A 57671-nucleotide genomic window follows, 5' to 3' on the forward strand; every position below is an offset into this window, starting at 1 on the left:
AAGGAAGGAAGACTATTTTATTTTGGATTATTGAAGGCAGAACGTGGAAAAGGTAAAAGCATCCCTTTACATAAACAGGCTCTTTCTTTATTAAAAGATGATTTCAAAGCGGATGACTATATCGGGGGAACGAGTATTCATAACCTCCCTATGCAAAAAATATTTAACCACAATGACTGTAAAGTTGTTGAAACCAATAAAGTATATAAAATGAAAAGATAACTGGGGGTTACATGTTGATTAATCAGGCTGGGCATCAGTTTCTTGATTGGATACCGAAAAAGGAAAGCGAAATCATGAATTTTGAACCATTAGCAGGCTCGTTTGCTGTTATAAAAGTCGGTGAAGAGTTTCTCATCTGCTTTAATAAATGGCGTCAACAGTGGGAATTACCAGCAGGAAAAAGAGAAGGAACAGAAACGCCAGCAGAATGTGCCATTCGAGAGCTTTATGAAGAAACGACTCAAAAGGTAGCTTCATTAGAATTCCTCGGATTAGCAAAAATACAAAAGAGGAATGGTGATGTTAAATATAATCCTGTTTTTTATGGAGAACAGAAGAGTCTTACTAGCTTTGAAGAGAACGAAGAAATGAGTGCGATTCAACTATGGGATTTAGCAGCTCCTGTTCAACCGTTTGATCCAGTAGACAGAAGGATTTTAGAAGAAGTGAGAAAAAGAAGGTAACCTGAGGCTGCCTTCTTATAAAATTTTTCACTTTGAAAAGGTTATGGTTTTTTTATTAGTATTGTGTCTTTTGAATAGCGAAATAGCTAATTTAAGCGAATCTGTCTGTTAGATCAAGCTTCCTTTTCAATACGTGCTACAAGCTTTACATCGACATTCCCTTTAATGGCTCTTGTAATCATACAAGAAGCCTCCGCTTTTTCAGCAAGCTTTTGTGCAAGCTGCACTTGTTTATCGGTTGCCTCTTGGTGGAGAACGAGATGTGGTCGATGAATGATTTTCTTGTAGGTAATAACACCGTTCATCTCCTCGACAATCCCCTCTGAGTCCATGGTAAGGCTCATTTTATGAATCTTACTTCGTTCAAGCATAGCTGCTAGAGTAATAATGTAACAGGTTGCAGCTGCCCCCAGCAACATTTCATCTGGATTTGTTCCGATCCCTGGACCGTTCATTTCTGGCGGAATCGAAATCTGTGTTTTAAGGTTCTCCGCTTCAATATTTCCTATATCATTCCGTAACCCTGGCCAATAAGCTTTTAAATGAAAATGATGTTCTGACAATTTTTTCACACCTTCCTTGACATGCCCTCGTTATAAACCCACATTCTATAAAAGAATTCTCCCAAAAGAGGGAGAATTAATCAAACGTTTGTTTAGTTGTTATCATTGTCAATGAAAGGATAGCAGTGTAGAAATTTGATTGTTTATATATCTTCCATCACCAGATCATTTCCACGAATTCAGGGTGATCAATGAAGGGATTCCGATTTCCTTGGTAGTCTTCATAAATAATATTGTTACGGCGGCGTTCAAAGTCGTCAACAGGATCTTGTTGGTGCCATTCAAGAAGGACAGAAAGTTTTCCATGATAAGGATTGCTTCCGTTGTTCACTTGGTTATTCAGTTCAAGATCGACTTCATCACTTACATCTCCTTCATAGCGAACCGCCATATAGAATAGCATTCGGGCAACGTCCCCTTTTACGCTATCCCGCGGTTCCCATGAATCACTATCATGGTAGTTCCCAGGTGCTTCCTCATGAGGAGATCCACCATTATCAAAGTCTAGATTACCACGTGAAGAATTAACTGTCACATCTGTCGGTCTCAAATGGTGGATGTCCGTTCCAGCACCCATTGATGTACCAAAATCTCCATGAGATTTTGCCCACACATGCTCACGGTTCCAGTCATCAATATTACCACCATTCAATCGTTCTGATTGTGAACGACCAGAATAAAGTAATATGACATTGTTAGGATTATTAGGGTCTTCATCAGTATTTCGTAATGCTTCCCATACATCGCTATAGGATAGCTCTTGGTGATCATCGATAATATCGTGAAGACTTTGTTTTAAAGCCGCTCCTGATTTTCCTTCAGCTGGTTGATAATACTCTTCGTAACTTGGTGGATCTGTTGGTTCACCTGGATCACTTCCACCGTTATCAACGCTTTCAATCTTTGATGCCGATTTTACTCCAGCATGTGCAAAGTAATCGGTCAATTCACCTGTCACTTTAATCTTACCACCCATTAGCTCAGGATTACTTTGTAAACCAAAGGCAGAGCGAAAGGAAGATGGTATTTGAATATAGATCATGTTAGATGTGTCCGTTTCTGAAGCTGAGTCTGCAAGTGCGAGTGCATAGTCGCTAGGAAACTGACTCTTGGTCACATTATTTTCTGAAATGGGTTGACCCGCAATATACCCTTCTACAGTAGCTGTAGTCCCATCTTGATTAGTGATAGCTTCATCCACTGTGAAAGGTGAATCCCAAGAACCACTGCCAGCTGCTTTCATTTGACTTGAAGGTGCTGGACTACAACCGAAAGTAAATAACATAAGAACAATAAATAACAACGACGTTTTTCTAGTGGAATTCAAGATCATCTTTCGTTTCCTCCCTATGTAAAGAATTACTTTAAGAGTACAACAAGAATCAAGGCGATAGGGTTAAAATAATGTAAATGACCAAAGTTGGTTCTTTGGGCTTAGTCATCAGGATTCATCGAAAGTTGAGCCTTTAGGATAGGTAGAGTTATGAGATAGGAATCTTCCATGATTAAAGTCATAATTGCAGCGAAAAAGCTAGAATGAGGTATTCCGAAAAGTGAGGGTTAAGCCTTAAAACAGAGCATAAAATGAAATGAGGTCATCAAACGAGAGGTCCTGAAAAAGGATGAAAACGAAAATGAGGACTTCAATGTGGCCGAATGAGACCATGAAAAAGTGGAAAAGCGAAAAGAGGACCTCAAAAAAGTCGTGTGAAGCCTAAAACAAAAAGGAGTGTTTATTTCCGTCGAAGAAGTTTGGCTAAGTGATTGCATACCCATTGATTGGGGAATGGTAATTTTTGGTGACCGATTATGATAAACATCACACTTGGTATTACTCTTCAAATGGTTATATCGATAAAAAGGAGGGGGTTATATGCCTTATTTTACAGTAGAGAAACAAGTAAACCTTTACTATGAGGAAAGTGGAAGTGGAATACCAGTTATTTTTCTTCATGGAGTGTGGATGAGCAGTCGATTCTTTCATGAGCAGCCTTGCTATTTTAGTAAAAACCACCGCGTGATTACCCTGGATTTCCGTAGTCATGGAGAATCTTCAAAAGTTGAATACGGTCATACAATTTCACAATATGCTAGAGACTTACATGCTTTTATCGAAGGTTTAGGGCTAAAGGAGGTTGTTCTTGTCGGCTGGTCGATGGGAGCCTTTGTAGCTTGGGAATATCTATCTCAATTTGGTGAAGAAAATGTAAAAGGGTCTGTCATTGTTGATGAGTTAGCCTCTGATTTCAAATGGGCGGATTTTCCGATGGGAGCATTTGATTTCCCGGCACTCATGGGTATTATGAGAGAAATTCAAGAAAATCGAATTGGATTCCTTCAAGGCTTCCTGCCCCTCATGTTTAAAGCTGATGTAACTATAGAGCAAATGAAATGGATGATGGATGAAGTCACAAAGGTACCTGAATCGGTTGCTAGCGCGATCCTCTTTGATCAATCAGTTGTTGATTATCGTGAACACCTCGGAAACGTTAACGTTCCCACGCTTCTTTGTTTTGGTCGAGAGGAGAAATTGATTCCATTGGCTGCCGGGGAGTATCTAAAAGAAAATCTAAAAAATTCAGAGCTGATCATTTTTGAAAACAGCTGTCATTGTCCATTCTTAGAAGAAAGTGATAAATTCAATAAGGTGGTCGATGAATTTATTTCTTCTTTGTGATTTGTAAGATGAACTTCTCCAATAGAGATTGGAATCACTTTGTACGGACATCCGGAATGGAGGAGTCTCACCTTTCTTTTTGGCTGTTTTCGTAAACATTTGTTGTTTGAAAAGGGGTAAGTTTGTTTCTGCTTCAAACAACCTTTTTACAAACATTTATGTTTTTAAAAAACAACAATCTTATAGAAAACAGCCTTCTTGTTTAAACCGAAATAGCTAGGGAGATGGAATACCTAATCCTATGTTTAAGGGGGGACTAATTTGAAGGAAATACAGCGTTATGAGTTAATAGGGAAAGAGTTTTTTCAGTTGTCAACACTCGAACTTGCTAAAGCGTTGCTTGGTTGTTTATTAGTGAAGGAAAGTAAAGAGGGGGTCGCTTCAGGGTATATTGTTGAAACGGAAGCCTATATGGGACCGTTAGACAGAGCAGCACATAGCTATAATAATAGAAGAACAAAACGGACGGAAGTCATGTTTGGTGAAGCAGGTCTTGTATATACATATGTGATGCATACTCATTGTTTAGTGAATGTAGTAAGTGGAGAGATAGATAGGCCAGAGGCGGTATTAATTAGAGCTGTTGAACCCTTCGAAGGACTTGAGCTCATGTATAAAAGAAGGGGAATGATGAAGGAGACGAATTTAACGAGTGGACCAGGTAAATTAACAAAGGCACTTGGAATAAGTAGAGAAGACTACGGACGAAATTTTTATGAACCTCCTTTATTTATAGCGAAGGGGTACACACCAGATTCGATATCTTCTGGAAAAAGGATTGGGATCGAAAACTCTGGAGAAGCAAAGGATTATCCTTGGCGATTTTGGATTACAGATAATCCCTTTCGCTCAAGATAAGAATTAGGTTTACTGAGACAGGAATTCATTGATCATTGTCGAATTAGTTTAGACATAGAAAAAGCGAACTAGAATCCGCTAGTTCGCTTTTTTAGTAAAGATATCTTTAATAGTAACTTGCAACATCACAAGTGAAAGGTTCATTCTAATATGAACTGATAATACAGCCGCGGGCACTTCTATTAGAGGGTCGTTTGAATAACCTAAACGACGTAAGCCCTACCTCTCTTACATCCTTACGGCTCCGAAGCCGATCCAGTGTGAATAAGTCTAAAATCAAATGCATTTTAGAAATGCAATTATTATCTATATATTTCACGTGTGATATTTGTAAAGTTAAAATATCATTATACATTGAATTTGGGCTGTTGTCAACTATTACAAGGGGGAGTTTTATGTTACCAGAATTAAGAACAGATAATTTGATTTTACGAGAGATAACAGAACAAGATGCTCAAGCATTATTTGAATATTTCTCTTCTGACAAAGCTATGCAATTTTATGGAATGAATCCACTAACTACTTTAGAACAAATGAAAAACATCGTAAAAGGGATGGCTTCAGGATATGAAAAAAAGCAAGCGATTCGCTGGGGAATTCAATTAAAGGATCAACAAGAACTCATAGGGACGATTGGATTTAACAATTGGAGTAATCTACATAAAAAAGCGGAACTCGGATATGATCTAAACCCGCGCTATTGGAGAAAAGGGTATATGTTTGAGGCGATATCAAAGGTCATTCAATTTGGATTTGAAGAAATTTTATTAAATCGAATCGGCGCATTTGTTTATCTAGATAACGAAGCATCCAATCGGATTTTAGAAAAAATCGGATTCCATCAAGAAGGGATTCTAAAAGACTATTATTTTTCATATGACAGGTACCATGATGTGTATGTTTATCGCCTTTTACAATCTGAATTTTTATAGAATAGTATGCGACTGTCACGATAGGGGCAGGAACCACTTTGTTGCCTATATACAGAAGGTTTCTTGAAGGGGACTACTATGTATTGAAGTTGTGGTTCCTCCCCCTTTAGTTTTAGTGATTCCTTTTTGATTCGTTCACCTACCAATTAACATGTGCGTAGATTTAAAGTCTCGTGCATTTCCTAGGCTTTCTCGAGCATGAAATTAGATTCTTGTGCATTTGCAAGTCGTTTTCGTGCATAAAATAAAAAAGTTGTGCATTACTACATTAAAGACAAGGAAAAGGGAGATTCTCCTTATAGGTGGAGCGAGCTAAAATAAGGTATCGTATGAATTCTAATAGAAAAACAAAGAATGAGTGGTAAATTTAACAAAATTAGTGCAGGAAAACAGTGGTGTAGCAGGAAAATGTTTTGTCCGAAAAAGAAAAATCCGGAAAATGAATAATTAAAAACTAGCCGTCTGATAGTAGAAAAATGGACTTATCAGACAGCCCATTACTTTTAAAATAAGGTTGCATACTTTTCAATACCCCATTTCATGTAAAACCTCTAAAAGCAGATCAGGTCTGTTCGTTAAAATTCCATCTGCCCCAGCATCGAGGAGCTGTCTCATTGTCTTTTTATCATCAATCGTCCAATAATGAATTGTAACACCGTGGCGATGAGCCCCTTTGATGAGGCTTTTTTTACTTAAGTCAAAGATGCTTTCCTGGGTAGGAATTTGATGAACATCTGCTTGTGGACGGTAGAAGCCGGGAAGAAACAGCTTTTGTAGTAGCACAAATTTTGTTACTTCCTGTTTTCCTGAAGCAACTGCCGTTTTCTCATGGGAATAAGTCTTAAAAAGTTCTATGATTTCTTGATCAAATGAAGCAACCAAGACCTGTTCTTCCTTATTGTATTTTTTTATGAGCTGCCAAAGCTTATTACTGATTTCCTTGAGGCGTTCGGGGGGATTATCATCTTTGATCTCGATTTCGATTCTCAAATTTGGGAATTGTTGAAACACCTCCTCAACAGTAGGGATTTGAACACCTTTATTCCGATACGAATAATTCCCTTGTAAATCTTTGAAGTAATAGCCGGCATCTAATTCTTGCACTTCTTTAAGAGTCAGATCAGCTACAAAACCTTTACCGTTTGTCGTTCGGTCTACTGTCGGGTCATGAATGGTCACTAAATGTCCATCTTTTGTAATATGAATGTCCGTTTCTAAAACATCAACACCCATTTCTGCTGCTTTTTTAAATGCAGCCATTGTATTTGAGGGAGTAAGTAATTCTCCACCCTGGTGCGCGATAACAAGAGGCCCTTCGTTTTTGAAAAATGGTTTTTCTTCTAATTTTTTATCCTTCCAACTATTGGCGATGATAAACGGTCCTGCCAATAGAAATAACAATAATACTATAATAGATTTTTTCTTTTTTTTGGTTGGTGAGAATGGGATTTGGGCTTTCACGCTCATTTTCCTTTCATAGTGGAGATATTTTCATTATAGAATAGGGGCGAAGAAATATGCGTGATGAATGTTTATTTTACAAAAACTCACTTAAGTCAAAGAGGCATTGTATATGAGAAACCTATATTAATCCTTGTGAAAAATCCATCTGCTGCTAAAAACCAACTAATCCTATCATATTTGAAGCAATTCCTTTGAGTTCCTTTCTAACTTTCATTATCATTAAGATATATAGGAGAATGATATCCTCATCAGAAAGGGATGAATAGGTTCGATGAGCGATTTATATAAACCCTTTATTAAAACTAAAAAACAGGAAGAGCTTCTTGATTTAGCAGGTAATCTTGCTGATCAATTTGCCGAAAGAGCAGAGCAGCATGATCGAGATCAAGTATTTCCTATGGAAAATTTCCAAGATCTTAAAGGTACTGCCTATCCTCGCTTAACCGTACCAAAAGAATTTGGTGGCGAAGAAATATCATTATATGAATTTGTCTTAATTCAAGAACGGTTGGCTCAAGGGGATGCTTCAACTGCTTTATCAATTGGCTGGCATTTGGGAAGCTTTATGGAATTAGGAGATAACAGACCGTGGGATGAGAAAGCTTTTCAATCACTTTGTGAACAGGTAGTAGAGAAAAATTCATTAATTAATAGAGCGGCAACAGAACCTGCAACAGGCAGCCCTACAAGGGGCGGACTTCCTCAAACAAAGGCGATTTTTTCAGAAGGGAAATGGAGTTTATCTGGTCGAAAAACGTTTACCTCGATGGCGAAAGCATTAGATTATTCCGTCGTGTCCGCAACATTGAATAACACAGAGGAGAAAGGCTGGTTTCTAGTAGATCATCGTCTCAATGGAGTCAGTATTGAAGAGACCTGGGATACGATTTCTATGCAGGGTACTGGTAGCGATGACCTTGTTTTAAAGGAAGTTATACTGGCTGAAGATGCATTAGTGGAAAGGGATTCGAAGGTAGCAAGAGGTTTGTCGCCAAAGGGTTGGCTGCTTCATATTCCTGCATGTTATTTAGGAGTAGCCTTAGCAGCGAGAAACCATGCGATTCAATTTGCAAAAGAGTATCACCCTAATAGTCTGCCAGGTCCCATTAAAGACGTACCTGAGGTGCAGCGGAAAATCGGGGAGATAGAGCTTGAATTATTTAAGTCTCGTCAACTCCTCTATTCTGTTGCAGAAAAATGGGCGAATGAACCTGAAAAAAGGGCGGAAATGGGTCCAGAATTAGCGGCTGTCAAACATGTGGCGACAAATAGCGCTTCTCATGTCGTAGATATTGCCATGCGTCTTGTTGGAGCAAGAAGTTTATTTCGTTCAAATCCCATGCAACGATACTATCGTGATGTTCGAGCAGGCTTGCACAACCCGCCAATGGATGATTCTGTGATCACTATGCTGTCTAAAAAAGCATTAATGGATGAATAGAATATTCACCTTATAAAAGCTTGGATACCTATATATGGTTTCAAGCTTTTTCTGTATTTAAATTTTTTAAAGGAAATAACCTTATTTTGATGAATCTGTTACGATTGCAGATCCATATGGAATGAAATTTCACTTGTTTGAAAGAAAAAAAAGTTAAATTAAAATGTTACATTTTTATTCCTTCTCTATAAGGGGCATATATTAATGAAGGAATTTTTAATTGAATTTAAAAGAGTTGTATATAGATCCTTTCTCGTTTTTTGGAGGAAATTTTGAAAGCGTTTTCAAATAAAGGGATTGTCTTTACGAAAGGATTCTCTTATAATAACAAAATAGATACAAAATTCAGAGAATTCACAAAGGGGGAAATGGTTTGGCTGATTTTGTTGGTAAGATTGTGGAGATTTTGTGGAGTACACCGATGATTGTTTTTTGTTTAGGGGTAGGTTTACTTTTTTCTATTATGACTCGGTTCTTGCAGGTGAGACATATTAAAGAAATGGTTAGACTTATGCTTGAGGGGAAAAGCTCTGCTGCCGGAGTTTCCTCGTTCCAGGCTTTAGCTATTTCATTATCTGGTCGTGTAGGGACAGGAAATATTGCGGGTACAGCAACTGCCATTGCTTTCGGGGGACCGGGAGCGGTTTTCTGGATGTGGGCGATTGCGTTTATCGGAGCAGGAAGTGCATTTGTTGAATCGACCCTTGCTCAGATATATAAACAAAAACAGGATGGAGAGTATCGTGGTGGTCCTGCTTATTATATTGAAAAAGGCATAGGCTGGAAATGGTATGGAATCATCTTTTCTGTATCCGCACTGTTAGCTATGAGTTTATTAATGCCTGGAATTCAGTCTAACTCCATTGCCATTGGTCTAGAGAATGCATTTGGAATTAATACTTATATTACAGCTACTGTTCTTATTATCTTATTAGCTATTATTATCTTTGGTGGAGTTAAGCGAATTGCAAATGTTGCCCAATTTATCGTGCCGTTTATGGCAGCTGGATATATCCTATTAGCTTTAGTTATTATTGCGATGAATATTGGAGAACTTCCAGAAGTTATTTCTCTTATCTTCCGTAGTGCATTTGGATTTGATTCTGCCTTTGGTGGGATTATAGGGATGGCCATTTCGTGGGGAGTTAAGAGAGGAATTTATTCCAATGAGGCAGGACAGGGAACAGGACCTCATGCAGCAGCTGCGGCAGAGGTTTCTCACCCAGCAAAACAGGGTCTTGTCCAGGCATTTTCCGTTTATATTGATACACTTTTTGTCTGTTCAGCAACAGCGTTTATGATTCTTTTCACAGGTATGTATAATACGCAGGCTCCAGATGGATCATTTATTATCAATAATCTTCAAGGGGTAGAAGCAGGTCCAGAGTATACTCAAGCGGCGATTGAAAGTGTTCTTCCAGGATTTGGTGCAGGATTCGTTGGTATTGCATTGTTCTTCTTCGCATTTACTACTATTATGGCTTATTACTATATTGCCGAAACAAATATCGCCTATCTTGTTCGTAAGAGAAGCAGTAAAGTTCCTATGTTTATCCTTAAATTGGTCTTACTTGGCTCGGTCTTTTATGGGGCTGTTAAAACAGCGAACCTTGCATGGGCATTAGGAGATATTGGGCTTGGACTTATGGTATGGCTTAATTTAATCGCTATTGTTATCTTATACAAACCGGCAATTCGGGCATTAAAGGATTATGAAGCCCAGAAGAAACAAGGGCTTGACCCCGTATTTGATCCTGCAAAACTAGGTATTAAGAATGCAGATTATTGGGAAAGTGACGATCATAAGAATCGAGAAAAAGTTTCATAGAGTTTTAGCCAAGTTTAAGAAAAGAAGCTCATGTACATCATGGGCTTCTTTTCTTTTTAGTTGACTCTTTTCTAAAGTTTGTTACTTTTAACAACATTAAAAACGCAAAGTGGATTGGAGCGGAAGGCACTTAACTCCTGCGGGATGCAGAGGAAAAGTCGAGACCCCGCAGACGGAACGTCGAGGTGGCTTGACTTCCTCCCCGCGGAAAGAAAGCGCCTGTAGCGGAAAGGAACGGTCAACGGCAAATAGTTTATTCCTAAAAAACAACAATCAATACGAAAAGAGCCTTTTAGTTTTATAGGAACTTAAAAAAATATAATAGGTTGATAACTTTGAAATTAGTTTGTCCTAATCTAGCTCCGGAAGTCTAAGTCAAGCCATGAATGAAGGGAAATGCACTACCATCCTTCTTGGCTCGTCTTATGCTTGTCGGGGTAAACGGGGCACTTACGCTATTTGTTATTTTTTGGTTGAACCTCTGAGAAAAAACTGTCTTACAAAAGTGTAAGATAGATGTCATCTAAATAAATTTTTATGAATAGGTTTACTTTCTATAATGTAAACAGTGGAAAAAAAGGAAATTACCATTCGGTATTTTGTGAAAATTGGAATTGGATTTGAAATGAACAAATGAAAATAGTAGACTAGAAATGTCAATTGAAAGGTTTCTACCTGAGAATGAAAGGGTAATTTGTGAGTGTTATGATCATTATTATGAGTGTATTATTTATCATTTTTTTATTCCTGATTTATGCCGTCTTACCAACATTGGTTATTCGAATTTTTGGACTAAGTATTATTCAAAGAATATCTGACGAAAGATCGATTGCTTTAACTTTTGATGATGGACCTGATCCTGATTATACTCCTCAACTATTAGACTTGTTAAAAAGGTTTAATGTAAAAGCATCTTTTTTTGTAGTAGGGGAAAAGGTGAAAAATAACCCTGAGCTTGTTAGGCGTATGCATGCTGAGGGTCACACCATTGGAATCCATCATTATCATCATATATCGAGCTGGATTATGTCTCCCTTTAAACTAAGAGAACAATTAAGATTAACCGAAGAGCTTATTACGCGATGTACGAATGAAAAGGTTCATTTTTACCGTCCCCCATGGGGGCATTTCAATCTGTTTTCACTACTTGTAGGGAGGCAGTATTCTATCATTATGTGGAACAAAATTTTTAAGGATTGGAAAACGGAAGTCTGTAAAGAAAGTCTTCTGGAAAAACTTCATGCCAACACTGAAGGAGGTTCTATTTATCTTCTTCATGATAGTGGAGTTACCTTAGGGGCAGACCGAGAAGCGCCTAAATATATGATAGAAAAGCTAGAAAAATTTTTAGAGGAAAGCAGACGAAATCGGGTTGCGTTCATTTCACTAAATGAACTTTATCAACTTGATAAAAATACGAGGGTTATATGAGTATTGATACGATAGAACATTATATAAACTCATACGGATATATCATTATCTTTTTTTTGTTGTTTTTTGGAATTGTGGGGATTCCTGCCCCAGAAGAATCACTATTATTTTTAATAGGGATATTGATTATAAATGAAAAGCTCTCTTTTGGTTATGCCGTGATTAGTGCCTTACTTGGCGTTTTCTTGGGAATGCTTACAGCTTATGGATGTGGAAAATTTGTTGGTTACCCGTTTATTCAAAAGTATGGGAAATATATTGGTATTTCCACTGAACGTTGGAATAAGGCAAAAGCTAAGTATACTAAAAATGTAAAAAGAACCATTGTTTTGGGATTTTATTTGCCGGGAATACGTCAAATAAGTCCCTACTTTGCTGGTATTGCTGAAATTCAATTTAAAACCTTCTTTTTGTATTCATTAGTAGGCTCGTTATGTTGGACAATTCCCTTTATTGTTGTTGGATATTATGCAGGAGAATATTTTGAAATTAATCCGAAATACGTACCATATTTAGGGTTAGCATTATTGGTAATCTTTTTATTCTCTCTTTCCATCAATTATTTAAAAGAAAAATATAGATAAGTCAGAGGAGTTTATGATGAAGATTCTTGTGTTCCCTTTATTTCAGTTTCCAACAGGGCACTTAAAGGTGGCTGAAACGGTTAACGAATATATTGCTGAAAAATACCCAGAGGCAGAATTGAAAATTATTGATTTCCTTAGTTATTGTAACTGTAATCTAGAGAAAATGATTTCATCCATTTATTTTAAATGGATTAATACGACGCCTTCTATTTATCGGACTTTATATAAAACCGTCATGTATTCCGATCAACAACGAAAACTAAAACCAGACTTTCGTTTTTTCTCACTCTATTTTGAGAAGAAAATGAAAAAACTGATTGAAGATGAAGATCCGTCATTAATTATTTGTACTCATTCCTTTCCATCTAGCGTCATTGGAAAGCTAAAGAATAAAGGAAGTATCCATAATATTTCTACAGTCAATATTTATACAGACTTTTTTATGAATGATATATGGGCGAAAAAAGAGATTCAATATCATTTTGTTCCTCATGTTAAGGCCAAAGAAAAGCTTATTTCAGATTATCAAATTAAAGAAGAAAGTATTTTCGTTACAGGAATACCAGTGAAATCCTCCTTTGATGACTCTGAACAACCATTAAAAACAACGGTTAAACATGTATTAGTAGCAGGAGGAAATAATGGATTATATAAAACGAATGAACTAATCCAAATGATGAATAGTCTTTCATCCATTAAATTTACCGTTTTGTGCGGCAACAATCGAGAACTTTATTCGATTCTAAAACAATTGGATTCCAGTCATATACAACCAAGAGGATATATTCATTGTTCAAAAGAACTTGATCGATTATACAGTGAAGTGGATGCCATCCTTACAAAGCCTGGTGGTGTAACCATAAGCGAAGCAATCCGAAAAAGAATTCCGATCTTTATCCTTAATTCACTGCCGGGACAAGAGGAAATTAATTTAAACTTCCTTTTAAAAGAGGGAATCGCTATTAGTATTTTACCTTATAAGCTAATAGAACAAGTGACATCCATCCTTACCAATGAAGAAGAAATGACTTCTTTAAAAAAGAAAATGGACTTATATCTTGAAAAACTATCTTGCCCATTCTCTGAGGCGATTAGTTCCATTATTAGCAAGGAATTTTCTTATAAACTTATAAAATCACAATAATAGAATAATAGCCTACCTGTAATGCTAGGGATTAGGGGTGAGCCAATTAGAGATAGTAGTACTGTATCCATAATTGGTTCACCCTTTTAGTTTTCTAGTTATAAAAAAGGCTTTTAACGAAGAATTAAAAAGAAAAGTGTGAATCAATCAAAATTATTAATCTTCTGAAAATAGTATATTCAAAAAAGCTAAAGCCCTATATAATCATAGTAATGATTAACAATGGAGGGATAAACATGAAAAAAAGAATGAGTGTAAATTTTATAATCCTACATCGGAAACTATCGGAGCACGTACAATACTAATTTTGTAGGTGCGTGCTTCCTATAAAAAGGGGATCTTACAGAATGCGCGCATCTCGTGTTTATTTAATTATGATGACAACGTTGACGTTTGCAAATGCAACAATGTTCACAACGTATGCTGTTTATTATGTTAATGGGCTAGGCTTTAACCCCTTAGAGCTTTTATTAATTGGAACAGCTCTCGAATTAACCATTTTAGTATGTGAAACACCAACAGGAGTAATAGCTGATACGAGAGGGAGAAGAATTTCCGTGCTGACGGGGATTTTTGTAATCGGCTTAGCCTTTATATTAGAAGGCTCCGTTCCTTACATTCATCTCATGTTCGGTAGCTTTACCTTATTCGCTGGTGTAATGGTTGCGGAAGTGATTCGTGGAGTAGGCGAAACCTTTATTAGCGGGGCAGGAGTCGCGTGGATTACGGATGAAATTGGAGACCACCTGATTGGGGATCTGTTCCTAAAATCGAATCAAATAAATCAAGTGATGAATTTGTTAGGAATTGTTTGCAGTGTGATTTTATCTTCGATTGCCTTAAATCTTCCTTATATTATTGGTGGTATGATTTATCTTTTGCTTGTCATCTTTTTGATTTTAAAAATGAAGGAGACAAATTTTAAGAAGCAGAAGAGTCAGCCATCTGTTAAGCATGCAATTCAAACGTTTCGACATGGAGTAAGAGTTATAAGAGGAAGTACAATCCTTCTTGCCCTTATTGGGGCTGTACTTTTCGCTGGTGCAGGATCAGAAGGCTATGATCGATTATGGGAAGCGCATATTCTCACATCATTCCAGCTTCCCGAATTTTTAGAGCTGTCAGCCTCCGTATGGATTGGACTATTTAGTGTGTTGGCAACGGTGTTTTCTTTTGCAGCTGCCACCTTTGCAAGAAAAGTAATCGATTCAAGTAATGGACAAAGAGTTGTCACAGTCCTGTCATGGTTAATAGCTGGTAAAATCATCATGCTAATGGTTTTTGCCCTTGTTGAAAAATTTTGGTTTGCTCTTGGAAGCTTCTTAGTCTTGAGTATGATCAGGACGATTTATTATCCATTGTATTCCACTTGGCTCAATCAAAATATTCCAAGCCATTCGAGGGCAACAATTCTTTCAATGGTCAGTCAATTTGATGCTTTTGGTCAGACGATAGGCGGGCCAGTAGTTGGAGCGATAGGAACAAGGTTTACAATAAGATCATCACTATTGGCTGCAGGTGTCTTTCTTTTGCCCGTTTTGGTTGTTTATCGTAGAGCCATAGCTAGGAAGGATAGATTAACCGAATAGTAATGAGGAAGAGCTCATTTCTTTATGAATTGAGTTCTTTTTAATGAGCGTAACTCGGTAATTTAAACCTCGTAAAAGTTCGATAGGCTCATAAAAGTTGAAAGCCACCTTATAAAGCACCCGTATCAATTCATAAAACGAGAAAGCGGCACATAACCAGTTGATCATGCCTCATAAAAGTTTTTGACTAAACACAGAGTAGCTCCCCAAGCAGCTCAGCGCTTTCCTTTTTGAACAATTTACATAAAAAGGCCAGCATTGTAATTTGAGTTTTTTAAATATTTGCTCAGAAGTGATAAAATAAAGGTTATCAAATTACTGATCGGGGAGGAAGAAACAACTATGGGGGATTCGGTGAAAACGGTTCGTTCAATCTGTCCTTTGGATTGCCCGGATACATGTGGGTTATCGGTGCAAATGAAAGAAGGAAAAATTGTTTCGGTTAATGGTGACAAGGAGCATCCGGTAACAAAAGGGGTTATCTGCCATAAAGTGAGGAAGTCTCCTGATCGCGTTCATCATCCTGACCGTGTCCTTTATCCGCTAAAGCGTGTAGGAAAAAAAGGGACACTTTCCTTTAAAAGAATTTCTTGGGAGGAAGCTTACGAAGAAATCACTTTTCAATTTAAAGACATTATCAAGGATTATGGACCTGATAGTATTCTTCCTTATAGTTTTTACGGCAATATGGGTGTCATTAATAGTGAAGGGATGGATAGAAGGTTTTTTCACAAGCTTGGAGCAAGCTATCTTGATCGCACCATTTGTAATTCTGCAGCTTCAGTTGGTTATCGTTACACAATGGGTTTACCCGTAGGGATTGATCCAGAAGATACGGTCCATTCAAAGCTAATCATCATTTGGGGCTGTAATTTGATTAGTACGAATATGCATCAAGTGATGTATATCAATGAAGCGAAGAAAAACGGTGCTAAAGTGGTAGTGATTGATGTACATAGGAACCGTACAGCTAAATTAGCGGATTGGTTTATTCAATTACGTCCTGGAACGGATACAGCACTTGCACTTGGAATGATGAATGTCTTAATTCGGGAAAATCTTATCGATAAAAAATTCATTGAAACGTATACTCATGGGTTTGATGAACTATCGGCGAACGCAATGAACTATCCTCCGGAAAAGGTTGCAAAGATTACAGGGGTTCCAGTACAAGAGATTTTAAAATTGACAAGAATGTACGGTGAAACAAGTCCTTCTTTTATTCGAATCGGAAATGGTCTGCAGCATCATGAAAATGGGGGGATGATGATTCGAACAATTTCTTGTCTGCCAGCTATGACAGGTCAGTGGGGCAAGCTTGGTGGTGGTGCGTTAAAAGGAAATAGTTCTTACGCGGCCTTTAATAAGAAAAAACTTCAAATGCCTGAGCTTCATCCAAAACCCGAAACGAGAACGGTTAATATGAACCAGCTGGGGAGTGCATTGCTGGAATTGGATCCACCCATTAAGGCCCTTTTTGTTTATAATTCCAACCCAGCCCAGGTTACTCCAGATCAGAATAAAGTTCGAGAAGGATTAATGAGACACGATTTATTCACGGTAGTACATGACTTGTTCTTAACGGATTCCTGTTACTATGCGGATATTGTTTTACCAGCAACAAGTCATTTTGAGAACCTCGACTTGTATAAATCTTATTGGCATTTATATGTAGGGCTCAGCGAACCGATTATGGAACCGATGGGTGAATGCAAGTCCAATTTCACCATATTTAAAGAATTGGCTGAACGAATGGGATTTGAGGATCAAGCATTTCAAATTACGGAAGAACAGATGATTACAGAGGCACTGGATCATCCTGAAAACCCATATTTAAACGGAATTACAATAGAACGGTTGAAGCAGGAAAAGTATATTAAGTTGAATTTGAAAGAGAGTGAAGTATTTCCAAATAGAATTCCTACACCTTCTGGGAAAGTGGAGTTTTATTCAGAACAAATGAAAGCGGATGGCTATTCGCCAGTACCTGAGTATATTCCTGTTCGTGAAGAGAATGAGTATCCGCTTATTTTTGTCTGTGGTCCTAATCATCAATTTTTGAATTCAAGCTATGCAAACATACCTCATTTACAAAAGCATGAGAAAAAGCCAATTGTTTCTTTACATCCTGAGGAAGCTAGGAAAAGAGGAATTGAGACAGGAGATCAAGTAAGGCTGTTTAATGACCTTGGAGAAATTTCAATCGAAGCCCATGTGACGAATGATGTTCTTCCTGGAGTTGCCCTGACGCAAGGTGTTTGGTGGGATAATGAAAAGAAGAATCAAAGATCAGTCAACTTTTTAACCTCACAAAACTTATCAGACATGGGAGGAGGGGCGACCTTCTTCTCTGCGAAAGTGGAAGTTCGAAGATAAATTCTTCGGGCTTTTTTTTATTGGGAAATTAAAGGGATATCCTCACTTAATGTCGTATCCATTACGATATTGAAAGGAGGAGAAAGTGATGTTTTCTCCAGTAACGAATATCGAAGAATTGGCGGGTTTTTTAGCGAAACTTAATGGCCAACCCAAGCATCATATCGGTTACTGCGGTGTCACTAAAAAGGAAATCATGAATGTCTTACAAAATGACTTTTCTGATGATCCACTAGAGGATTCCTTTTTCCTTGTTAAAGAAGAGGGGGAAATTGTGGGAGCAATAGGCTTTGACATTGATCATGATGACAGAAGTGCTGAGGTTTGGGGACCGTTTATTAGTAAAGCAGATGGTTGGGAAGAAATCGCCATGAAGCTTTGGATGGGAAGTGAGCCGAATCGTAAATCGTTAAATGAACTTCATTTCTTTGTCAATCATCAGAATGAAAGAGTAAGTGGATTTATTAAGTCTTTAAGGGCAAGGAAAAAAGGTGAGCACAAAACGTTTAAGATTAATGCCAGGCAATTCAGCGGGGCTTCTTCAGAAGAGATAGAAGAACTCCCGACCGCTTTAAATCAAGCATTTATACAGTTACATAACAAGGTTTTCCCTGAAACCTATTATACAGGGGAAGATATTTTGGGACGCATCAATCAATACAATAAAGTACTAGCTTTGAAGGGCTCTCATAAAGAATTAATTGGATATGTGTATGTCGAAATTCAACCAGACCAGAATGAGGCTAGTTTAGAATATGTTGCTGTGACTTCGTCTAAAAGAAAGTTTGGCTATGGAACAAAGCTTATTACAGCTGCGTTAGAAACAATATTTGCGTATCCTTCGATTAAAGAAGTAAGTATTTGCGTTAATACGGATCTTTCTGGAGCTATCAGGCTTTATAAACGAGCAGGCTTTTATCAAATCCATTCTTTACTCCATTATCAGTTATCATTCTAAAAAAAAATCCATCACAACATATCACTATTGAAGCTCATGTTCATTCATGGGCTTTTTTACGTTTCGTCTTCTCAGTAAAGAAAAATCCTGTCTTACAAAACTGTAAGACAGGTGTCATCTAGATAGATGGGGAGGAATGAGCTTTTTTCCTATAATGAAATCAACAGCAAGATAATCAATTTTTAAAAGGGGTGAGTTGAAAATGAAAAAAGCCATTGAAATCATGATCGCTGTTATTGGAGTTTTGGTAGATGGCAAACAGGTAGCAAACCAATTAAATCAAATGAACGAAGAAGAAATCACTCATTCAGCTAATTTGTTTGAATGATTCATATATATTAATGAATAGGGAGCTTGAATAAAATGAAAAAATTACTAAGTGTATGCTTAACGGCCGTTATAGCAGGATCATTGATGACGGGGTGCAGTGCCATAACAGAGATGTTTGAAAAAGCAAATGGAGTGATCTTATACGGAGACCACAATCAGGTTGCGGAAGTATTTGAACAAGAAAAAGAGGATCTAAGAGAAAAAAATGAATATAAATTTAAAGTAGCGGAAGATCAGGGCCAACAGATTTTAATTTTTAATGAAACAACGGCAAAAGCCCTTGTGGAAAAAGAATTGTTAAATAAAGTGGTAAAGGAGGACGAAACAGAACCGATTTCATCATTACCAGATTTGAAGGATACAGGTATTCTTTTTACTAAAAAAGATGATGTGGACAAGGTTACGATTGATGGAAAGTCAATATCCGTATTAAATGAAGGGAATATTGTAATCGGACGTGGGAGAGCTTATGGTGACATGTTCTTAGTCGTAAGTGATGAAAAATGGTCTGCTATGAAGGGAACAGAAAAAGCTATGGGTGTTATAGAATATAATGAAGACCCAGCTGAAAAGTTACCTGGATTCGAAGTTGAAAGAGTACAGCTTATCACAATAAATGATTAAATAGGAAAGGGTCTATTCCCATATGGATAGGCCCGTTTTTCCGTTAAATGATTGAAAAATAATCTGTATGGTATACTAATGCCAAATTATGTGAAGGAAAGCGGGGAGCGAGTGTTGGAGGTTATTCGTTTAGAAAATGTAAGTAAGGTGTTTGGGAAAGGGGATAAAGCGGTCTCAGCCTTAAATTCGATTGATTTGACGGTTCAGGAAGGGGAATTTGTTGCTATTGTAGGTCCATCAGGTTCAGGGAAAAGCACGTTATTACATACCATTGGTGGTCTCGATGCTCCAACGGGTGGAATCGTTAAAGTAGAAGGAGAATCGGTTTATTCTTTATCAGATGAAGCAATCTCAATATTACGTCGCAGAAAAATTGGCTTTATCTTTCAATCCTTTAACCTAGTACCAATTTTGAATGTTGAAGAAAATATCCAGCTTCCTGTTTTGCTTGATCATCAGAAAGTTGATGATACCTATTATCACGATATTATTGATTATTTAGGCTTAAAAGAGAAGGTAGATGCCTTTCCAGCAGAATTATCGGGCGGGCAGCAACAAAGAGTGGCGATTGCCCGGGCTTTAATTCATAAGCCTTCCTATATATTGGCAGATGAGCCGACAGGGAATTTAGATAGTCGGACAAGCAATGATGTCATCAATCTTCTGCAATTAACAGCACAAAGGTATAAGCAAACCTTAATTGTCATCACACATGACATGGAAATAGCAGAAAAGGCAAGTAGAGTCATCCAAATAGAAGATGGGTCAATCCGAAATGATGTTTCTTATGCTTAAAGGGGTGTGACCTGAGATGTCAATCTATAGTAAATTGACGAAAAAATATTTGCTTCATTATAAAAAGAGGACCATTATAACCTTATTAGGAATGATATTATCGATCGCGCTTATTACATCAATAGGCACATTTTTAACGAGCGTTGAACAATATGCGAATAAAAAAAGTATACAGGAAGATGGTTCTTACCATTTGAAAATAACCTCTGTCCATCATCAAGCCATTAAGCGGATTCAAGCAAACCCACAGATTGAGAAGGTAGGTCTAATGTCTAAAGAGACCTATTTTTTAGAAAACGGAAAGAAATTTGAGCTTAAGTCCATTAATGAAGAGGCACTTTCTTTACTTCCTTTTCATTCCATTCAGGAACAAAAGCAGAGTGGAGTGGTGATCGAGAAATGGGTGGCGGCAGATCTCAAAAAGTTAGGTGAGATAGAAAAGCCGATTACTCTCGTAGATACAGAAGGGAAAGAGCATTCCTTCCAAGTCAATATGATAGTGGAAAACAATCGGAATCTTCAGGAAGGGCAAGAGCTGCATGCGTTTATTATCCGAAAATCAGTTCCACTTCAGGAAAATATGGATATCTATGTAGAAATTGATAAACGCGCAAACTATAAAGAGGTATACAAGCATATCCTCACCTATATTCCTGAAAAAAAGATTGAAAAGAATTATTCGATTATAGGACAAGATTTTAATGGTGAGGAAGTGGGTAATGTCACCCAACTAAGTAGTGCCGGTTACATCCTTCCAGTCGGTATCGTTGTACTCGCCACAATTGCTTTTATATTTAATACCTTTCAAATCAGTATTACAGAGCGAATCCGAGAAATTGGATTATTGAGGACGATCGGGGCAACAAAACGGCAAATTCAAAAGATGATTGTATATGAAATAGGGTTCATCGGGATAGTAGGCATTCCACTTGGTCTTATCCTAGGTATAGTAGGATTTTGGGTGATACTTAGCTTATATCAATTAACTTATGAAGAAACGGAGTTCTCATTTTTTTATTTCCCAATGATTATTTCTCCCAGGGTTTTAATGTTTAGTATCATTATTGGATTATTTTCACTTATTATTTCTGGATTATTACCGTTAAAACTTGCAAACCGAACAGCTCCATTAGATGTTGTAAGAAGAATCGTCAATCGCCCAGTTTTTAAGGGGAAAGGGAAGCATCGCTTCCTGAAAAAAGTCGTTAACATTGAAACCATAATGGCGATTAGAAATATTCGTAGAAATAAACTGAGATCATTCGTTGTTATATTTTCGATTTCAATTAGTGTTTTTTTATTTCTTGTTTTTTCAAATCTTTTAATGCTGTTTGCTAAAACCGATTTTGATCATGAGATCGGTGGGGAGTTCCAAATTTATGTTTACGAACCAGATAGATTTCCAGAATCATTATGGACAGAAATAGAAAATATTCCAGATGTGCAGGGGAAATATATTCATTATGATAGCGTCTTTACTCAATTGTATCTTCCACCCTCAATGGTCGATCAAATACAAGCAGATCACCTTTATATGAAAACGTTAAATGGGAAAAAGTTTTATTCAGAAAACACAACTATTTCTCCGATCACTGAAGAAAACAAGGGATTTTTAACTGAAAAACTTATAGCTGGTTCATTAAATAAAGAAAAATTAATACATGAACATGGAGTTATTTATGTTAAAGCCTTGGATGATGATACTTCTGTCCAGGTCGGGGATGATGTATTTATTCAGACTCAAGCAGATCAAACCGATCATTTAGGTAAAATACAAAAAGTGAAAATTTCGGGAATAGTTGAAATGGACGTGCGGGAAAGCCTACTACTTTCCTATCCAGAAGTCGTAGTCTCGATGGGGACACCAACTTTGAATCGGATTACTCTTTATCTAAATGATAATAGAGATATTAAAGAGGTTTCAAATGAATTAGATGAACTAGTAGCTCAATATCCTAATTTGGAAATAGTCAATGAAGTTGAAATGCAGCGAAGTCAGTCGCTTCTTCTTTTCCAAGTTCAGATATTACTATATGGCTTTGTCATCGTGATTGCGTTTATTGGCGTATTAAATATTATCAACACAACCGTTATGAATATCATTTTAAGGAAAAAAGAATACGCAACCTTACAGGCAATTGGAATGTCAATAAAGAGTATAAGAAATATGGTGGTGAAAGAGGGATTGTTTTATGGCTTTATAAGCGGAATGATTGGTACGGTAGCAGCAAGTTGTATCGAAATGATGTTGTTTATACTTGGTGGAAGACCAGATTCGACAGATACCTATTATCTGTATATTTCTGCATTTTTTGTGATTGTAACGATTTGTTATTTGACAGCAAGGGTTTCTGCGCGTCTGCTCAAGAGTGGTCAGTGGAATGACGCCTTGCGAAATGAATAGACACGAAGGAGAGGGTAACGTGCACATACTTTTATTGGAAGATGACGTTTCACTTGCGCTTGGATTGGAATTTTCTTTGAAGGAAGAAAAGTATGAGGTGACACATGTAAGCTTAGTCGAAGAATGTAAAGAGGTTTTTGAAAAAGAGTCATTTGATTTAGCTCTTCTTGATGTCACACTTCCGGATGGAAATGGTTACGATATGTGTAAATATATTCGGCAACAATCAGATATCCCCATCATCTTTCTGACGGCAATGGATGATGAAGTAAATGTCGTCCTTGGTTTGGATATAGGAGCGGATGATTATATTACGAAACCATTTAGAGTGAGGGAGTTACTTTCAAGAATTCGGGCTGTGTTAAGAAGGAAAGGGAAGACTAGTACGGGAAATCTATTAAAAAGTGGTGCCATCATCCTTGATCTTGATCGAGCAGTGCTAAAAAGAGAAAAGGAAGAGGTTCCGCTTTCTGCCCAAGAATACAAATTATTATTGATTTTAATGAATCACCCGGAAAAAATATTAAGCCGTGATGAAATCTTTGATTTACTTCTAGAAGGTGGCGTTGGATTTTTTGAGGACAATACATTATCTGTTTATATTAAAAGGCTGCGGGAGAAAATAGAGACCGACATTGCACACCCGGAATATATTATTACACATCGGGGGTTAGGGTATAAATGGAACAAACGAGTCGTAAGAGAATAGGATTCTTCGATCTATGGAAAAATCCGGAGGCCAAAAATACAGTGAGGCTTTTCTTGTTTTCACTTCTATTATTTATCATCATGGTTGACTATGGAACCTTTTATTTAACTCAACAATTTAAAAATGATTATATTGAATCAAATGCTGCGATTACGGGAGCACTTTTAGAACAGCATCCTGAGCTTGAAGGGGAGCTGGTCACTCTCCTTACAAAAGATGTAAGCGATGATGAGAAGAGGTTGGGAATGGACGTTTTATCAGAGTATGGGATCACACCAGAATTATCAATGGAGTTTTTTCCGGAAATGACGGAGTTTTTTCGTATGATTACTGGTTTTTTCATTATTAGCTTGCTACTCTTTTTTATATCTTTATTCCTTTTACACTATCAATTTTCCACCCGAATGTTTACCCGAATCCGTGAACTTACCCGTTATGCCGACGAAGTTCTAGAAGGAAGGGCTGTTTCGTCATTACCTGAGTTCCGTGAAGGGGATTTCTCCAAGCTTATCCATAGCTTTAATCGGATGCGTTTCGTTATCCAAAAAAATATTGCTGATTTAAAAAAGGAAAAACGTTTTCTCGTGAACTTAATGTCCGATATATCTCATCAATTAAAAACACCATTAGCTGCTTTAACGATGTACAACGATCTTATGGCAGAAAAGGAATTATCAAAGGAGCAACAGGATATGTTCCTAGAACAGGGCAGGCAGCAGCTGGAGAGAATGAACTGGCTTATTCAAAGTCTTTTGAAGCTTGCCAAGCTGGATGTTGGAGCTATCCAATTTCAAAAAAGGAATGCTTCCCTTACCCAAACCGTACTAGGAAGTGTCGAAATACTTAAAGAACTTTCGGTGCAAAAAGGAGTTCAAGTGGAAGTGAAGGCTGTTCAGGAATGCTTTATGAAACATGATGCAGACTGGATGACAGAAGCCCTCTTAAACGTCTTGAAAAATGCCATTGAGCATACTCCATCAGGCAAAAATGTGTCCATTACATTGGAAGAAAGTAAAGCCCTAACTAAGGTTCATATATGGGATCAAGGAGACGGAATTGAGCGGGGGGAGGTCAAAAATATCTTTAAACGGTTTTACAAAGGGAAGAAAAACAAAAAGTCTGGGTCAGTGGGGATTGGTCTTTCATTAAGCAAGTCGATCGTCGAGGGCCATAATGGAATCATTCAGGTTGAAAGTAAAATAGGAGAAGGAACAACGTTCACATTTGTGTTTGCGAAGGATTCAATGAGCGGTTTAGTTAATCAATCCTAGCTTATCATTATGGAAAATGGGCTGGTTTCGGCGGCCTGAACCTGGGTGGCAGCTGCTGCGAAAAGTGCAAAAAACCACTAAGTCTTCAAAGACTAAAGCTGTATTTTTTAATGAATTTAAGCTAAGTACAGTATTTAATGATCTGACCAATACGGAAACCTTCACTATAAAAATAGCAACCAGTTCGAATAAACGGGTTGCTATCTTTATTTTTGAACGCTCATTCTAAGAGATCCAATATCCATTCTTTCAAATCAACAATACGTAAATGATCCATACTTTTATTGGTTCCTGTAACAATAATAGGAGTAAGAGAATCAGTTTTATGCATCGAACCATGGGCACCTCCACCTGTATGTTCAGGAGAACTTTCACCAATAAATTCGTAACCAGGTTTGGCATCTACTATTAGAAAATCCCCTTTTTGTGAGTGTATGGCACCATACAGTCTTGCTAATACATCAGGGTAATCCCCATACTTTATTTGATTGTTATTTTTTATAGAAAGGTCAAGAATGGAGCTATTTCCTTTTATCGACCAGGTTTGATTATAATTATCTGTAAAAACTCCATCAGGTTTAAATTGTAAAACTCCATCTTGTACTCCTGATCTTACTTGAATCATTTCTTTATCTTTCCATGCAATCCATGCTATACGTTCATCTGTTTGTAGCTTGCTGGCAATATCTTTTAATGAGAGTTCATTACTAATTTTATATACATATGCCATTCGTTCATTTGCTGTAATGACAAGTTCATCTTTCTTACGAACTGGCTCCCCAAGACTTAAAATTTTGTAATTCGAAAGAGCTTTTCTTAAATCAATTAATGCTTCTTTTTTGTTTTTTTTAACGAATGATTGCTTGCTGTCTCCGATAATAATCCAAATCATATTATCAAGGGCATTTTGCCAAGTTGGGTAAGCATTTAATACTTCCTGGAGATGTTTATCCAGTTCTTCAATACCTTCAGTCGTCATTGGCCCCTTTCTGTGAACGACATGATCATTTACCGGTAGGTATATAATCGAAAATTCAGGAAGTATGTTCTTCTTTAAAAGATATTTTAATTCTTGAGCTGCAAATGCATCATTAAGACCTAATCGATTTAGTAAATGTGGATTTTTTCTGTCCTGACGAATAAAAGTACCCAATGACAGAACCTTTGGTCCTAGGGTATTGTATTGATCCGGCATTTTGGTAGTTTTCGATAAGATTTTTGGCATCTTAAGAGTATGTTCATAATTTCCGCGGTGAATGATAGAGTTAATAGATGCTGTTGGTTTCCCTCTATTATCTAATACTTCGTGAATGGTTTCGACATTAGGGCTTAGATCTACATTATTAAATTGGTATAAAGTATCTTCAGCAAACTGAGGAGCTCCAATCTTCATCATTTCGAAAAAGCCATTTCCATAATTAATAATTCTCTGTTCACCTTCGTCATACCATACAAGACCAGGAATTTTATGCCTATCGGGGTAAGTACCCGTTATTAAAGAACTGTCAATTGTAATAGACATCGTGGGATAGGAACTGACTAAGTTCTTATTATAACGGCCATGATTCAAAAAAAACGCCAAAGCAGGAGCTTTATTCTCTTGAATCGCTTTCTTTAAGGGTTTATCCATTAAAGAATCAATGACGATAAGGACAACTTTAGGAGAGGTTTGGTTATTCGTTTGTATGGCAATAGGGTTAACTTGACCTTCGTTATTTTTATGAAGAGAGCAGCTACTTAATAGGATGGAAAGAAATAATACAATAAAAATCAAACGAAATCCCATCATCATTCCACCTTTGTGTTTAAAAATTTTCATTCGTTCTATTATTAACAATTTCTTTACTTTCAATGAATTTTTTATTTATGGATAAAAAGGTATCCCTTATGAAACATAATAACTATAAGGAAAAGAATATTTTAAAGTTTCCATTGTATTCTTTTGAGTAATTATTATGTCAATACGTTTAAAATGTAGTAATAAATCGTTACTTCATAATAATTTTCACCAACAATTAATAATGACAACTTTTTTAAGAACAATAAAACTAATATAGATTATTTATGGAGGCGATAAAGTGGGAGTTGAGACAAAGCAAGGAAACTTATTCACTCTTATTAAAAAGGGAAATAAATCCTCTGCAGTAGCCGCAATTGGTAATGCCATCATTGCAGGGTCCAAAGCCATTGCATATATCATGAGTGGAAGTGGGGCAATGTTTGCTTCTGCCATGCACTCTCTCGCTGATGCAGTAAATCAAGGATTTGTTTTTATAGGTAGTGTTCTTTCTGAAAAAAAACCCACACGTAGGTTCCCGACTGGTTTCGGTAGGGTGATCAATATTTTTTGTATGATAGCTGTAATTGTGGTTACCATAATGGCTTATGAAACCATAAAAGAAGGTTGGCATTTACTTCTACACCCTGTAGAAAATACAGGAGGATTTTGGCTAAGCATAATTGTTCTAATCATAAATCTTGTGATTGATGGTGCTATTCTAATTAAAGCAATGAAAGAGATTTTAAAAGAAGCAAGAGTTGAAAATATAAAAGGATGGGGAATGATATCAGCTGCATTTAAAAATGTCGGTAGAGCCGCACCCCCTACTCGATTGGTTTTTTATGAAGATATTGTTGCGGTTACAGGTGCATTTTTGGCGTTAATTGCTATTGTTATTACTTCTTTTACGAATTTCAATGCGTTAGATGGGTTAGCTACTATTCTTATTGGCTTCCTTATGATTGGAGTCGCTTTTAGAGTGGGATATGATAATATGGTTGGTCTTATAGGAGTAGCTGCGCCACAGGAAATAGTGGAAAGAGTACAAAAGGCCATATTTAGTGATGAGGAAGTTGTTGATATAAGAAAACTGCGAATATTACAAGAAGGACGGTACTACCATGTCGAGGGCCTTATTGAATTAAGAAAAGGGCTTTCTCTTTCAGTTGCTGATGACATAAAGTTTAGGGTACAGGATAAGATCATGTCTGATCCTGATATTACTGATGTTACCCTTGGAATAATAGAGGATGACGGGATAAAGGGTTGGTCCCCAGATAGGTTGAATGGGCTGATATAATGTCCATTGATTAAGTGTAAACACTGATAAAATGAAGGATATAACAATTAATAAAGAGAAAATCCAAAAAACTCTTACTGTGTGTGATGATACGGTTAAAGTTCAACGAATGGTGTTTACTTCAATAAAATCTTAAAAATGATATTCTGCAATCAAGTGCTTTTCTAGGGTAATGAAAGAAGTCCAATTTCTCCATTTTTATGCTGAGAAATTGGGCTTATTAATATATTAATTTTCTTACGCTACTCCAATTATAGATTGTTCATCCTTAATCAATTATTAAGAATGAGTGACTGAAAATAGTTAGAGTCATACTTAAAAATACTTTTATTACATTGCTTGGTATATCAGGGAACAATATTTGATCATTTTTCTACCAAAGTAAAGAATATCTAATAATCTTGTTAAACATTTTTTTATAGTAAGAACATTTAATAACAAAAAGCGAAAATAGTGGGGGATAAGTAGAGTGAAAAAGTGGAAGTGGCTATTTATTAGTCTCTTATTAATCAATGTGGTCTTTTTGATCGTTGTTACAAGTTTGACTCTCCAAAAACCAAGGTTCAGGAACCACACCTCTATATATAGAAGTAATCCTCAAGAACACCTTCTATATATGTATAACCATAGTGATCCCTAACCGCTTATAAGTCAGCCTCTATATCACTTCAAGTAGAAATGATATTATTTTTTACGAATCTTTATAAACCCGTCTACCGCATCCCAAATTAATCCGAGTACGAGTAGAATTAGGATCCAAAACGTAGATTGTTCCCAAGCTTTGTTTGCCTTTCTAAATGCTTCACTGCCTTCCGTAAGTAAGTCTGCCTGCGTTAATTCTTGCATGAAGTTCGGATTCCAAAATGCTGGCCCATTCATCATAAACAAGATTGCTACCAGAGAGATTAAATTAACAATCGACGTATAGATGACAAGCTTTACCGTCCATTTCCCAAAAATGAGCTTTAAACATTCCTTGATAATTCCGAGCCCAAATATAAGAAGGATAAAGAGGAGGTATGAACCATATGTTTCGTCATTTAAAAACGGAACAACACCAGAAAATTCATCATGAAATATCCATATCCCAAAGTATTCACTTGAAAACGCCATAATCACGATGAACAAAACATAAAATATAATCCCAGTAATCGTTTCACCACGTTTTATTTGTTTTTTTCCATTTGGAATTGGTGCTAAATCAGAGACTTTCCATCCCTTATCCATTTGTAAATCTTTTGAATGGATGCTATTAAAATATTCTCCTATTGCAAATCCAAATGTGGTCCAGCCAAATGCCATTGGAATGACGGTAACAAATGAAACAATAAATTCTACGAAATGATTGAGAATGGAAATGGGATCAAGAATAATTTGAATAACAAATCCAACACCCATGGTTACTGCAGTAGAAATCAAAACAATCTTTAATACTAAAATATACGCATCAAAAAATTCTGGTCCAATCAAATACTTTTTTGTTCCACGATATTTTTGAGCTAAATGCTTTGGATTCCCTAATTCCAGTAAAACTTCTTCAACATCTTTATCCACCACTTCTCTGCCTTCAACGCGCTCTTCCAACATATCTTCAATTAGACCTCGAAGTTCAACGGCGATATCTTCTCGTTGTGCAGGCGGCAACTTCTGTGTGACAGCATAAATATACCGATTAATCATCCCCAACTGTTTCATCCCCTTCATTTTCAATCACATGATTCAAACTCTGGACAATACTTCTCCATTCAACTACCAGCAGATCAAACACTTCTTTGCCTGTTTCACTTAATAAATAATACTTCCGTGGTCTTGACTCATTCGTGTCCCACTTACTATCTAACAACCCTTGCTTTTCCAGCCTTCTAAGAAGTGGATACAATGTTCCTGGCTCTACATGAATTCCTTTATCACCAAGCATTGTGACTAGTGAGTATCCGTATTGAGGCTCAGAAAGCTGACTCAGAACGCCAATCGTAATAGTCCCTCGCCGCAACTCCTGCATTAATTTATCCATATGTTCAGCTGCATCGCTCATCTTATCAACTCCTACGCTTATTATAGTGTATGACACACACTATTGTAAAGTGAATACTAATGTGTTTGATAAAATATTATATTATCTCGTCAAAAGTCCCATGGAAAAGATAAAAAAGGATCATGGGGCTGTCCATAGGGGCAGGAACCACTACGATTGTCAATATCGGGAAGAATTCTTCCTATCTATTGACGTTGTAGTTCCTGACGCCAGGATTTTTAGACAGCCCTACGATCCTTGTTACGCAAAGTAGGTATTTATAAGTGATTTAAATGTTCAATATGGTGTTCATTGGGGTAGTGTCAAATTATGGAAATTCAATATTTCAGTTTCAAACTAAAGCCGAAGTGTCGTGATGGGCCTTAGTAATCGCTCTTGACAACCATACCAAAAAAGATAGGCTTTTAATCCCTTACTGGGAGAACAATTCGTTTATACAGTTGAACAGTAATAATGTAGTAAACAGTATAAATAACGACGAAAATCAAGATCGGCAGCCAAACCCGGAAATACGGATCGATGAGGATGAACGAGAAGATGTTCATGCCGACCAATACGTGAACAATCCCAATAATAGCGGGGAATAAGAATACTAAGAATAATTCTTTATAGATTGATTTCGTTAATAACTCGCGGCGGACACCAATTTTACGAAGCATTTGATAGCGAGTAATATCTTTTGATGCACCAGAAAGAATCTTAAACATTAAGCAGCTGGCCATCATCGCTAAGAAAGCAATTCCTAAGAAGAAGCCCATAAATACGGTTCCACTAGCAACACCATAGAATTCTTCATATGAGCTATATTTACTATTTAGTGGTAGATCACTTTCATATTTGTTTTGCTGAAACTCATCAATTTTTTTCCACTCATCTATATATGCTTTAAAATCATCCGTTTTTCCAAGGAAGGCAGTTGCTTCTTTTCCTTTGATTTCGTTATACATTTTTTGATCGACAATTTTGATCGCGTGATCCGGATAAACATAATAAGGATGAATCGTCCGTAACGCCTCATCCCATGTTTGTGGGATTTCTACAGACTCGCTTCCTTGATCTAGATCGGCTCCTACTACAGCCCCAATTGGAAGGTCTCCTGTAACACGTTTAAATTCACCTAAATTCTCCAAGCCGTTTTGGTCAGATACTAAGGGACGCTGTTTCTCTAATTCTTCTTTTATATAGTAAACGAACTGATCATCGATTTTATAATGATAGTCATGTTTTTCATTAAATTTAATCTCATTTACTATTTTCTTTTCTTCAGCTGTTGGATTATGAGTCACGACATCATAGGCATAGAATGAATCTGCCATAATCGTGACGTTATTTTTAAACGCCATTCCTGCTGAAATCGCTCCTGCTCCAAGGGCGACTAACATCGCTACGGTTGCCAATACTTTTGTTAAACTATTAATACGGAAATTTAACTGGGCAAATGTAAAGGCGTTTAATCCTTTTTCTGTTCGTTTTTTATTCCCCTTCAGTTTTTTAATCATAAGCGGTAGAAAGGACATAAATAAAAGGTATGTTCCTGACGTTGTCGTAATCAGTGAAATAATGATTCCCATTTCTTTTAGTTTCCCCATGTAAATCATTGCAGTATAGCCAATGCCTAATAGAATTAACGAAAGAATCGCGATCAATATAGTCTTTATACCTTTAAGAGAAAATCGCTCTGTTTGTGCATCGGCGTGGATAAGCTGCAATACCGTAATCCGTGATAGTTTAATACTATTCATAAAGGCTGACAACATAAATAGTACTAGGAAAAAGATACATGTAACCGTCATGGATGGAAGATAAAATGCTTGATACCCGTCACCAGTGAATTCTAGCTGTTTCATGAGTAGCTTTCCTATTCCTTGAGAAAGACCTACCCCTAATGCAGTCCCGATGAAGAGAGAGGCGATTCCAATGACAATCGTTTCAATAAACATAAGCAATGTAATCTTATGCTTTTTAGCTCCTAACATCATATACATACCAAACTCTTTTTGACGCAGTGATAATAAGAAAGAGTTGGCATATAAGATATAGAAGAATGTAATGATGGCTAGTAAGAATGAACCTGCTTGAAAGACAAACCCGATTGATGATATGACAGAATTCGATTCAATAAAGGTTTTATTGAGTGCAAGTGTTTGAAACATATAAAATATCGAAATCGACATGACAAGACCAACTAGTAAAACGAGATAGTCTTTCAGCTTACTTTTTAGTCCTGACATAGATAGCTTGAATAACATGATCAATCTCCTTCCTATGCTTTTTGTGTACCTAGGTCTGCTAGTACATCTAAAATCTCTTTATAGAACACTTCACGAGAGCTAGTCCGATGAATTTCCTTATAGAGTTCTCCATCTTGAATAAATAAAATTCGCTGGCAATAACTTGCACTGAATGGATCATGGGTAACCATCATAATCGAAACTCCCTGAACTTCATTCAAACTTGTCATCGCTTCTAGTAAACTTGTCGCATTTTTAGAATCGAGAGCTCCTGTTGGCTCATCTCCCAGAATAATGGCTGGCTCGTGTACAAGTGCACGTGCTGCTGCTGAACGTTGTTTTTGCCCGCCAGATACTTCTGAAGGATATTTTTGAAGAATAGTTGAAATACCTAGAGTTTCAGCTACTTTTTCTACTTTTGGGCCGATTTTTTTTGATGGGACTCCTTGCAAGGAAAGAGGCAAGGCTATGTTTTCATAGATTGATAGGTTTTCAAGTAAGTTAAAGTCTTGAAAGATAAATCCTAGTCTTTGGGAACGGAAATCGGATAGTTCTCCTTGCTTCATTTGTGTAATATCTGTACCGGCGATTTGAACAACGCCATCTGTCGCTTTATCTAATGTTGAGATCACATTTAGTAATGTTGTTTTCCCAGAACCAGAGGGACCCATAATCCCTACAAATTCACCTTCTTGAATCGAAAATGATACGTTTTTTAATGCATGGGATTGATTTTCACCTTTTTTTCCATATACTTTTTTTACGTTTTTTACATCTACAACGGACGTTTTCATCTTATAATGCCTCCTGTGTTTTTCTGTTTTTTTGTTCTGCTTGTTTCGTTTTGGGTTTTAAAGGTACGTTTTTCCAATACGTAATCATACGCCAAATCAATTCGAGTGGCCCCATTCTGAACAAACGCAGCCATACTATACTTAAAATCATTTGAAGGCCAACAATGGCTAAACATATATAGAGTGTTTGTATATACGAAAGGTTGCCTGTGGACTGGATTAGGTTTCCGGCGAGTAGAATAAGAGCGGTTTGTCCAATATAATTGGTTAACGCCATCCGTCCATAATATTTAAGTGGTGATAATAATAGTTGGACAGCTCTTGATTGTAAAAGTAATAGCAGTAACCCAACATAAAAAGCTGAAACAATAGGCCCAACGCCTACACCTATTTTTAAAAATTCACCTGCCTGATCAAGTGTGCCGTCTTCATTCATAATGATCATGTTCGAAAATGGCGATGAAGGAACACTTTGGTATTGTACATACAATCCAATCAAGCTTAGTCCCAGCATAATCGCTGTAAAAGTAGCGATTTGTTTCGTTTTTTGTGAAAGATTTTCAAACGCTTGATATTGTCCAGCCGCGAGCCCTAATAAAATCAGTGGGAGAGTTAATGCAAGTTTAGCCCCAGCTAAGCCAAACACAATCAATAAAATCAAGCTTATTGCTAAGTTAATGTGCTTATTCACTTTGTAAAATGGTAGCGTCAACAATCCACAAACAGCATAAACCGTTAAGGCCTCTCCTGGTTGGAAGATAAAATGCACAAGTCCCAAAGTGAATAAAACAACAAGTCTACGTAAAAATAGAATGTATCCATTATTTCCATTCGCAAGGGCTCTCGTAATAAAAATGTAAAAGCCTACCCCAAATAAAAAGGAGAAAATAGAGTAAAAACGACCCTCTACAAATAAATATAAAAACCGTTGATAGCTTGCATCCAGCGTATTTGGGTCCGGTATTTTAATGTGAAGAAGAGCTAGTATATTGACTAAAATAATTCCCAGTAACGCAAAGCCTCGAATATAATCAAGGGCATCAATTCGCTTGTTTACGACACCTTTTTCCATACGACACCTCCTGTAAGTCATTACTTTGTTTATCTTACAAAAGGGTCGAACGAACACAAATCTATCTATCTTACAAAGTCTCTTACATTTTTGTAAGATTACTTTCGGTGTTAGGTGAAAAAAGGAAAGGTGCCAGGCACAAAAGGAGTGTTTTGTACCTGGCACCATATAGCTGTACTATTATTTATATATATGTCTTTGTTAAACACGCTAGTAATTGTTCTAATATTGGGAAGAAAAGTTGTATGACGAATCCGATGGTAATGGTTACAATGATGGTGCCAACACCGATGGCACCATGGAAAACGATGGCTGATGCGAGTGCTAACCCCTCGCTAATCATCCTTGCGCTTCTGTAGCTTAATCCAAAGCGGGTAGAGATTGCGATCATTATTGTATCCATTGGGCTTGCAGGGAATTTCGCTTGTAAATACGAGGCAATTCCGATCCCAAGTGCTAAGATCCCTATGAACAGTGTCGTAATTTGCACTCCTAATCCCGTTGGAGAAAAATCACTTAATCCAATCTTTAACCAAAAATCAATAAGCATCCCAATGACAAAGACTGTGATAGCTGCTAGGAACTCTGGCTTCTTTTTTAACAAAAACGAATTGATAAAAATAAGAATCATTCCATTTATAAAGACAAAAGTTCCAACTGAAAGATGAAAGGTCGTGGATTCTCCGACTGCCAATGCATCCCATGCTGCTGCCCCTAAATGGGCTTTAAGGATGAGAGCGATCCCGAGGGTGAGGATAAAGATCCCAAGTAAATAAAATACGAATCTTGTCTTCATGTACATTCCCCAAATCTTAATCCATATTTTTTGTTACGGAGGGTTCCTTTTTACTGACTAATGAAGTGATTTTTACAATAAAAAAACAAGCTTGGTTTACATTCCCACTAAAAAACGTCATACTTGTCCAATACAGTGAAATTATATGAGCGAAATGAAAAAATATACGGAGTCGATTGATGATGAAGAAGGAAATAACGATAAAAATTAAAAGCCATTTTGATAACAAAATAGCAAAAGGGTATCCCTTGATTGAAAAAGAAATGCTTGTAGATACAAGTAAGCTCAACCAAGAAGGAACGGTAGTTAAATTAGTAGACTCTAAGCAAAGGTTTATAGCGAAAGGCTATTATGGCAGGCAAAACAAAGGCTTTGGCTGGGTATTGAGCAAAAAAGAAAATGAAGCAATAGATGGACTATTTTTTAAAAAGAAAATACAAAATGCAATCAATAACCGACTTCATTTTTATCAAGACCCCACGACGACTGCCTTCCGCATTTTCAATGGCGAAGGGGACGGGATTGGCGGACTTACCATCGACTATTTTGATGGTTATTATCTCATTCAATGGTACTCAGAAGGGATTTATGCTTTTAAAGAAGAGGTACTTGAGGCCATTAAAGATATTGACTATAAGGGAATTTATCAAAAGAAACGCTTTGCAAGTAAAGGTCAATATATAGAAGAAGATGACTTTGTAACAGGGGAACGTCCAGATTTTCCCCTCATTGTGAAAGAAAATGGAGTCAACTTTGCCATTTACTTAAATGATGGTGCGATGGTTGGGGTATTCCTTGATCAACGTGAAGTGCGAAAGACGATTCGTGATCACTATGCGGAAGGGAAAAACGTCCTTAATACGTTTTCCTACACAGGTGCATTTTCCGTTTTCGCCGCAGTAGGCAGGGCTGCGAAAACCACCAGTGTTGACCTTGCTAATCGCAGTTTAAGTAAAACAATTGAACAATTTAGCTTGAACGGAATTGATTATGAAGCACAGGACATCATTGTGGAAGATGTATTTAAGTATTTTAAATATGCGGTCAAAAAAGAACTCACGTTTGACCTTGTCATCCTTGATCCACCTAGCTTTGCCCGTTCAAAAAAACATACATTCAGTGCAGAAAAGGATTATAAAGATTTACTCAAGGAAGCCATCAATATAACTGAAAAAAATGGAGTGATCGTTGCCTCTACAAACTGCAGTAAATTTAATATGAAAAAATTTAAAGGCTTTATTGAAACAGCATTCAAAGAAACGAGTGGAAAATACAAAATCCTAGAAGAATATTCTCTACCTGAAGATTTTAAAACCATTCAACAGTTTAAACAGGGAGATTACTTAAAAGTGGTCTTTATTAAAAAAATTAAATAATCTTTTTGAAAGGGGCTGTCCTAAAAAGGGTTTGGAACAACATTGATATAGTGTTTCTGACACCTATAGACAGCCCCATTTTTTTAAAAAATGGTAAAATAAGAGCGGATACGAACGGAGGTAGGACGATGGAGGAGATTCGAATCTCGATTAGAAATCTTGTTGAGTATGTCTATAGCAGCGGTAGTATCGATCATCGATTTCGAGTCTCTTCATCGATGACAGAAGGAACAAGGGCTCATCAGAAGCTGCAAAAGAATTATCATGAAAATGACTTAATAGAGGAATCTCTGAAAATGGAGCTTCCATTCGAAGAGTATACTTTTATTCTTGAAGGCAGAAGTGACGGGATATTATTTAGAGAAAACGAAGTCATCATAGATGAAATCAAATCGACACGAAAAGACCTCCAGGAAATTTCAGAAGACAGCTATCTTGTTCACTGGGCACAAGCGAAATGCTACGCCTATATTTATGCTAAACAAAATCAACTCGAACAGATCTCTGTTCAGCTGACCTATGTGCATGTTGAAACAGAAAAAATAAAACAGTTTACTAAATCTTACAATCAACAAGAACTAGAATGTTTTGTAGAAGAAACAGTCATGAAGTATGAACCATTTGCTTCCCTGCTTTTTTATCAAAAGGGAGAACGAAATGAAAGTATTAAACATCTTTCATTTCCATTTACAAAATTTCGCAAAGGACAAAGGGAATTCGCCGGTGCAGTGTTTAAAACAATAAAAGAAGAAAAAAATTTATTCTCAAACGCTCCGACTGGAACTGGAAAGACGATATCGACCCTCTTTCCAACTGTAAAAGCATTAGGGGATACAAAAGCGGACAGAATGTTTTATCTAACAGCTAAAACCATCACAAGGACAACTGGTGAGGAAGCTTTTTCGTTAATGAAGGAGAAAGGGCTTAGCCTTAAATCTCTGACAATCACGGCCAAGGATAAAATATGTTTTAAGAATGAGACCATTTGTCAAAAGGATTATTGTGAATTTGCAGACGGCTATTATGATCGTATAAACGAAGCCGTTTTGGATATTTTACGAAACGAAAATCAACTTACACGAGAGGTTATTGAGAAATACGCTAAAATACATCGTGTATGTCCTTTCGAATATTCGATTGATTTATCTTATCTAGTCGATGCCGTCATCTGTGACTATAACTATATATTTGACCCTAGGGTTTCATTAAAGCGGCAAATGGATGAGCAAAAAAAAAGAACCGTCTTATTAATTGATGAAGCACATAATCTTGTTGATCGCGCACGTGACATGTTTTCAGCCAATCTTCTTAAATCTTCTTTTTTTAAATTGAAGAATGAGTACAGAGGGCTGAATGAGGAGATTTATCAAGCGGCGAAAGAATTGAATGCTTATTTTCTGAGAATGAAGTCACATTGTGAAAAGGGCAACCACTTTATTAGGAAAGACCTTGATAAAGAACTGATGGAAATGGTCGAGTTGTTCACGCAGGCTACGGAAAAAGAATTAGTAAAAGGCTCTCAGGATCCAGATTTATTAGAGGCATATTTCCAAGCTTTAAGCTTCATGCGTTTGTCCTCATTTTTTGACGAGAGATTTGTATTATTTGTAGAAGTAGGAAAAAATGAAATACAGATCAAGCAATTTTGTTTAGATCCCTCTAACCTACTTGAGACGATCAGTAAACCCTACCTTTCATCTGTCTATTTCTCGGCAACTCTTCAGCCATTTGGTTATTATTTTGAAATGCTTGGAGGTCACTCCGATGATTATCGGTTTGAAATTGGTTCACCATTCTTAAAAGAAAATGTTGAGGTTTACGTAAATCCCCTATCAACACGTTTTCATGATCGATCTAATTCTGTCGAAAAGATCGTAAAGTTAATGAGCAAGCTTGTGATAGAAAGGCCAGGGAACTTCCTTGTTTTCTTCCCTTCCTACACCTATATGAACGAGGTGGCAAATGCTTTTCAGGACGAAGATTTAAAGGTAGATATTCTCATCCAAACGAGTCAAATGACAGAGAACGAAAGGGAAGATTTCCTGCAACATTTTCAACCAAGTCTTGAGAAATCTTTAGTTGGATTTGCTGTATTGGGAGGGGTTTTTTCAGAAGGAATTGATTTAAAAGGAGATCGATTAAATGGAGTGGTGGTCGTAGGCGTCGGATTACCTCAGATTTCTTTGGAAAGGAACATTATAAAGGAGTTTTTTCAAAACAAAGGGAAAAACGGGTACGATTATTCGTATGTTTACCCAGGTATGAACAAGGTGTTGCAAGCTGGGGGAAGGTTGATAAGGACAGAAAGAGATCGTGGAATCATTGTTCTTGTGGATGATCGCTTTCTTAAGCCAAAATATCAGGCGTTACTTCCTGATGAATGGAAAGTACATAGGATTATATAAAAAGGAGTTGCCGCTAAGGGTCAACTCCTTTTATGATGCTAGCTAAATGCAGGGTCCATCAGAATACGATCTAGCTCTTCCATATGATGCGTTTCATCTGCAATAAGGTCTTCTAGCTTTACAACAAGTTCTGTATATCCTAATTCGTCCGCTTGTTTTTTACGAACTTTATAACGATCAATTGTTTCTTTTTCCGCTTGACGTGCTTCCTGCAGCATCGTTTTTACATCATCTGTTTGTTTAACAGGAGCGGGTGTTGTTGTAGGAATGCCACCTAATGTTTTAATTTTCTCTGCTAGATATAATGCGTGTCCTTGTTCATCGGCTACTTCACTTTCGAAAAACGGTTTAAGAACTTGACGGTGCAGTCCTGATACAACGGCCGCATAATTCGTGTACATAATTTGTGCGGAGTACTCGTTAGCTAAATCTTCATTTAATCCATCTAATAATTCTTTTAACTTTACATCCATTACGATTCATCATCCTTATCTCTTTTTGTATTTGGTTATTATTTACCCGCTAGTCATCCGATTAAACATTCATATTGTCGATAAAAAAGAGAATAATAAACAGGTATGAAAAAAGAGGAGGTAAAAAGATGACATCTAACCAAGGAACAGATAGACATAATCAGACAACTCAGGAATTAGTTAAGCAACAAGGAAAGAATGATGTAGAGTTCAGTAAAGATGTTCAAGTAGGCAATAGCAAGCATCAAAGTCAAAAGAAAAGTGGAAAGCAAGTGAATAAGAAATAATTTTTCTAAAGATGCATACAGCTTACTCGAATGGAAAATCCTATGATTATGTTAAGGAGGTGTGGAAACATGTCAAGAGTAGGGGTAGAAGAATCACTACAAAATGTTGTACAAGCACTACGTGAAAAAGGACACGATGTCGTTGAGTTAAAGCAAGAATCTGATGCTAACAACTGTGACTGTTGTGTTGTGACAGGACTTGATTCCAATGTAATGGGGATTCAAGATGCTGTCACTAAGGGGTCAGTTATAGAAGCAAGCGGATTAAGCGCTGATGAAGTATGTCAGCAAGTTGAAAGTAGACTTCAACATTAAAAAACAGAGGTTGACCCACTGGGCCAACCTCTGTTTTTTATACCGATATAGAGAATTGAGATTCTTCTAGATGTTTTTTCAATAAATCTGGAGTGGTAAGATAGAGCATTCCATTTCCTTCAAGTGTTTTTTGATAAGAAAGAGGAATCGTTCTACGAATAAGCTGAGCATAGAGCTCTGGTTCTGTTAAAATCCTTTCAAAATTGGATTCCTCCAAGTTTTTGATTAAGGCAAGAGCCCCTGATACGTGAGGTGCTGACATGGAAGTTCCACTATACTTTGCGTATTTTTCACCAGGAACCGTAGAAATGATATCTTCACCTGGAGCCACTAAATCGACTTCATTATTGGAGTTGGTAAAATACGATGACCGACGTTCAAAATCAATCGCTCCAACAGAAATGACTTCATTATATCCAGCTGGATAAGAGAATTCTTCTGTAGAGTGATCTTCATCTCCTTCATTACCAGCTGCACACACCACTAATATATTCGCATCAACTGCTTTCTTAATAACATCATGAAGCGGTTTATAATCATTTGGACCGCCAAGTGACATGGAAATGATATCAACTTTTTGATCAATAGCATACTGAATTCCAGATACAATCCAGTCATACTGACCGCTTCCACGTTCTCCTGATAACACCTTTACAATCAGTAAACTTGCTTCGGGAGCAACGCCAATAACACCCAAGCTATTTTCATTAGCTGCCATTGTTCCGGAAACATGGGTTCCGTGTCCGTTATAATCCGTTACATTTTCGGGATCACCATCATCATCGGTGGTAAAATTCCTCCCGCCAATAATTCGGCCTTTTAAATCAGGGTGCTCTTGATCACAACCAGTATCCAACACGGCAATGACCACATCTTTACCTTTTACTCCAGTTTTCCAAATGCTTGGAGCTTGAACAAGTTCTACACCTTGAGGTATTTCTGTAGGAACCTCCATTACAAATTCTTTTTTGTGGGGAATGACACGAATACTATGATCCATTTTAGTCCCTCCTCAAAATTTTTCATCATGGTGTAATAATCTGAAGTTTCAGAAAATATATCATGGATATCCATTAATTAGAAGAGGAAAAGGTAATGGTACAATCGTAGGGTTTGGGGGGAACCTGACTCAATTGAATAGAAATGACCTAATGAAGGGGAGTGTGAAAATGTCGCTCCTACACAATTGAACGAAAGACCATGGTAATGGGCACGAATTTCAAATTAATCGCACGAAATATAAAATAAATGCATGAAAATCCCCAATCATTGCATTTCCGCCTTGCTCCCATTCCAGTTTTCAAACCTGAGCTTCCAATCACAATATTGGGCACCCGCACATACTATAGTTGACAGATAAGCAACTAAGGGAGTGTTAGCAAGAATGACTTACCAAAACCATTATGGTTATCAAAACCAATTTCAAAATTCTTTTCAAAACACACAACAAAATCCCCAACAATACTCATTTCAAAATCCATACTATACTAATCAGCGGAATGTGCCGTCTATTGCCTATGCGCAAATCCAAGGGGGGCCGCTTGCGCCAGATTTACAAGGATATGTATTCTTTCGAAATGTTCCAAATGGTGCCGAAGTTTATGTTGAAGTAAAAGGGCTTCCAGAGTACAAACCAGCAAAAGGGAATAAAAAGCCAATTGGACCTCATGGATTTCATATTCATGAAAACGGTGATTGTAAAGTAGGAAAGAAGGATGATCCATTTCAAGCAGCCGGGGGACATTGGAATCCGGATAATCAACCACATGGAAACCACGCCGGAGACTTCCCTGTCCTGTTTTCCAATAATGGCTATGCGAGAATGTCCTTTTTCACTAACCGATTCCGTGTGAAAGATATCATCGGAAAAGCGATTATTATCCATCAAAATCCTGATGACTACAGGTCCCAGCCAGCAGGAGATGCAGGTAAAAGACTTGCTTGCGGGGAGATTAAAAAATATCAATAGAACTAAAATAGTGTCAGAAACCAAGCCGGTTACTGACACTATTTTTAATCCGCTGATCTCATAAAGATATATCTAGGACAAAAAAACTTGATGACAGGTGGAATAAATTACCATTAAACTTGGACATTCCCTAATACTATAAGGACTCAAGACACTTTGGTAGACAGGTAGTGATCATTTGATCTATAAGGATTATGTTACAATGGTAAGCTCCTTTAAACATTAAACTAACAATAGTATAGTATAAGGGAGTATGATTTTTCTTTTAAAGAAGGACATCTGTTCTATAAAAAAGTATGAAATGCTTACACATAGAGAGGATTTGTATGAATGAGTAAAACAGTCGTATTAGCAGAAAAACCTTCTGTAGGTAGAGATATTGCAAGGGTTTTAAATTGTCATAAAAAAGGTAATGGTTTTTTTGAAGGAGATCGTTACATTGTCACGTGGGCACTCGGCCATCTCGTTACTTTAGCTGAGCCAGATCTGTACGATCCAAAATATAAAACGTGGAAAATGGAAGACCTTCCAATGCTTCCGTCTTCATTAAAGCTTGTGGTCATTAAGAAGACTTCAAAGCAATTTAATACAGTCAAATCGCAATTTAATCGTAATGATGTCAAGGAGATTGTGATTGCTACAGATGCAGGAAGGGAAGGAGAACTCGTTGCCCGCTGGATTATTGAAAAAGCCCGTGTCAACAAACCGATTAAGAGGCTTTGGATTTCCTCTGTTACGGATAAGGCTATAAAAGAGGGATTTAAAAGGTTAAAGCATGGAAAGGACTATGAAAGTTTATACGCATCCGCCCAAGCTCGAGCTGAAGCAGATTGGTATGTAGGAATGAATGCAACACGTGCACTGACGACCAAGCACAATGCCCAGCTTTCTTGTGGAAGAGTGCAGACTCCGACATTAGCGATGATCGCATATAGAGAAAAAGAAATAAAAGAGTTCCAGCCTCAATCCTATTATGGAATGAAAGCTGCAACGGAAGGATTTCACCTTACATGGGTAGACGAAAAGTCAAATAGCAGTCGATCCTTTTTAAAAGACAAAATCGATTCCGTCATGTCTAAGTTAAGAAATGCTAGGAAAGCGAGCATTGAAGGAGTAAGGAAAGAAAGGAAGAAAAAATCAGCACCACAGCTTTATGATTTAACGGAACTTCAACGGGATGCTCACAAATTATTTGGCCTTTCAGCGAAGGAAACCCTTTCGACGCTGCAAAAACTATATGAACAACACAAGCTGGTAACATATCCTCGGACAGACTCTAGATACTTATCTTCTGATATTGTAGAGACTCTAAATGATCGAATTTCCGCTTGTACTGTGCAGCCATATAGTAAGCTGGCTACAAAAGCGAAAAGGAATGCCTTCAAGCCGACAAAGCAATATGTGAATAATGAAAAAGTATCGGATCATCACGCCATCATTCCAACAGAGCAAACGCCAAACCTCCGTAGCTTGAGTGATCGAGAAACTAAGGTGTATGATCTAATCGTAAAACGCTTTTTGGCTATGTTCTTTCAACCATATCAATATGAACAAACGACCCTAACCGCAAAAATCGAAAACGAAATGTTTACAGCTAAAGGGAGAATCGTTCTTGAACAAGGCTGGAAAGAAGTATATGGGCAATATGATGAAGAGAGTGAAATCGAAGAAAAGAGTGGGGAACAAACGCTTCCTAAGATTGAAAAAGGGAATATACTTAACCTTTCTTCGATCAATATGACCACAGGAGAGACACAGCCACCTAAACGTTTTAACGAAGGAACTCTGCTTTCGGCAATGGAGAATCCTAAGAAGTACATGGATGCTAATCGAAAGGATCTTCTAAAAACGATTGGCAATACTGGTGGGTTAGGAACAGTGGCCACCAGGGCTGATATTATAGAAAAGTTATTTAACAGTTTTTCTATCGAAAAGGATGGAAAGGAAATTAAGATAACGTCAAAAGGGAAACAGCTTCTTGATTTAGCACCAGAAGAATTGACTTCTCCTGTTCTGACAGCAGAATGGGAACAAAAGCTTGAAGCGATTTCGAAAGGAAAACTGAACAAGAACGCCTTTGTGAAAGAGATAAAGGAATATAGTAAAAAGGCTGTTTTTGAAATTAAAAACAGTACAAAGAAATTTAATCACGATAATCTTACAGGTACAAAATGTCCTGATTGTGGAAACTTAATGCTGGAAGTTAAAAATAAAAACGGCAAAATGTTAGTCTGTCAGGATCGCGAATGTGGACATCGTAAAAATATTGCAAAGAAAACAAATGCAAGATGTCCAAACTGTCATAAACGGTTAGATCTTCGCGGTGAAGGCGAGGGCCAAATCTTTGTCTGTGTATGCGGACATAAAGAAAAGCTATCAACTTTCAATGAAAGAAAGAAGAAAGCAAAAAATCATAAGGCATCTAAACGAGATGTTCATAAGTACATGAAAGAACAGAAAAAAGAAGAACCAATGAACACCGCATTAGCGGATGCATTGGCTAAATTGAAATTGAAGTAATGAGTGAGAACGCTTGGATCAGAGCTTTTTGATCCAAGCGTTTTTAGTTTTTATGATTAAGAAAGTCTCAACGTCTAGCGAAATTTTAATGAGTCGACACACTCGAAATATGCGCCGACTGAATGGAAATATGAGCGAAAGAACCTTAGCTATGGATCAGTTGACTCCAGTTTTGCGCCAAGTGAGCTATTATGAGTCACTCACTCAGACTGATTAGGTCTTGGCATGAAAGTTCTTTTTTAAAAGCCGCCCACTTGCATGAATGCGTCCTCCCTACATTATGAGGAAAAACCTAAACTTCTACTTCTAATACTGCCTTTTTCTTTTCTGTACGTCCTTTTTCAATAAATCCTACAAAAATGTACTGTCCAATACCCCCGATCGCAATGAGAAATGCACTTAAATAGAATAAGCTGCTCCCACCCCAATGTATGAGGATAACTCCACCTAACAGGGGACCAATTGTTCTCGAAATGTCCCAATGTATCCCATATAGGGAGAAATAAAGTCCTCTATTCTGCTTGGGGGCTAAGGTGGAAACATAACGAAGCAGATGATTGAGTCCGATGCTTTGCGCAATTGTCAGGACAAGAACCGTTAAGATTAAGAGCGGTAAGGAATCTGAAAAACCGTATAGGATTGCTGCAACGGCATACATGCTATAGGAAATGAATAGGATCGTTTTCATTTTAAATCGTTCTGTCCATTTAACTAATAAAACTTCGAGTAAAATACTAAAAATCGCATTAGCTGTTGTCATAATCGTCAGCATCAATAAAAAATCAGGAAATAATTCCTCTATATAAATTCGGTAATTCGTCTCAGTTTGTGCGTAAAAGAAACTGATTGGCAGCGTGAAGACCATTAGTCCAAGGACTGAATAATGTTGTTTGAAAAAGTCATTAATGGTCAATGAGCTTTTTGATTCGACGTCTTTCGTTTTGGGATAGGTTTCAGGTAGCTTCAACCAAACTAGTAAGCTGTAAAGGCTAAGGGCGGCCGCTTGAAATCCAAAGGTAAACACAGGATTAACTGTATAGACAAGAAATCCGAGCAATGGTCCGATAGTCATTCCGAATGAAGCTATCGTGCTAATCACAGCAAATACTTCTGAAACCTTTTTCTCTTCCGTCGAGTCCACAATTTGTGCGCGTTGTGCTGGGATATAAAACGTTCTTCCCACCCCATTCAAAATATACATAAAAGCAAAGAGCCAAACCGATTCTGCGAATACAAATCCAAGCATGGCAACGGCTTGTAAAAGGAGCCCTGTTAGAATAATAGATTTTCTTCCAAGTCGATCGGTTAATCCTCCGCCTATAAGTGTCATCACAATTTCAGTTAGAGGCTGGAGTCCAACGATGATTAGCGGAAGAATGAGATTTCCCCCTAATTGATCATGTAAAAAGATAATTAAAAACGGTGCAAGCATGGCACCTGTTGTACTTGTTAGAAGCTCCCCGCAAAATTGAATCCATACAGGAGTGCTATAGCGTTGTTTAAACTGACTTAATTTTTTCATCCAACTTTCCTCCTTTTGTATTTTCAATTGTAATGAGAAGGAAAAAGGGGAAAAAGTGTAGAATTAAGTAGAAAGAACCTTCACCTTTTAGAAAGGAAAGATACATGTGGTGATTCTTGAACACTATGTACAGATCTTTTTACAGCGTTCTGTTTTGAACGAGTCTTTTCCTTTATCTATGGAAGAAATATCGGCTACACTTCTGTGTACACAGCGGAATAGTAAATTAATCGTGAGAAAGTGGGAGGAACTCGGATGGATCAAGTGGGTACCAGGAAGAGGTCGAGGCAATAAATCACAAATCACTTATCTACAAGATCCATTTGGGCTTATTTTAGAAAAAAGCAAAGAATTGGTGAAAAAAGGTGATATTACCCGTGCAAACAAAGTAATTCACGATTATACCCCCTTTTTTCCAACCATTGAAACAGAATTTCAGTTGTGGTTGGACCAACTATTTGGTTTTCAAGTAGAAACGAAGAATCATAAGTCGATAGACAAGCTCAGAATCAAAATTGGACCACAGCCCAAGTATCTTTTAGACCCAACTCTGATCACCCTTAGAACGCATTATCATATTGTTGAACAAATTTGTGATAGACTTGTAAGCTTTGATAAAGAAAATGGGATGGTCGTTCCGGGGTTATCTTTCCATTGGGAGTGTACCCCAGATGCAAAGGTATGGACCTTTTACCTTCGAAAAGGAGTACGATTTCATAATGGGGCTCCCTTTTCTGCGAAGGATGTTGCTTTTACTTTTAATCGATTTAAAGAAAATAAGGATCATCCCTATCAGTGGTTATTGAATTCACTAGTTGAAGTGAAAGTTATAAATGACCATTGCATTATGATCTCTTTATCTGAATCGAACTATATGTTTCACGAAATCGTAAGTAGTGTCCATCTCTCGATTCTTTGTTCTATACAGAAAGATTTTAAAGAACATAACCTCATTGGAACAGGTCCATTTAAGCTAAAAAGAAATGATGAATCAATGCTTGTGCTAGAGGCGAATGACAGTTATTTTCAAGGGCGCCCTTATTTAGATGTTATTGAAATGTGGAATCTAGAAAGTGAGTCGGGTGAGCTAAATCAAAGTGAGCTTGCTTTTGGACTTTATCCTAAAGACATGATTAGAAAAACAGCACCAGGACGTTCTCATAACTATCATTTAGAAATGAATGTTCAATTTCTGTCGTTAAACGGGAATAAGAAGGGACCATTGGAGGATATCCATTTTCGGAAGGCATTAAAAGCTATTCTTTCACCATTAAAATTAATTAACGAAGTAGGCGGGCACCGTCAACAAGTGGCAGAAGGATTTATATCAAAGGATCTGATTGACCCTTCTAATAAGGCAGCAATACACGAGTTATTGACAACTAGTTCTTATAATGGCGAGACTCTTCAACTATTTACTTTTAAGGAACGGGACCACTTTGAGGATGTTGAGTGGATACAAGGCCAATGTGAAAAATACAAGATTCGAATAGAAAGTAACTTTTTGGATGCTGAAACGTTATTAAAAGCGGAGACGCTTCAACAAGCGGATATGATCCATGATAGTGCTTCTATTGATGAGCAAACGGAAATGTGTTTCCTTCAATTGCTGCTAGCAAAGAATAGCCCTGTTCATCAGCATATCCCTGTTCCTCTTTTGCAAAAAATAAGCACTAGCATTGAAAATACTTACTGTCTTAAGTCTTCACTCGATCGAGTAAATGAATTACAGAAGATAGAAAATATCCTGCTGGAGAATGTTCAGTTCCTTCCGTTATATCGGAACCGGACGGAAATAGACGCTGATGAAAACCTAAAAGAGGCAAAAATTAATGCTCAAGGTTGGATTGACTTTCGGCATCTCTGGTTTAAAAAAGGAGAGTACAACTAATGGAACCCAAATGGTTAACTTATGCTAAAAAACTACAGGCTATTGCGCAGGCAGGTCTGACATATTCAAAGGACCCATATGATATTGAACGATTTGAAGAAATCCGAAATATAAGCGTTGAGATCATGAATGATTATACCGGGATTGGACAGGAACAGATTAAGGAGTGGTTCACAAATGAAACAGGTTACCCTACTCCAAAAATTGATGTGAGAGGGGCGATTATAAAAGAAGAGAAAATTCTGCTTGTAAAAGAAAAAGCAGATGGAAAATGGGCATTACCAGGCGGATGGGCAGATATGGATTGCTCGCTTAATGAAAACTTGATAAAGGAAGCAATAGAGGAAGCAGGAGCTCAAATTAAGCCAAAAAGAATCATCGCAATATGGGATCGAAGAAATCATAATGAACCGCCAATGCCCTACGGCTGTTATAAAATCTTTGTCGAATGTGACTTTATCGCTGGAGAGTTTGAAAGAAACACAGAAACTTCTGATGCTAGATTTTTCTCAATAGAGGAATTACCGCCATTATCAGAAGGTCGAAACACAAAGGAACAGATCCAGCTTTGCTTTGATGTAAGCAGGAAGGAAACACATGAGGCGCTGTTTGATTGATTACTAGAAGAAGGGTAAGCACATGGATTGTCGTTTGAGAGTCTGTGTGCTTTTTTTGTGGTATAAAATAAATTTTAAAATAAAGCAGAAAACCACCAATAGTTATGGCTAATTGCACGAAATTAAAATTTATTGCACATTTAGCAAATTAACATGACATTGGTAACAGGACTTCAGGCAAACACGAATCCTTTTTCAAATTATCAAATTTTCAGAAAATATATTGACATTTATACGATTTAGCGTTATCGTGTGATTAAAAGTATATAACAAAAATATAACTATACGAATTAATAACGTTATACTGATTGGTAAGTGATAGTAAGTGCCTTAGATAGGAGGATGACGCTGTCTTGATTTTACATGAGGTGGAGACGTTTGATCGGATTGAAATGGAAGCGCTTCAATTAGAGAGATTAAAGAAAGTGGTTCATACCGTTTATGAAAAAGTTCCTTTTTACCGTGAACAGTTTGAAAAGAATGAGGTTTCTCCTAAGAGTTTTCAGTCACTGAAAGATTTATCAAGATTACCATTTACAACAAAGGAAGATCTACGAATTCATTATCCATTTGGTTTATTCGCAGTCGATCAAAGTGAGTTGGTGAGGGTTCATGCATCGTCAGGAACTAGTGGAAAGCCTACGGTTGTCGGATACACCGAGAAGGATATTGATATGTGGAGTGAGATTGTAGCAAGAGCGATATCGATTGCTGGTGGGAAGCCTGGAGAGCTTTTGCATAATGCTTATGGATACGGTCTATTTACAGGCGGACTTGGTCTGCATTATGGAAGTGAAAGGCTTGGAATGACAACAGTACCTGTCTCAGGTGGGAATATGTCACGCCAAATCACCCTTATTGAGGATTTTAATCCAACAGTCATTTGCGGTACACCTTCCTACATATTAAGTTTGGCAGAGAAGCTGGAGGAACAAGGAAAAGACCCTCGCAGTACGTCGATCAAATATGGTGTCTTTGGAGCCGAGCCGTGGTCAGATAAAATGAGAAAAACGTTAGAGGCCAAGCTTGATATTAAAGCATGTGATATTTATGGATTAAGTGAAATCATTGGTCCGGGAGTTGCGATGGAATGCCATGAATCACAAGATGGTCTTCACATTGCAGAGGATCATTTTCTAGTAGAAGTCATTAACCCGAACACACTTGAGCCGCTTCCACCAGGGCAGGAAGGCGAGCTTGTTTTTACGAGCTTGACGAAAGAAGCCTTTCCAATTATTCGTTATCGAACGGGTGACATTGCTTCCATATCCTATGAGCCATGTGAATGTGGACGAACAACGGTGAAAATGTCACGTGTAAAAGGAAGAGTGGACGATATGCTTATTATCCGCGGGGTAAACGTCTTTCCATCGGAGGTAGAACATTTTTTACTTACAATGAAAGAAATCTCCCCACATTATCAGCTGCATTTAAAGCGAAAAGGATCATTGGATTCGGTAGAGCTACAGGTAGAAATGAGTGAAAAATATTTTCATGAAATTGGCGGAAATGCTGACGATGAGAAAGTGTTTCTACTTGGAAAACAGATTCAAGAATTAATGAAAAGCAGCTGTCTTGTATCAATGGATGTAAAGGTTCATATTCCGAAGAGCTTACCAAGGTCAGAAGGTAAAGCTGTCAGAGTGGTAGATCTTAGAGAAGTAGTTAAAAAAGATATTAGGACCTAACAACAAAAAAATTTTACCTTCATATTATATAACATCATAAAAATAAAACGTATTAAATACGTTATTTAAGGAGGCGGGTTTCATGGCCGATGTTGTTTCTTTTGAGGCACTTTCAGAAGAAGAAAAACATGAACACTTCATGAAGAGAATTGAGACTGGGGAAAAAATTGAAGCAGATGATTGGATGCCTGAAGAGTATCGTAAGGTTCTTATTAAATTGATTTCCATGCATGGGATCAGCGAGATCATGGGAGCTCTCCCTGAAAAAGAGTGGGTTCCAAAGGCGCCAACTTTAAAAAGAAAGCTAGGAATTATGGCGAAAGTTCAGGATGAAATGGGGCATGGACAGCTGTTGCTTCGTGTTGCCGAGGATTTAATGAAGCCATATGGAAAAACACGTGAAGAGATTATGCAGGATTTATTCTCAGGCGATCTAAAATTTCATAATGTCTTTCATATGGAAGCTCCTACATGGGGAGACGCCGGATTAATTGGATGGTTGGTTGACGGAGCGGCCATCATCACACAAACCAATATGCTCGGAGCCTCTTATGGACCATATGCTAGAGCGCTTAAAAGGATATGTGCTGAAGAAGTTTTCCATGCCCAACATGGGGAAGCGATTATTATCGCTTTAGCAGAAGGAACTCCTGAGCAAAAAGCTCTTATCCAAGAATCAGTGAACCGTTGGTGGGATTCTCTCCTCATGTTCTTCGGGCCAGGGGACGCTTCTACAACAGGTACTTCAAAACAAGATATTACCCAAAAGTATGGAATTCGAACGAAGACAAATGAAGAGCTAAGACAGGATTTCTTTACAAAATATGTTCCTCGGATTCTTTCATTAGGCATTAAGCTACCGGATACCACCATGTATTTTGACGAGGAAAAAGAGATGTGGGTATATCAACAGCCGGATTGGAACCGGTTTAAAGAGATTGTCAAAAACAACGGGCCAAAATCAAAAGAAAGACTAAGACTGCGGGAGTTGTCTTATACGAATAATGAATGGGTGCGAGAGGCATTGAGTCCAGACCCAGTGGCTGGCTAGAGAGGGGTGAAGTGATGTCTGAGAAGTCAAGAAATTTTTATCAAGAATATGAAGTGTTTAGCAAACGATCAGATAATGCCCCAATGCAGTATCAATTCAGCTTATTAGCTCCAAATGATGAGCTTGCTCTAGTGATGGCACAAGAAAACTTTATGAGAAGAGAGCCGGTAGCAGACATTTGGGTTGTGAAAAGAAATGCGATTCGCAAGATGAATCAAGAAGAGAAGGAGTCTCTCAAGCGGTTAGATAATAAGGACTACCGGAACGCCAAAGGGTACGGCTATCTAAAAAAGAAATGGCGAGAATATGAACAAGAAATGCTTGATGAGAACGAGATTCTATCATGGGGAGGGAAGGTTAGTAAAAAATGAAGATTCTTTCAGCAAGTGAGATCAAAGATGAACAGTATAAAAAAGTGTTAACAGAATTGTTATACCAATTAGCAGATGATGATTTTATAATTGCCTTCCGTGGTTCAGAATGGCTTGGCCTCGCTCCCCATATAGAAGAGGATGTTGCGTTTTCATCGATTAACCAAGATACAATGGGGCATGCTGCTATGTTTTATCAGCTATTAGAAGACCTGGGTGAAGGGGAAGTCGATCAACTAGCACACGGAAGGAAGTCTAGTGAGCGGCGAAATGCGATTCTATTAGAAGAAGTGAATGGACCCGGGGATTATTTGTCAGAGCCGGAATATGATTGGGCATTTGCTGTTGTCCGAAATTATTTCTATACACAAGCGAAAAAAGGACGCATTGACTCTCTTAAACAATCCTCCTATCAACCGTTGGCAGATGTAGCAATCAAGGCCAATATGGAGCTTTATTATCATCTGCTTCATTGGAAAACATGGTTTACACAGCTAGTCAATGCAGGTGGGGAAGCGAGAAGGAGAATGGAAAAAGCGGTTGAAAAGGCAGCGAAGGATTTTGCAGGAGTTATAACCCTTGGAGACAACGGAGCTGAAATGGTGTCACATCAATTAATTGAAAGTGAAGAGCTGTTATTAAAACGTTGGAAGAATGCAGTCGAACCTATTTTTCAAGCTGTGAATCTACCAATGCCAGATTTAGAAATGAGCAGAGGAGATGGACGTACTGGAGTCCATACAAAAGATTTAGATAAGGCCATAGAAACGTTAAGTGAAGTGTACAACACAGACCCGCTGGCAAGCTGGTAAAGGATTTGAATCGATATGAAACCACAAACTGAAAACATCATCGAAGTTTTGCAGACCGTCAAGGACCCTGAAATTGATTCTGTCAGTATTGTTGAGCTTGGAATGCTGAAATCAATTGAGGAGCAAGATGGAATACTCTTAATAAAGTTGCTCCCTACATTTGTTGGCTGTCCCGCTCTAGATATCATAAAGGGAAATGTAATGAACGCCTTGAAGGAGCAGACGAATATAACCAACGTCAATGTCGAGTTTGTGATGAATCCGCCATGGACGTCGGATCGAGTATCGGCAGAAGGAAGAGAAAAACTGAAGCAGTTTGGAATTGCCCCCCCGCCGAAAAAAATGGAAGAGGATGGATCGTGGCATGTGGACTGTCCATATTGTGGCTCTACGTACACAACCCTTGATAATATATTCGGGCCCACAGCCTGTCGGAGCATACTCTACTGTAAAAATTGCAAGAATCCATTTGAAGCAATGAAGCCTATTTCTACATTGATGTAGATCAATACTAAATAAAAGGAGAGATTTTTAATGGTTAAATTAATCGCATTATACAAACATCCAGAAAACAGGGAAGAATTTGATGAGCATTATTTCAATACTCATGGACCGATTACAGCAAAAATTCCTGGACTTCGTAAAATGGAAGTGACGAAGGTTGTCGGTTCTCCAATGGGTGGAGAAGGAAAGTATTATTTAATGTGCGAAATGTATTATGACAGTCATGAAGCGTTAAAAACGGCGATGAAAACAGACGAGGCAAAAGCTTCTGGAAAGGATCTTATGTCTTTTGCTGGTGATTTGGTTACATTGATGATCGGTGAAGAAGTGAATGAGTAAGACCTACGAGTTTATCAATGTCCATGAACAGGATGGGGTTGGCTTCGTAGAATTAAATCGCCCTAAGGTATTAAACGCTATCAATCGAGTAATGGTTTCAGAAATTCTCAATGCCTTTGAAGTATTTGATCAAAACGATGAGGTTCGGGTTATTATGCTAACAGGTAAGGGAAGAGCCTTTGCTGCTGGGGCTGATATTGATGAAATGGCAGGAGATGGTGCGATTGATTTTGAGCTTCTTAATCAATTTGCTGATTGGGATCGAATCGCAGTGGTGAAAAAACCGATTATTGGTGCCATTCAAGGGTTTGCTCTTGGAGGCGGACTTGAACTGGCTCTTTGCTGCGATCTGCTCTTTGCTGCAGACGATGCGGAAATTGGCTTTCCTGAAGTAAATCTTGGGGTAATGCCAGGAGCAGGAGGAACACAGCGCTTAACCAAGTTAATCGGAAAGACGAAAGCAATGGAATGGCTTTTTACTGGAGAAAGAATGAAAGCTGAAGAAGCCTGTCAATTAGGCATCATAAATCGAGTAGTATCACGTGAAGTATTAATGGAAGAAACGGAAAGAATGGCCAGAAAGCTTGCTGAGAAGCCACCGCTTTCACTAAGACTGATCAAAGAATCTGTCTTAAAAGCAATGGACTATCCATTATACGAGGGTATGCAATATGAAAGAAAGAACTTTTACCTGTTGTTTGCTTCTGAGGACCAAAAAGAGGGCATGAACGCTTTTATCGAGAAAAGAAAGCCAAATTTCAAAGGGAAATAAAAGGAGGGATACATACATGTTCGAAACGATTTCCTATGAAATACGTAATCGCGTAGCCTGGATTACGATGAAGCGTCCAGACAAACTTAACGCCTTCATTAAGCAAATGAATCAAGAAATTCAAAAGGCATTTAAACAAGCAGGGCGTGATGAAGAGGTTAGAGCGATTGTCATTACAGGTGAAGGACGCGCCTTTTGTTCGGGACAGGACTTGAGTGAAGTCGAAGAAAATATGAACCTTGGCGAGGTTTTAAGGAATCATTATGGACCAATGGTAAAAGAAATCTCTCAATGTGAGAAACCGATTATCGCTGCCGTTAACGGTGTTGCTGCGGGGGCAGGGATGAGTCTGGCTCTTGCATGTGATTTCCGCCTTCTTTCCGAAAAGGCTAGTTTTGTCCAAGCATTCATTCATGTCGGGCTCATTCCAGATGCAGGAAACCTTTACTATTTAACGAGATTAGTAGGGCGGGCAAAAGCATTGGAGCTAGCTGTGTTAGGTGAAAAGGTCTCAGCGGAGAAAGCGAAAGAGCTAGGACTAGCAACAGAGGTTATTTCAATAGACGAATGGAACGAAAAAGTAGAAGCATTTGCCGTCAGATTAGCGAACATGCCAACAAAAGCGATTGGATTAATTAAACGCTACCTAAATGAAAGTGACAAAGAGGATCTTCATGCCTATTTAGAGAAAGAAGCCTATGGGCAAAGAATTGCCGGTTTAACAGAAGATCATCGTGAAGGCGTTACAGCGTTTATGGAAAAAAGAAAGCCTGAATTTACAGGAAAATAAATTCTACTAAGGGGATGAAACGATGTCTACAGTAAAAGAACAAAATTTTGAAGTACTTGATATGAAACGAGAACATTACGGATTGGTAATCAATGGTCAAAGAGCGAATAGTACTACTGGAGAAACTTTCACTACTTATAATCCTGCAACAGGGGAAGCAATTGCAACAGTAGCAAAAGCATCCATTGAAGATACTGAAAAAGCTGTGCAAGCTGCAAGACAGGCTTTTGATCATGGGAAGTGGAAGAAGTTCCCTGTAAATAAACGCTCTCGTGTTCTGAACAAAATTGCAGGGATTATGCGATCTCGTTTTAATGAGCTAGTATCACTAGAAATTTTAGATAGTGGTAAATCACTATCTGCTGCACAAGGTCAAGTCATGCAAGCAATCGAAGACTTTGAATTTTATGCAGGTGCGATAGTCGGCCATCGTGGTTCCGTCAATAATGTGCCAGGTCAATTCCAAAATGTAGCGGAAAAAGAGCCTGTAGGTGTCTGTGCTCAAATTATTCCATGGAATTATCCACTTATGATGGCAGCATGGAAGGTTGCTCCAGCGATTGCAGCAGGTTGTTCTATTGTTGTCAAACCGGCGACGCTTACTCCGCTGACAGCCATCGTATTAGGAGAAATCTGTATTGAAGCAGGAGTCCCAGAAGGGGTTGTCAATGTTGTTCCTGGATCAGGTTCAAGTGTTGGAAATTACTTAGTTGAACATAAGAATGTTGATAAAGTAGCGTTCACTGGTTCGACTCCAATTGGGAAAAATATTATGGAGCGTGCTTCTCAAACACTTAAGCGTGTCACATTAGAGCTTGGCGGAAAATCTCCTAACCTCGTATTTGACGATGCCGATGTAGATGCAGCTGTAGACGGATCACTATTTGGTATTTTCTATAACACGGGTCAATCCTGTGAAGCACGTTCTCGTCTTTATGTCCATGAAGATATTTATGATGAGTTCATGGAGAAGTTTGTTGTAAAAACGAAAAAGCTTACATTAGGTGACCCATTTGATAAAGGAACACATATCGGTGCGATTATATCTCAAGATCAACTTGATGTCATCGACGGCTATGTTCAGTCCGCTAAAGAAGAAGGAGCTACCGTCCTTACAGGTGGTAAAGTCGCGAAGATGGAAGGATTTGAAAATGGGTACTGGTATGAGCCAACGATCATAACAGATGTTAATCATGAAATGAAAGTTGTCAAAGAAGAAATCTTCGGGCCAGTTGTCGTCGTCATGAAGTTTAGTGATGAAAAAGAGGCCATCAAACTAGCTAATGATTCAGAATATGGACTTGGTTCAGCAATTTGGACGAAGGATTATGGTCGCGCAACAAGAGTATCTAAAGCAATTCAAGCAGGGATTGTAATGGTGAACTGTCCATTCTCTGCCTTCCCAGGTACCCCATTTGGTGGATATAAACAATCTGGATTCGGCCGTGAGCTATGTATTGAAACACTAGATTTATATACAGAAACAAAAAGTATTATCTCTTACTATGGAAATCGTCCATTGAATCCATTTGGTGTGTAATCAATAAAGAATTTTTATAAAGGCTGTTTTCTAAAAGATTGTTGTTTTTTAAATCATAAATTTTTGTAAAAAGGTTGGTCTTCGCTGCAGGTCCAAGACTCCTGCGGGAGTAGCGGGACAGGTGAGACCTAAGCAGGAGCAAGGCGACGAGGATGCTCACCGACCGCCCCGCGGAAAGCGAGCATCCTTTCGTTGCAACCAACTAACTCCTTTTCAAATAACAACAATGTTTATGGTATACAGCCTATTTAAAAAAGGGGCTGCACTAAGCGGAGGCTGATCCTATCATCTTTGGGTCATCTCCATTAGTCAGTCCCTATCTTACATAGGAATGTAAAAGGAGGGGACCATATTGGTTCATTCAATTGTTGTGATCGGTTCAGGTGTCATGGGAAGAGGAATTGCTTATGTTAGTGCACTTGGAGGGTTTCAGACCACTCTAGTAGATATAAAGGATGAACAACTAGATAGTGCAAATAAAGAGATTTCAGCTATTTTTGAAAAGGGAATAGATCGCGGGAAAATAACAAGTGAAGAAAAAGATTTAGCCGTCAAACGCTTATCTTTTTCTACGAATCTAGCTGAAGCGGCAAAGGAAGCAGACCTGATTATCGAAGCGGTTCCTGAAAAAACCTCTATTAAACAAGCGGTCTTTGAAACCGTGGATCAGCATGCGGGAGAAAATTGTTATTTTGCCACCAATACCTCGACAATGAGTCCAACAGAAATTGCTTCATTTACGAAACGACCGCACCGTGTTATTGCGATGCACTTTTTTAATCCTGTCCACAAAATGCCGCTCATCGAAATTATTCGAGGTCTAGAAACAAGCGATGAAACTGCCGAGGTTATTGAGGCTGTTGCGAAGCAAATGGGGAAAGAAACGGTTGTCGTAAATGAATTTCCTGGTTTTGTGACGAGCCGAATTAGTGCACTAGTTGGGAATGAAGCCTTTTACATGCTTCAAGAAGGTGTAGGTTCACCAGAAGAAATTGATAAGGCTATTAAGGTTGGGCTGAACTATCCGATGGGCCCATTTGAGCTCGGGGATTTAGTTGGTCTTGATGCAAGGCTAAACAATTTAAGATATTTACATGAAAAATTAGGTGAAAAGTATCGCCCTGCACCACTTTTAGAAAAATACGTGAAAGCAGGAAGATTAGGAAGAAAAACCGGACGCGGTGTTTATGATTATCATGATAATAAGTAAGGAGGTAACGTTATGAGAGAAGTGGTTGTAGTGGATGCTGTCCGTACACCCATTGGAAAATATAAAGGGGCATTAAAAGGCATTCGTCCAGATGACCTGGGGGCGATTGTTATTAAGGCTTTGCTTGAAAGAAACCTGAACCTGCCACCTGAACAAATTGAAGAAGTTGTATTTGGAAATGCCAATGGAGCTGGGGAGGACAACCGGAATGTAGCCAGAATGTCTGCTCTTCTTGCAGGACTACCAGTTGAAACGGGGGCAACCACATTAAATCGTTTGTGTGGTTCAGGATTAGATGCAGTCAATTATGCTGCCCGTTCCATAATGGCAGGAGAAGGAGATATTTTCATTGCTGGGGGAACGGAGAGCATGACAAGAGCACCACTCGTAATGGCAAAGCCAGAGAGTGACTTTCCAAGGGGAAATATGGAAATGTACGATACCACAATTGGCTGGCGGTTTGTTAACTCTAAGCTAAAAGAGATGTATGGAACTGACAGTATGCCAGAAACAGCTGAAAACGTGGCCAAAAGGTTTGGAATTT

Annotated in this window: 52 protein-coding genes (2 of these 52 only partly in view); 39 read left to right on the forward strand and 13 right to left on the reverse strand. The window is 37.8% G+C overall.

Annotated elements, in window-relative coordinates; translation table 11 throughout:
• Both JOC86_RS21115 and JOC86_RS21120 read left to right on the forward strand, forming a co-directional pair.
• Nucleotides 1-222 carry the end of a hypothetical protein gene (locus JOC86_RS21115; protein ID WP_205174924.1) on the forward strand. 1116 nt of this gene lie to the left of the window's left edge, so the window shows 222 of its 1338 coding nt (coding positions 1117-1338); the start codon falls outside the window, past its left edge; it ends in the stop codon at nucleotides 220-222.
• A gap of 14 nt (nucleotides 223-236) precedes the next feature.
• On the forward strand, nucleotides 237-686 hold the full coding sequence (locus JOC86_RS21120) for an NUDIX domain-containing protein (RefSeq protein WP_419096137.1): 450 nt from the start codon (nucleotides 237-239) through the stop codon (nucleotides 684-686).
• 113 nt (nucleotides 687-799) lie between these two features.
• Here JOC86_RS21120 and JOC86_RS21125 read toward each other — a convergent pair whose 3' ends face one another.
• Nucleotides 800-1249 carry an OsmC family protein gene (locus tag JOC86_RS21125; protein WP_205174926.1) on the reverse strand — a complete coding sequence of 150 codons (450 nt, stop codon included), beginning with the start codon at nucleotides 1247-1249 and terminating at the stop codon, nucleotides 800-802.
• Nucleotides 1250-1406: 157 nt separating this feature from the next.
• Nucleotides 1407-2582, reverse strand: a complete 1176-nt coding sequence (locus tag JOC86_RS21130; RefSeq protein WP_205174927.1) for an endonuclease — start codon at nucleotides 2580-2582, stop codon at nucleotides 1407-1409.
• 540 nt (nucleotides 2583-3122) lie between these two features.
• Here JOC86_RS21130 and JOC86_RS21135 point away from each other — a divergent pair.
• From JOC86_RS21135 to JOC86_RS21145, 3 genes are all read left to right on the forward strand, one after another.
• The gene (locus JOC86_RS21135) at nucleotides 3123-3926 is read left to right on the forward strand and encodes an alpha/beta fold hydrolase (protein WP_205174928.1); all 804 of its coding nucleotides are present in this window, start codon (nucleotides 3123-3125) and stop codon (nucleotides 3924-3926) included.
• A 261-nt stretch (nucleotides 3927-4187) separates the two neighbouring features.
• Nucleotides 4188-4784 (forward strand): DNA-3-methyladenine glycosylase, encoded by a 597-nt coding sequence (locus tag JOC86_RS21140; protein WP_205174929.1) that lies wholly within the window; start codon nucleotides 4188-4190, stop codon nucleotides 4782-4784.
• A 395-nt stretch (nucleotides 4785-5179) separates the two neighbouring features.
• On the forward strand, nucleotides 5180-5716 hold the full coding sequence (locus JOC86_RS21145) for a GNAT family N-acetyltransferase (RefSeq protein ID WP_205174930.1): 537 nt from the start codon (nucleotides 5180-5182) through the stop codon (nucleotides 5714-5716).
• Between the two features lie 525 nt (nucleotides 5717-6241).
• Here JOC86_RS21145 and JOC86_RS21150 read toward each other — a convergent pair.
• Nucleotides 6242-7177: a glycerophosphodiester phosphodiesterase family protein gene (locus tag JOC86_RS21150; protein WP_205174931.1), complete on the reverse strand. Its 936-nt coding sequence runs from the start codon at nucleotides 7175-7177 to the stop codon at nucleotides 6242-6244.
• A gap of 274 nt (nucleotides 7178-7451) precedes the next feature.
• Here JOC86_RS21150 and JOC86_RS21155 point away from each other — a divergent pair, with 274 nt between their 5' ends.
• From JOC86_RS21155 to JOC86_RS21215, 14 genes are all read left to right on the forward strand, one after another.
• On the forward strand, nucleotides 7452-8621 hold the full coding sequence (locus tag JOC86_RS21155) for an acyl-CoA dehydrogenase family protein (RefSeq protein ID WP_205174932.1): 1170 nt from the start codon (nucleotides 7452-7454) through the stop codon (nucleotides 8619-8621).
• Nucleotides 8622-8994: 373 nt separating this feature from the next.
• Nucleotides 8995-10449, forward strand: coding sequence for an alanine/glycine:cation symporter family protein (locus JOC86_RS21160; RefSeq protein ID WP_205174933.1), 1455 nt, complete (start codon nucleotides 8995-8997; stop codon nucleotides 10447-10449).
• A 717-nt stretch (nucleotides 10450-11166) separates the two neighbouring features.
• Nucleotides 11167-11880 carry a polysaccharide deacetylase family protein gene (locus JOC86_RS21165; protein WP_239587755.1) on the forward strand — a complete coding sequence of 238 codons (714 nt, stop codon included), beginning with the start codon at nucleotides 11167-11169 and terminating at the stop codon, nucleotides 11878-11880.
• Nucleotides 11877-12464: a DedA family protein gene (locus tag JOC86_RS21170; RefSeq protein WP_205174934.1), complete on the forward strand. Its 588-nt coding sequence runs from the start codon at nucleotides 11877-11879 to the stop codon at nucleotides 12462-12464. The genes JOC86_RS21165 and JOC86_RS21170 overlap by 4 nt, the downstream gene beginning before the upstream one ends.
• 16 nt (nucleotides 12465-12480) lie before the next feature.
• Nucleotides 12481-13611, forward strand: coding sequence for an MGDG synthase family glycosyltransferase (locus JOC86_RS21175; protein ID WP_205174935.1), 1131 nt, complete (start codon nucleotides 12481-12483; stop codon nucleotides 13609-13611).
• 347 nt (nucleotides 13612-13958) lie between these two features.
• Nucleotides 13959-15200, forward strand: coding sequence for an MFS transporter (locus tag JOC86_RS21180; protein ID WP_205174936.1), 1242 nt, complete (start codon nucleotides 13959-13961; stop codon nucleotides 15198-15200).
• A 342-nt stretch (nucleotides 15201-15542) separates the two neighbouring features.
• Nucleotides 15543-17576, forward strand: coding sequence for a molybdopterin-containing oxidoreductase family protein (locus tag JOC86_RS21185; protein ID WP_205174937.1), 2034 nt, complete (start codon nucleotides 15543-15545; stop codon nucleotides 17574-17576).
• Between the two features lie 88 nt (nucleotides 17577-17664).
• A complete protein-coding gene (locus tag JOC86_RS21190) occupies nucleotides 17665-18534 on the forward strand; it encodes a GNAT family N-acetyltransferase (RefSeq protein WP_205174938.1) in 870 nt (289 codons plus the stop codon).
• 202 nt (nucleotides 18535-18736) lie between these two features.
• Complete coding sequence (locus JOC86_RS25080; RefSeq protein ID WP_275583424.1) at nucleotides 18737-18862, forward strand: hypothetical protein; 126 nt, start codon at nucleotides 18737-18739, stop codon at nucleotides 18860-18862.
• A gap of 35 nt (nucleotides 18863-18897) precedes the next feature.
• Complete coding sequence (locus tag JOC86_RS21195; protein ID WP_205174939.1) at nucleotides 18898-19488, forward strand: lipoprotein BA_5634 family protein; 591 nt, start codon at nucleotides 18898-18900, stop codon at nucleotides 19486-19488.
• Between the two features lie 114 nt (nucleotides 19489-19602).
• The gene (locus JOC86_RS21200) at nucleotides 19603-20283 is read left to right on the forward strand and encodes an ABC transporter ATP-binding protein (protein ID WP_205174996.1); all 681 of its coding nucleotides are present in this window, start codon (nucleotides 19603-19605) and stop codon (nucleotides 20281-20283) included.
• A gap of 34 nt (nucleotides 20284-20317) precedes the next feature.
• On the forward strand, nucleotides 20318-22687 hold the full coding sequence (locus tag JOC86_RS21205) for an ABC transporter permease (RefSeq protein WP_205174940.1): 2370 nt from the start codon (nucleotides 20318-20320) through the stop codon (nucleotides 22685-22687).
• Nucleotides 22680-23396 carry a response regulator transcription factor gene (locus tag JOC86_RS21210; protein WP_205174941.1) on the forward strand — a complete coding sequence of 239 codons (717 nt, stop codon included), beginning with the start codon at nucleotides 22680-22682 and terminating at the stop codon, nucleotides 23394-23396. The genes JOC86_RS21205 and JOC86_RS21210 overlap by 8 nt, the downstream gene beginning before the upstream one ends.
• On the forward strand, nucleotides 23369-24667 hold the full coding sequence (locus tag JOC86_RS21215) for a HAMP domain-containing sensor histidine kinase (protein ID WP_205174942.1): 1299 nt from the start codon (nucleotides 23369-23371) through the stop codon (nucleotides 24665-24667). The genes JOC86_RS21210 and JOC86_RS21215 overlap by 28 nt, the downstream gene beginning before the upstream one ends.
• Nucleotides 24668-24887: 220 nt before the next feature.
• Here the strand turns inward: JOC86_RS21215 and JOC86_RS21220 are convergent, their stop codons facing one another.
• Nucleotides 24888-26453 (reverse strand): alkaline phosphatase family protein, encoded by a 1566-nt coding sequence (locus tag JOC86_RS21220; protein WP_239587756.1) that lies wholly within the window; start codon nucleotides 26451-26453, stop codon nucleotides 24888-24890.
• Between the two features lie 292 nt (nucleotides 26454-26745).
• On the opposite strand from JOC86_RS21220, the gene JOC86_RS21225 reads away from it, so the two are divergent.
• Nucleotides 26746-27747 (forward strand): cation diffusion facilitator family transporter, encoded by a 1002-nt coding sequence (locus JOC86_RS21225; protein ID WP_205174943.1) that lies wholly within the window; start codon nucleotides 26746-26748, stop codon nucleotides 27745-27747.
• A 684-nt stretch (nucleotides 27748-28431) separates the two neighbouring features.
• Here the strand turns inward: JOC86_RS21225 and JOC86_RS21230 are convergent.
• The 6 genes from JOC86_RS21230 to JOC86_RS21255 form a co-directional block, all read right to left on the reverse strand.
• Entirely contained in the window at nucleotides 28432-29427 is a 996-nt protein-coding gene (locus JOC86_RS21230) for an HAAS signaling domain-containing protein (RefSeq protein WP_338021800.1), read from the reverse strand.
• Nucleotides 29420-29782, reverse strand: coding sequence for a PadR family transcriptional regulator (locus tag JOC86_RS21235; RefSeq protein ID WP_205174945.1), 363 nt, complete (start codon nucleotides 29780-29782; stop codon nucleotides 29420-29422). The genes JOC86_RS21230 and JOC86_RS21235 overlap by 8 nt, the downstream gene beginning before the upstream one ends.
• 404 nt (nucleotides 29783-30186) lie before the next feature.
• Entirely contained in the window at nucleotides 30187-32031 is a 1845-nt protein-coding gene (locus tag JOC86_RS21240) for an FtsX-like permease family protein (protein WP_205174946.1), read from the reverse strand.
• A gap of 14 nt (nucleotides 32032-32045) precedes the next feature.
• Nucleotides 32046-32807 (reverse strand): ABC transporter ATP-binding protein, encoded by a 762-nt coding sequence (locus JOC86_RS21245; protein WP_205174947.1) that lies wholly within the window; start codon nucleotides 32805-32807, stop codon nucleotides 32046-32048.
• A gap of 1 nt (nucleotide 32808) precedes the next feature.
• On the reverse strand, nucleotides 32809-33879 hold the full coding sequence (locus JOC86_RS21250; protein ID WP_205174948.1) for a DUF418 domain-containing protein: 1071 nt from the start codon (nucleotides 33877-33879) through the stop codon (nucleotides 32809-32811).
• 184 nt (nucleotides 33880-34063) lie between these two features.
• A complete protein-coding gene (locus JOC86_RS21255) occupies nucleotides 34064-34675 on the reverse strand; it encodes a YczE/YyaS/YitT family protein (protein ID WP_205174949.1) in 612 nt (203 codons plus the stop codon).
• Nucleotides 34676-34857: 182 nt separating this feature from the next.
• Between JOC86_RS21255 and JOC86_RS21260 the strand changes: the two genes are divergently transcribed.
• Both JOC86_RS21260 and JOC86_RS21265 read left to right on the forward strand, forming a co-directional pair.
• Nucleotides 34858-36051 carry a class I SAM-dependent rRNA methyltransferase gene (locus JOC86_RS21260; protein WP_205174950.1) on the forward strand — a complete coding sequence of 398 codons (1194 nt, stop codon included), beginning with the start codon at nucleotides 34858-34860 and terminating at the stop codon, nucleotides 36049-36051.
• Between the two features lie 128 nt (nucleotides 36052-36179).
• A complete protein-coding gene (locus JOC86_RS21265) occupies nucleotides 36180-38456 on the forward strand; it encodes a helicase C-terminal domain-containing protein (RefSeq protein ID WP_205174951.1) in 2277 nt (758 codons plus the stop codon).
• Between the two features lie 38 nt (nucleotides 38457-38494).
• On the opposite strand, the gene JOC86_RS21270 is transcribed toward JOC86_RS21265, so the two are convergent.
• Complete coding sequence (locus JOC86_RS21270) at nucleotides 38495-38929, reverse strand: ferritin-like domain-containing protein (RefSeq protein WP_205174952.1); 435 nt, start codon at nucleotides 38927-38929, stop codon at nucleotides 38495-38497.
• A gap of 128 nt (nucleotides 38930-39057) precedes the next feature.
• Here JOC86_RS21270 and JOC86_RS21275 point away from each other — a divergent pair, with 128 nt between their 5' ends.
• Nucleotides 39058-39216, forward strand: a complete 159-nt coding sequence (locus JOC86_RS21275) for a hypothetical protein (RefSeq protein WP_205174953.1) — start codon at nucleotides 39058-39060, stop codon at nucleotides 39214-39216.
• 69 nt (nucleotides 39217-39285) lie between these two features.
• The gene (locus JOC86_RS21280; protein ID WP_205174954.1) at nucleotides 39286-39531 is read left to right on the forward strand and encodes a YkuS family protein; all 246 of its coding nucleotides are present in this window, start codon (nucleotides 39286-39288) and stop codon (nucleotides 39529-39531) included.
• A gap of 37 nt (nucleotides 39532-39568) precedes the next feature.
• Here JOC86_RS21280 and JOC86_RS21285 read toward each other — a convergent pair whose 3' ends face one another.
• Entirely contained in the window at nucleotides 39569-40531 is a 963-nt protein-coding gene (locus JOC86_RS21285; protein ID WP_205174955.1) for a S8 family peptidase, read from the reverse strand.
• Between the two features lie 384 nt (nucleotides 40532-40915).
• Between JOC86_RS21285 and JOC86_RS21290 the strand changes: the two genes are divergently transcribed.
• Both JOC86_RS21290 and JOC86_RS21295 read left to right on the forward strand, forming a co-directional pair.
• Entirely contained in the window at nucleotides 40916-41500 is a 585-nt protein-coding gene (locus JOC86_RS21290) for a superoxide dismutase family protein (RefSeq protein WP_205174956.1), read from the forward strand.
• 330 nt (nucleotides 41501-41830) lie between these two features.
• Nucleotides 41831-44020, forward strand: a complete 2190-nt coding sequence (locus JOC86_RS21295; protein ID WP_205174957.1) for a DNA topoisomerase III — start codon at nucleotides 41831-41833, stop codon at nucleotides 44018-44020.
• 292 nt (nucleotides 44021-44312) lie between these two features.
• Here JOC86_RS21295 and JOC86_RS21300 read toward each other — a convergent pair whose 3' ends face one another.
• Nucleotides 44313-45542 carry an MDR family MFS transporter gene (locus tag JOC86_RS21300; RefSeq protein WP_205174958.1) on the reverse strand — a complete coding sequence of 410 codons (1230 nt, stop codon included), beginning with the start codon at nucleotides 45540-45542 and terminating at the stop codon, nucleotides 44313-44315.
• 106 nt (nucleotides 45543-45648) lie between these two features.
• Between JOC86_RS21300 and JOC86_RS21305 the strand changes: the two genes are divergently transcribed.
• From JOC86_RS21305 to JOC86_RS21365, 13 genes are all read left to right on the forward strand, one after another.
• Nucleotides 45649-47433 (forward strand): ABC transporter substrate-binding protein, encoded by a 1785-nt coding sequence (locus JOC86_RS21305; RefSeq protein WP_205174959.1) that lies wholly within the window; start codon nucleotides 45649-45651, stop codon nucleotides 47431-47433.
• The gene (locus JOC86_RS21310) at nucleotides 47433-48050 is read left to right on the forward strand and encodes an NUDIX hydrolase (RefSeq protein WP_205174960.1); all 618 of its coding nucleotides are present in this window, start codon (nucleotides 47433-47435) and stop codon (nucleotides 48048-48050) included. The genes JOC86_RS21305 and JOC86_RS21310 overlap by 1 nt, the downstream gene beginning before the upstream one ends.
• Nucleotides 48051-48403: 353 nt before the next feature.
• Nucleotides 48404-49738, forward strand: a complete 1335-nt coding sequence (locus JOC86_RS21315) for a phenylacetate--CoA ligase family protein (RefSeq protein WP_205174961.1) — start codon at nucleotides 48404-48406, stop codon at nucleotides 49736-49738.
• 82 nt (nucleotides 49739-49820) lie between these two features.
• Nucleotides 49821-50789 carry a 1,2-phenylacetyl-CoA epoxidase subunit PaaA gene (gene paaA / locus JOC86_RS21320; protein WP_205174962.1) on the forward strand — a complete coding sequence of 323 codons (969 nt, stop codon included), beginning with the start codon at nucleotides 49821-49823 and terminating at the stop codon, nucleotides 50787-50789.
• 14 nt (nucleotides 50790-50803) lie between these two features.
• On the forward strand, nucleotides 50804-51160 hold the full coding sequence (gene paaB, locus JOC86_RS21325) for a 1,2-phenylacetyl-CoA epoxidase subunit PaaB (protein WP_205174963.1): 357 nt from the start codon (nucleotides 50804-50806) through the stop codon (nucleotides 51158-51160).
• Complete coding sequence (paaC, locus tag JOC86_RS21330; RefSeq protein WP_205174964.1) at nucleotides 51157-51972, forward strand: 1,2-phenylacetyl-CoA epoxidase subunit PaaC; 816 nt, start codon at nucleotides 51157-51159, stop codon at nucleotides 51970-51972. Before paaB ends, paaC begins: the two co-directional genes overlap by 4 nt.
• Before the next feature lie 15 nt (nucleotides 51973-51987).
• Complete coding sequence (paaD, locus tag JOC86_RS21335; protein ID WP_205174965.1) at nucleotides 51988-52476, forward strand: 1,2-phenylacetyl-CoA epoxidase subunit PaaD; 489 nt, start codon at nucleotides 51988-51990, stop codon at nucleotides 52474-52476.
• Between the two features lie 30 nt (nucleotides 52477-52506).
• Entirely contained in the window at nucleotides 52507-52815 is a 309-nt protein-coding gene (locus JOC86_RS21340; RefSeq protein WP_205174966.1) for an EthD family reductase, read from the forward strand.
• Nucleotides 52808-53587, forward strand: a complete 780-nt coding sequence (locus JOC86_RS21345; RefSeq protein ID WP_205174967.1) for an enoyl-CoA hydratase/isomerase family protein — start codon at nucleotides 52808-52810, stop codon at nucleotides 53585-53587. Before JOC86_RS21340 ends, JOC86_RS21345 begins: the two co-directional genes overlap by 8 nt.
• A 16-nt stretch (nucleotides 53588-53603) precedes the next feature.
• Nucleotides 53604-54377, forward strand: a complete 774-nt coding sequence (locus JOC86_RS21350; RefSeq protein WP_205174968.1) for an enoyl-CoA hydratase-related protein — start codon at nucleotides 53604-53606, stop codon at nucleotides 54375-54377.
• A gap of 22 nt (nucleotides 54378-54399) precedes the next feature.
• Nucleotides 54400-55917 (forward strand): aldehyde dehydrogenase family protein, encoded by a 1518-nt coding sequence (locus JOC86_RS21355; protein ID WP_205174969.1) that lies wholly within the window; start codon nucleotides 54400-54402, stop codon nucleotides 55915-55917.
• 352 nt (nucleotides 55918-56269) lie between these two features.
• Nucleotides 56270-57127, forward strand: coding sequence for a 3-hydroxyacyl-CoA dehydrogenase (locus JOC86_RS21360; RefSeq protein ID WP_205174970.1), 858 nt, complete (start codon nucleotides 56270-56272; stop codon nucleotides 57125-57127).
• Nucleotides 57128-57139: 12 nt separating this feature from the next.
• Nucleotides 57140-57671, forward strand: the 5' portion of a protein-coding gene (locus JOC86_RS21365) for a thiolase family protein (RefSeq protein ID WP_205174971.1). 671 nt of this gene lie beyond the right edge of the window; 532 of the gene's 1203 nt are visible here — the first part of the coding sequence; it begins with the start codon at nucleotides 57140-57142; its stop codon lies beyond the right edge, outside the window.

The sequence above is a fragment of the Rossellomorea pakistanensis genome (genome assembly GCF_016908495.1).
GTDB classification, from domain to species: Bacteria; Bacillota; Bacilli; order Bacillales; family Bacillaceae_B; genus Rossellomorea; species Rossellomorea pakistanensis.

Bases quoted from the DNA above. Each gene is read 5' to 3' on its own strand.
- JOC86_RS21130 (WP_205174927.1), bottom strand. From the start codon at position 2,582: ATGATCTTGAATTCCACTAGAAAAACGTCGTTGTTATTTATTGTTCTT.
- JOC86_RS21135 (WP_205174928.1), top strand. From the start codon at position 3,123: ATGCCTTATTTTACAGTAGAGAAACAAGTAAACCTTTACTATGAGGAA.
- JOC86_RS21145 (WP_205174930.1), top strand. From the start codon at position 5,180: ATGTTACCAGAATTAAGAACAGATAATTTGATTTTACGAGAGATAACA.
- JOC86_RS21155 (WP_205174932.1), top strand. From the start codon at position 7,452: ATGAGCGATTTATATAAACCCTTTATTAAAACTAAAAAACAGGAAGAG.
- JOC86_RS21165 (WP_239587755.1), top strand. From the start codon at position 11,167: ATGAGTGTATTATTTATCATTTTTTTATTCCTGATTTATGCCGTCTTA.
- JOC86_RS21170 (WP_205174934.1), top strand. From the start codon at position 11,877: ATGAGTATTGATACGATAGAACATTATATAAACTCATACGGATATATC.
- JOC86_RS21175 (WP_205174935.1), top strand. From the start codon at position 12,481: ATGAAGATTCTTGTGTTCCCTTTATTTCAGTTTCCAACAGGGCACTTA.
- JOC86_RS21180 (WP_205174936.1), top strand. From the start codon at position 13,959: ATGCGCGCATCTCGTGTTTATTTAATTATGATGACAACGTTGACGTTT.
- JOC86_RS21185 (WP_205174937.1), top strand. From the start codon at position 15,543: ATGGGGGATTCGGTGAAAACGGTTCGTTCAATCTGTCCTTTGGATTGC.
- JOC86_RS21190 (WP_205174938.1), top strand. From the start codon at position 17,665: ATGTTTTCTCCAGTAACGAATATCGAAGAATTGGCGGGTTTTTTAGCG.
- JOC86_RS25080 (WP_275583424.1), top strand. From the start codon at position 18,737: ATGAAAAAAGCCATTGAAATCATGATCGCTGTTATTGGAGTTTTGGTA.
- JOC86_RS21195 (WP_205174939.1), top strand. From the start codon at position 18,898: ATGAAAAAATTACTAAGTGTATGCTTAACGGCCGTTATAGCAGGATCA.
- JOC86_RS21210 (WP_205174941.1), top strand. From the start codon at position 22,680: ATGAATAGACACGAAGGAGAGGGTAACGTGCACATACTTTTATTGGAA.
- JOC86_RS21215 (WP_205174942.1), top strand. From the start codon at position 23,369: ATGGAACAAACGAGTCGTAAGAGAATAGGATTCTTCGATCTATGGAAA.
- JOC86_RS21220 (WP_239587756.1), bottom strand. From the start codon at position 26,453: ATGGGATTTCGTTTGATTTTTATTGTATTATTTCTTTCCATCCTATTA.
- JOC86_RS21230 (WP_338021800.1), bottom strand. From the start codon at position 29,427: ATGATTAATCGGTATATTTATGCTGTCACACAGAAGTTGCCGCCTGCA.
- JOC86_RS21235 (WP_205174945.1), bottom strand. From the start codon at position 29,782: ATGAGCGATGCAGCTGAACATATGGATAAATTAATGCAGGAGTTGCGG.
- JOC86_RS21240 (WP_205174946.1), bottom strand. From the start codon at position 32,031: ATGTTATTCAAGCTATCTATGTCAGGACTAAAAAGTAAGCTGAAAGAC.
- JOC86_RS21245 (WP_205174947.1), bottom strand. From the start codon at position 32,807: ATGAAAACGTCCGTTGTAGATGTAAAAAACGTAAAAAAAGTATATGGA.
- JOC86_RS21250 (WP_205174948.1), bottom strand. From the start codon at position 33,879: ATGGAAAAAGGTGTCGTAAACAAGCGAATTGATGCCCTTGATTATATT.
- JOC86_RS21255 (WP_205174949.1), bottom strand. From the start codon at position 34,675: ATGAAGACAAGATTCGTATTTTATTTACTTGGGATCTTTATCCTCACC.
- JOC86_RS21260 (WP_205174950.1), top strand. From the start codon at position 34,858: ATGAAGAAGGAAATAACGATAAAAATTAAAAGCCATTTTGATAACAAA.
- JOC86_RS21265 (WP_205174951.1), top strand. From the start codon at position 36,180: ATGGAGGAGATTCGAATCTCGATTAGAAATCTTGTTGAGTATGTCTAT.
- JOC86_RS21270 (WP_205174952.1), bottom strand. From the start codon at position 38,929: ATGGATGTAAAGTTAAAAGAATTATTAGATGGATTAAATGAAGATTTA.
- JOC86_RS21275 (WP_205174953.1), top strand. From the start codon at position 39,058: ATGACATCTAACCAAGGAACAGATAGACATAATCAGACAACTCAGGAA.
- JOC86_RS21280 (WP_205174954.1), top strand. From the start codon at position 39,286: ATGTCAAGAGTAGGGGTAGAAGAATCACTACAAAATGTTGTACAAGCA.
- JOC86_RS21285 (WP_205174955.1), bottom strand. From the start codon at position 40,531: ATGGATCATAGTATTCGTGTCATTCCCCACAAAAAAGAATTTGTAATG.
- JOC86_RS21290 (WP_205174956.1), top strand. From the start codon at position 40,916: ATGACTTACCAAAACCATTATGGTTATCAAAACCAATTTCAAAATTCT.
- JOC86_RS21295 (WP_205174957.1), top strand. From the start codon at position 41,831: ATGAGTAAAACAGTCGTATTAGCAGAAAAACCTTCTGTAGGTAGAGAT.
- JOC86_RS21300 (WP_205174958.1), bottom strand. From the start codon at position 45,542: ATGAAAAAATTAAGTCAGTTTAAACAACGCTATAGCACTCCTGTATGG.
- JOC86_RS21310 (WP_205174960.1), top strand. From the start codon at position 47,433: ATGGAACCCAAATGGTTAACTTATGCTAAAAAACTACAGGCTATTGCG.
- paaA (WP_205174962.1), top strand. From the start codon at position 49,821: ATGGCCGATGTTGTTTCTTTTGAGGCACTTTCAGAAGAAGAAAAACAT.
- paaB (WP_205174963.1), top strand. From the start codon at position 50,804: ATGTCTGAGAAGTCAAGAAATTTTTATCAAGAATATGAAGTGTTTAGC.
- paaC (WP_205174964.1), top strand. From the start codon at position 51,157: ATGAAGATTCTTTCAGCAAGTGAGATCAAAGATGAACAGTATAAAAAA.
- paaD (WP_205174965.1), top strand. From the start codon at position 51,988: ATGAAACCACAAACTGAAAACATCATCGAAGTTTTGCAGACCGTCAAG.
- JOC86_RS21340 (WP_205174966.1), top strand. From the start codon at position 52,507: ATGGTTAAATTAATCGCATTATACAAACATCCAGAAAACAGGGAAGAA.
- JOC86_RS21345 (WP_205174967.1), top strand. From the start codon at position 52,808: ATGAGTAAGACCTACGAGTTTATCAATGTCCATGAACAGGATGGGGTT.
- JOC86_RS21350 (WP_205174968.1), top strand. From the start codon at position 53,604: ATGTTCGAAACGATTTCCTATGAAATACGTAATCGCGTAGCCTGGATT.
- JOC86_RS21355 (WP_205174969.1), top strand. From the start codon at position 54,400: ATGTCTACAGTAAAAGAACAAAATTTTGAAGTACTTGATATGAAACGA.